Annotated in this window: 59 protein-coding genes, 1 tRNA gene and 1 other RNA gene (2 of these 61 only partly in view); 54 read left to right on the top strand and 7 right to left on the bottom strand. The window is 39.4% G+C overall.

Translation table 11 applies throughout. From position 1 onward, the window contains the following. The 13 genes from IQI_RS12860 to IQI_RS12800 all read left to right on the top strand — a co-directional run. Positions 1 to 355, top strand: the final stretch of a protein-coding gene (locus tag IQI_RS12860) for a TrkH family potassium uptake protein (RefSeq protein WP_064093046.1). Its footprint begins 968 nt before the window's first position; the window shows 355 of its 1,323 coding nt (coding positions 969-1,323); its start codon lies beyond the left edge, outside the window; its stop codon occupies positions 353 to 355. Positions 356 to 922: 567 nt separating this feature from the next. Then, positions 923 to 1,984: a 3-phosphoserine/phosphohydroxythreonine transaminase gene (gene serC, locus IQI_RS12855; RefSeq protein ID WP_064093045.1), complete on the top strand. Its 1,062-nt coding sequence runs from the start codon at positions 923 to 925 to the stop codon at positions 1,982 to 1,984. A 12-nt stretch (positions 1,985 to 1,996) separates the two neighbouring features. Next, entirely contained in the window at positions 1,997 to 3,175 is a 1,179-nt protein-coding gene (locus IQI_RS12850) for a phosphoglycerate dehydrogenase (protein ID WP_064093044.1), read from the top strand. A gap of 104 nt (positions 3,176 to 3,279) precedes the next feature. After that, a complete protein-coding gene (locus IQI_RS12845) occupies positions 3,280 to 4,035 on the top strand; it encodes an alpha/beta fold hydrolase (RefSeq protein WP_064093043.1) in 756 nt (251 codons plus the stop codon). Positions 4,036 to 4,241: 206 nt separating this feature from the next. Continuing rightward, complete coding sequence (locus IQI_RS12840) at positions 4,242 to 4,880, top strand: HD domain-containing protein (RefSeq protein WP_064093042.1); 639 nt, start codon at positions 4,242 to 4,244, stop codon at positions 4,878 to 4,880. A gap of 78 nt (positions 4,881 to 4,958) precedes the next feature. Beyond that, positions 4,959 to 5,177, top strand: coding sequence for a CsbA family protein (locus IQI_RS12835; protein ID WP_064093183.1), 219 nt, complete (start codon positions 4,959 to 4,961; stop codon positions 5,175 to 5,177). A 500-nt stretch (positions 5,178 to 5,677) separates the two neighbouring features. Then, entirely contained in the window at positions 5,678 to 7,660 is a 1,983-nt protein-coding gene (uvrB, locus tag IQI_RS12830; RefSeq protein WP_064093041.1) for an excinuclease ABC subunit UvrB, read from the top strand. Positions 7,661 to 7,665: 5 nt separating this feature from the next. Next, a complete protein-coding gene (uvrA, locus tag IQI_RS12825; protein WP_064093040.1) occupies positions 7,666 to 10,542 on the top strand; it encodes an excinuclease ABC subunit UvrA in 2,877 nt (958 codons plus the stop codon). A 528-nt stretch (positions 10,543 to 11,070) separates the two neighbouring features. After that, a complete protein-coding gene (locus IQI_RS12820; RefSeq protein WP_064093039.1) occupies positions 11,071 to 11,385 on the top strand; it encodes a DUF4870 domain-containing protein in 315 nt (104 codons plus the stop codon). Between the two features lie 24 nt (positions 11,386 to 11,409). Then, a complete protein-coding gene (locus IQI_RS12815; protein ID WP_064093038.1) occupies positions 11,410 to 12,537 on the top strand; it encodes a DUF4097 family beta strand repeat-containing protein in 1,128 nt (375 codons plus the stop codon). Between the two features lie 21 nt (positions 12,538 to 12,558). Next, on the top strand, positions 12,559 to 12,762 hold the full coding sequence (locus tag IQI_RS12810; RefSeq protein WP_064093037.1) for a PspC domain-containing protein: 204 nt from the start codon (positions 12,559 to 12,561) through the stop codon (positions 12,760 to 12,762). Next, the gene (locus IQI_RS12805; RefSeq protein WP_064093036.1) at positions 12,762 to 13,118 is read left to right on the top strand and encodes a phage holin family protein; all 357 of its coding nucleotides are present in this window, start codon (positions 12,762 to 12,764) and stop codon (positions 13,116 to 13,118) included. Before IQI_RS12810 ends, IQI_RS12805 begins: the two co-directional genes overlap by 1 nt. Before the next feature lie 104 nt (positions 13,119 to 13,222). Beyond that, on the top strand, positions 13,223 to 13,873 hold the full coding sequence (locus IQI_RS12800; protein ID WP_064093035.1) for a hypothetical protein: 651 nt from the start codon (positions 13,223 to 13,225) through the stop codon (positions 13,871 to 13,873). A gap of 54 nt (positions 13,874 to 13,927) precedes the next feature. Here IQI_RS12800 and IQI_RS12795 read toward each other — a convergent pair whose 3' ends face one another. Further along, positions 13,928 to 14,602, bottom strand: a complete 675-nt coding sequence (locus IQI_RS12795) for an N-acetylmuramoyl-L-alanine amidase (RefSeq protein ID WP_064093034.1) — start codon at positions 14,600 to 14,602, stop codon at positions 13,928 to 13,930. 479 nt (positions 14,603 to 15,081) lie between these two features. Between IQI_RS12795 and hprK the strand changes: the two genes are divergently transcribed. The 15 genes from hprK (at position 15,082) to trxB (ending at position 28,736) form a co-directional block, all read left to right on the top strand. Continuing rightward, the gene (hprK, locus tag IQI_RS12790) at positions 15,082 to 16,020 is read left to right on the top strand and encodes an HPr(Ser) kinase/phosphatase (protein ID WP_064093033.1); all 939 of its coding nucleotides are present in this window, start codon (positions 15,082 to 15,084) and stop codon (positions 16,018 to 16,020) included. A 51-nt stretch (positions 16,021 to 16,071) separates the two neighbouring features. Further along, the gene (gene lgt / locus IQI_RS12785) at positions 16,072 to 16,908 is read left to right on the top strand and encodes a prolipoprotein diacylglyceryl transferase (protein WP_064093032.1); all 837 of its coding nucleotides are present in this window, start codon (positions 16,072 to 16,074) and stop codon (positions 16,906 to 16,908) included. A gap of 27 nt (positions 16,909 to 16,935) precedes the next feature. Further along, on the top strand, positions 16,936 to 17,901 hold the full coding sequence (locus IQI_RS12780) for a nucleoside recognition domain-containing protein (RefSeq protein WP_064093031.1): 966 nt from the start codon (positions 16,936 to 16,938) through the stop codon (positions 17,899 to 17,901). After that, positions 17,873 to 18,523, top strand: coding sequence for a pyrophosphatase PpaX (ppaX, locus tag IQI_RS12775; RefSeq protein WP_064093030.1), 651 nt, complete (start codon positions 17,873 to 17,875; stop codon positions 18,521 to 18,523). The genes IQI_RS12780 and ppaX overlap by 29 nt, the downstream gene beginning before the upstream one ends. Then, entirely contained in the window at positions 18,520 to 19,059 is a 540-nt protein-coding gene (locus tag IQI_RS12770; protein WP_064093029.1) for an acyltransferase, read from the top strand. The genes ppaX and IQI_RS12770 overlap by 4 nt, the downstream gene beginning before the upstream one ends. 337 nt (positions 19,060 to 19,396) lie before the next feature. Continuing rightward, positions 19,397 to 20,590 (top strand): ATP phosphoribosyltransferase regulatory subunit, encoded by a 1,194-nt coding sequence (locus tag IQI_RS12765; RefSeq protein ID WP_064093028.1) that lies wholly within the window; start codon positions 19,397 to 19,399, stop codon positions 20,588 to 20,590. Then, complete coding sequence (gene hisG / locus IQI_RS12760; RefSeq protein WP_064093027.1) at positions 20,587 to 21,210, top strand: ATP phosphoribosyltransferase; 624 nt, start codon at positions 20,587 to 20,589, stop codon at positions 21,208 to 21,210. Before IQI_RS12765 ends, hisG begins: the two co-directional genes overlap by 4 nt. Before the next feature lie 122 nt (positions 21,211 to 21,332). Further along, on the top strand, positions 21,333 to 22,601 hold the full coding sequence (hisD, locus tag IQI_RS12755; RefSeq protein WP_064093026.1) for a histidinol dehydrogenase: 1,269 nt from the start codon (positions 21,333 to 21,335) through the stop codon (positions 22,599 to 22,601). A 52-nt stretch (positions 22,602 to 22,653) separates the two neighbouring features. After that, on the top strand, positions 22,654 to 23,241 hold the full coding sequence (hisB, locus tag IQI_RS12750) for an imidazoleglycerol-phosphate dehydratase HisB (RefSeq protein WP_064093025.1): 588 nt from the start codon (positions 22,654 to 22,656) through the stop codon (positions 23,239 to 23,241). Positions 23,242 to 23,244: 3 nt separating this feature from the next. Then, positions 23,245 to 23,886: an imidazole glycerol phosphate synthase subunit HisH gene (gene hisH, locus IQI_RS12745; RefSeq protein WP_064093024.1), complete on the top strand. Its 642-nt coding sequence runs from the start codon at positions 23,245 to 23,247 to the stop codon at positions 23,884 to 23,886. After that, positions 23,883 to 24,617, top strand: a complete 735-nt coding sequence (gene hisA, locus IQI_RS12740; RefSeq protein ID WP_064093023.1) for a 1-(5-phosphoribosyl)-5-[(5-phosphoribosylamino)methylideneamino]imidazole-4-carboxamide isomerase — start codon at positions 23,883 to 23,885, stop codon at positions 24,615 to 24,617. The genes hisH and hisA overlap by 4 nt, the downstream gene beginning before the upstream one ends. Beyond that, positions 24,611 to 25,369, top strand: a complete 759-nt coding sequence (hisF, locus tag IQI_RS12735) for an imidazole glycerol phosphate synthase subunit HisF (RefSeq protein ID WP_064093022.1) — start codon at positions 24,611 to 24,613, stop codon at positions 25,367 to 25,369. The genes hisA and hisF overlap by 7 nt, the downstream gene beginning before the upstream one ends. Continuing rightward, positions 25,366 to 26,004 (top strand): bifunctional phosphoribosyl-AMP cyclohydrolase/phosphoribosyl-ATP diphosphatase HisIE, encoded by a 639-nt coding sequence (gene hisIE, locus IQI_RS12730; RefSeq protein ID WP_064093021.1) that lies wholly within the window; start codon positions 25,366 to 25,368, stop codon positions 26,002 to 26,004. The genes hisF and hisIE overlap by 4 nt, the downstream gene beginning before the upstream one ends. 123 nt (positions 26,005 to 26,127) lie before the next feature. Then, entirely contained in the window at positions 26,128 to 27,639 is a 1,512-nt protein-coding gene (locus IQI_RS12725; protein WP_064093020.1) for a tetratricopeptide repeat protein, read from the top strand. A 149-nt stretch (positions 27,640 to 27,788) separates the two neighbouring features. Next, positions 27,789 to 28,736, top strand: coding sequence for a thioredoxin-disulfide reductase (gene trxB, locus IQI_RS12720; RefSeq protein ID WP_064093019.1), 948 nt, complete (start codon positions 27,789 to 27,791; stop codon positions 28,734 to 28,736). A gap of 51 nt (positions 28,737 to 28,787) precedes the next feature. Here trxB and fbpA read toward each other — a convergent pair whose 3' ends face one another. After that, positions 28,788 to 28,940 (bottom strand): Fur-regulated basic protein FbpA, encoded by a 153-nt coding sequence (gene fbpA, locus IQI_RS20330; protein ID WP_082892696.1) that lies wholly within the window; start codon positions 28,938 to 28,940, stop codon positions 28,788 to 28,790. A gap of 183 nt (positions 28,941 to 29,123) precedes the next feature. Here fbpA and IQI_RS12715 point away from each other — a divergent pair, with 183 nt between their 5' ends. The 7 genes from IQI_RS12715 to IQI_RS12685 all read left to right on the top strand — a co-directional run bounded on the left by IQI_RS12715 (position 29,124) and on the right by IQI_RS12685 (position 34,521). Beyond that, positions 29,124 to 29,438 (top strand): MerR family transcriptional regulator, encoded by a 315-nt coding sequence (locus IQI_RS12715; RefSeq protein WP_064093018.1) that lies wholly within the window; start codon positions 29,124 to 29,126, stop codon positions 29,436 to 29,438. 356 nt (positions 29,439 to 29,794) lie between these two features. Then, positions 29,795 to 30,511 carry a GDSL-type esterase/lipase family protein gene (locus IQI_RS12710; protein ID WP_064093017.1) on the top strand — a complete coding sequence of 239 codons (717 nt, stop codon included), beginning with the start codon at positions 29,795 to 29,797 and terminating at the stop codon, positions 30,509 to 30,511. 370 nt (positions 30,512 to 30,881) lie between these two features. Continuing rightward, on the top strand, positions 30,882 to 31,340 hold the full coding sequence (locus tag IQI_RS12705; RefSeq protein WP_064093182.1) for an 8-oxo-dGTP diphosphatase: 459 nt from the start codon (positions 30,882 to 30,884) through the stop codon (positions 31,338 to 31,340). 28 nt (positions 31,341 to 31,368) lie between these two features. Next, the gene (rapZ, locus tag IQI_RS12700; RefSeq protein WP_064093016.1) at positions 31,369 to 32,262 is read left to right on the top strand and encodes an RNase adapter RapZ; all 894 of its coding nucleotides are present in this window, start codon (positions 31,369 to 31,371) and stop codon (positions 32,260 to 32,262) included. Further along, positions 32,259 to 33,224 carry a gluconeogenesis factor YvcK family protein gene (locus IQI_RS12695; protein ID WP_064093015.1) on the top strand — a complete coding sequence of 322 codons (966 nt, stop codon included), beginning with the start codon at positions 32,259 to 32,261 and terminating at the stop codon, positions 33,222 to 33,224. The genes rapZ and IQI_RS12695 overlap by 4 nt, the downstream gene beginning before the upstream one ends. Positions 33,225 to 33,284: 60 nt before the next feature. After that, entirely contained in the window at positions 33,285 to 34,235 is a 951-nt protein-coding gene (gene whiA / locus IQI_RS12690; protein WP_064093014.1) for a DNA-binding protein WhiA, read from the top strand. A 28-nt stretch (positions 34,236 to 34,263) separates the two neighbouring features. Beyond that, complete coding sequence (locus tag IQI_RS12685; RefSeq protein ID WP_064093013.1) at positions 34,264 to 34,521, top strand: HPr family phosphocarrier protein; 258 nt, start codon at positions 34,264 to 34,266, stop codon at positions 34,519 to 34,521. 736 nt (positions 34,522 to 35,257) lie between these two features. Here the strand turns inward: IQI_RS12685 and clpP are convergent. Continuing rightward, positions 35,258 to 35,854: an ATP-dependent Clp endopeptidase proteolytic subunit ClpP gene (gene clpP, locus IQI_RS12680; RefSeq protein ID WP_064093012.1), complete on the bottom strand. Its 597-nt coding sequence runs from the start codon at positions 35,852 to 35,854 to the stop codon at positions 35,258 to 35,260. Between the two features lie 227 nt (positions 35,855 to 36,081). Here clpP and IQI_RS12675 point away from each other — a divergent pair. From IQI_RS12675 to IQI_RS12595, 17 genes are all read left to right on the top strand, one after another. Further along, a tRNA-Arg gene (locus IQI_RS12675) sits at positions 36,082 to 36,156 on the top strand. Between the two features lie 154 nt (positions 36,157 to 36,310). Continuing rightward, positions 36,311 to 37,651: an RNA polymerase factor sigma-54 gene (rpoN, locus tag IQI_RS12670; protein WP_064093011.1), complete on the top strand. Its 1,341-nt coding sequence runs from the start codon at positions 36,311 to 36,313 to the stop codon at positions 37,649 to 37,651. Between the two features lie 77 nt (positions 37,652 to 37,728). Beyond that, a complete protein-coding gene (locus tag IQI_RS12665) occupies positions 37,729 to 37,971 on the top strand; it encodes a glutaredoxin family protein (protein ID WP_064093010.1) in 243 nt (80 codons plus the stop codon). Between the two features lie 149 nt (positions 37,972 to 38,120). Beyond that, entirely contained in the window at positions 38,121 to 39,143 is a 1,023-nt protein-coding gene (locus IQI_RS12660; protein WP_064093009.1) for a sugar-binding transcriptional regulator, read from the top strand. A 57-nt stretch (positions 39,144 to 39,200) separates the two neighbouring features. Next, positions 39,201 to 40,208, top strand: a complete 1,008-nt coding sequence (gene gap, locus IQI_RS12655) for a type I glyceraldehyde-3-phosphate dehydrogenase (protein WP_064093008.1) — start codon at positions 39,201 to 39,203, stop codon at positions 40,206 to 40,208. Positions 40,209 to 40,389: 181 nt separating this feature from the next. Continuing rightward, the gene (locus IQI_RS12650; RefSeq protein WP_064093007.1) at positions 40,390 to 41,574 is read left to right on the top strand and encodes a phosphoglycerate kinase; all 1,185 of its coding nucleotides are present in this window, start codon (positions 40,390 to 40,392) and stop codon (positions 41,572 to 41,574) included. 63 nt (positions 41,575 to 41,637) lie between these two features. Then, the gene (gene tpiA, locus IQI_RS12645) at positions 41,638 to 42,402 is read left to right on the top strand and encodes a triose-phosphate isomerase (protein ID WP_064093006.1); all 765 of its coding nucleotides are present in this window, start codon (positions 41,638 to 41,640) and stop codon (positions 42,400 to 42,402) included. Then, a complete protein-coding gene (gene gpmI, locus IQI_RS12640) occupies positions 42,395 to 43,930 on the top strand; it encodes a 2,3-bisphosphoglycerate-independent phosphoglycerate mutase (RefSeq protein WP_064093005.1) in 1,536 nt (511 codons plus the stop codon). Before tpiA ends, gpmI begins: the two co-directional genes overlap by 8 nt. A gap of 13 nt (positions 43,931 to 43,943) precedes the next feature. Beyond that, the gene (eno, locus tag IQI_RS12635; RefSeq protein WP_064093004.1) at positions 43,944 to 45,236 is read left to right on the top strand and encodes a phosphopyruvate hydratase; all 1,293 of its coding nucleotides are present in this window, start codon (positions 43,944 to 43,946) and stop codon (positions 45,234 to 45,236) included. A gap of 443 nt (positions 45,237 to 45,679) precedes the next feature. Further along, entirely contained in the window at positions 45,680 to 45,907 is a 228-nt protein-coding gene (gene secG, locus IQI_RS12630; protein WP_064093003.1) for a preprotein translocase subunit SecG, read from the top strand. A gap of 314 nt (positions 45,908 to 46,221) precedes the next feature. Continuing rightward, entirely contained in the window at positions 46,222 to 46,968 is a 747-nt protein-coding gene (locus IQI_RS12625) for an alpha/beta hydrolase (protein ID WP_064093002.1), read from the top strand. A 27-nt stretch (positions 46,969 to 46,995) separates the two neighbouring features. Next, positions 46,996 to 49,344: a ribonuclease R gene (gene rnr, locus IQI_RS12620; RefSeq protein ID WP_064093001.1), complete on the top strand. Its 2,349-nt coding sequence runs from the start codon at positions 46,996 to 46,998 to the stop codon at positions 49,342 to 49,344. A 162-nt stretch (positions 49,345 to 49,506) separates the two neighbouring features. Then, positions 49,507 to 49,977, top strand: a complete 471-nt coding sequence (gene smpB, locus IQI_RS12615) for an SsrA-binding protein SmpB (RefSeq protein ID WP_064093000.1) — start codon at positions 49,507 to 49,509, stop codon at positions 49,975 to 49,977. 150 nt (positions 49,978 to 50,127) lie between these two features. Further along, positions 50,128 to 50,491, top strand: a transfer-messenger RNA (tmRNA) gene (ssrA, locus tag IQI_RS12610). Positions 50,492 to 50,884: 393 nt separating this feature from the next. Beyond that, the gene (locus IQI_RS21330; RefSeq protein WP_082892694.1) at positions 50,885 to 51,253 is read left to right on the top strand and encodes a DUF4181 domain-containing protein; all 369 of its coding nucleotides are present in this window, start codon (positions 50,885 to 50,887) and stop codon (positions 51,251 to 51,253) included. 136 nt (positions 51,254 to 51,389) lie between these two features. After that, positions 51,390 to 51,644 carry a hypothetical protein gene (locus IQI_RS12600; protein ID WP_064092998.1) on the top strand — a complete coding sequence of 85 codons (255 nt, stop codon included), beginning with the start codon at positions 51,390 to 51,392 and terminating at the stop codon, positions 51,642 to 51,644. A gap of 24 nt (positions 51,645 to 51,668) precedes the next feature. Beyond that, entirely contained in the window at positions 51,669 to 52,097 is a 429-nt protein-coding gene (locus IQI_RS12595) for a hypothetical protein (RefSeq protein ID WP_064092997.1), read from the top strand. A 390-nt stretch (positions 52,098 to 52,487) separates the two neighbouring features. Here the strand turns inward: IQI_RS12595 and IQI_RS12590 are convergent, their stop codons facing one another. Continuing rightward, positions 52,488 to 52,940 carry a DUF305 domain-containing protein gene (locus IQI_RS12590; RefSeq protein WP_064092996.1) on the bottom strand — a complete coding sequence of 151 codons (453 nt, stop codon included), beginning with the start codon at positions 52,938 to 52,940 and terminating at the stop codon, positions 52,488 to 52,490. 401 nt (positions 52,941 to 53,341) lie between these two features. Here IQI_RS12590 and IQI_RS12585 point away from each other — a divergent pair, with 401 nt between their 5' ends. Further along, complete coding sequence (locus tag IQI_RS12585) at positions 53,342 to 54,523, top strand: permease (protein WP_064092995.1); 1,182 nt, start codon at positions 53,342 to 53,344, stop codon at positions 54,521 to 54,523. Between the two features lie 223 nt (positions 54,524 to 54,746). After that, on the top strand, positions 54,747 to 55,073 hold the full coding sequence (locus tag IQI_RS12580) for a four-helix bundle copper-binding protein (protein ID WP_064092994.1): 327 nt from the start codon (positions 54,747 to 54,749) through the stop codon (positions 55,071 to 55,073). A 159-nt stretch (positions 55,074 to 55,232) separates the two neighbouring features. On the opposite strand, the gene IQI_RS12575 is transcribed toward IQI_RS12580, so the two are convergent. The 3 genes in view from IQI_RS12575 to IQI_RS12565 are tightly spaced (at most 19 nt apart) and all read right to left on the bottom strand, a layout consistent with a single transcriptional unit that may run on beyond the window. After that, a complete protein-coding gene (locus IQI_RS12575) occupies positions 55,233 to 56,150 on the bottom strand; it encodes a F510_1955 family glycosylhydrolase (RefSeq protein ID WP_064092993.1) in 918 nt (305 codons plus the stop codon). A gap of 19 nt (positions 56,151 to 56,169) precedes the next feature. Then, positions 56,170 to 56,856, bottom strand: a complete 687-nt coding sequence (locus IQI_RS12570; RefSeq protein WP_064092992.1) for a response regulator transcription factor — start codon at positions 56,854 to 56,856, stop codon at positions 56,170 to 56,172. Between the two features lie 18 nt (positions 56,857 to 56,874). Then, positions 56,875 to 57,671, bottom strand: the 3' portion of a protein-coding gene (locus IQI_RS12565; protein WP_064092991.1) for a sensor histidine kinase. It continues 565 nt past the right edge of the window; the window shows 797 of its 1,362 coding nt (coding positions 566-1,362); the start codon falls outside the window, past its right edge — the gene reads right to left on this strand; the stop codon is at positions 56,875 to 56,877.

Below are 57,671 nucleotides of genomic sequence, written 5' to 3'. Positions count from 1 at the left end.
TCTAAGGGAGAAAAAAGAGATTCGTATTTTCCGACGTACCATTGACCAAAATTATATCTTTAAAGCATTAGCCGTGTGTATGATTTCTGTACTGTTAGTGTTTGGTGCACTGTTCGTATTAAATATTACAGAAAAGGAAGCGTCTTTCCTATCCATCCTTTTTGAAGTCGTTTCAGCCTTTGGAACAGTTGGATTATCCATGGGTCTCACAGCGTCACTCACAGCAATTGGAAAATGGGTGATCATAATTGTGATGTTCTCAGGGAAACTTGGACCCCTAACACTCGCTTTCTCATTATCCAGACCAGACAAAGAAAAAATTCGGTATCCAAAAGAAGATATTCTCACTGGTTAAATATCCGTAAAAGCCTAGTCCTTGCTATGTTTGGGGCTAGTTTTTTTTATTTATTTAAAGGCTCTTTTCGTAAAGTTTATGGCTATTTTTAAAAAAGAAATAATAGTTGATTTCCGCTGCAGGGCTCGCTTTCCACGACAAGACTGGTATCTCACCTGTCCAGCTATTCGTAGGAGTCGAACACTTTTTGCTCCAATCAACTTTTTCAGCGTGTTTTGAAAAGTTACAAAAAATCTTTAGTAAAACACCTTTTTTAAGTTGATTTCCTTTGAAGGAGGAAGAATTCTGTTTTTTAGGAAACTATCTTTTCGAGGTCTGCTAATAGCTCTGTCCACCAGTATGTGCCAGATGGTTAGAGGAACCGCTCCACTTTCAGCAATCGTTCGAGAGAGCCTGCGAATTACGAATCCCCCTTTTATTAAAACAACAAAAAATCCTCCATACGTATGCATTTGTTTAAAAAAACTATAGGTAAACGTTTTCTTGTAAGGTAGATTGCATTGACTATTAAGCAGGTGTTCTTTATACTGTTGAAAAATTCTGAACTTTTAACAGGTGGTGAAGATATTGAAGGAAGTGTACAACTTTTCAGCAGGTCCAGGGGTTTTACCTCAGCCTGTATTGAAAAAAGTTCAAAAGGAATTGCTGAATTATAAAAATACAGGCATGTCTGTTATGGAATTAAGTCATCGATCTCTGCCCTTTCAAAATATAATAAAAGAAACAGAAGAATTATTTAGAGAACTCCTATCTATTCCAGACGATTATCATGTGCTATTTATGCAAGGAGGAGCGTCTCTGCAGTTCTCCATGATTCCACTTAATCTTTTAGGTCCAGGTGAAGCAGCTGATTACATCGTCACCGGCAGTTGGTCGAAGAAAGCCGTAAAAGAAGCGGGAAAGATAGGGGAAATCCGAACTATTCTAGGAAATCATACGTCGATACCTTCCTATACTTCACAAAATGAAGCTCGCTACATACACATCACTTCCAATAACACGATTGAAGGAACGCGTTACGCTGAATGGCCGGATGCAGGAGGGGTACCTTTAGTGGCTGATATGTCTTCCCATATTCTTTCAGAGAAAATCGATGTGTCTAGGTTCGGATTAATTTATGCCGGGGCCCAAAAAAATTTAGGTCCATCTGGTGTTACGGTGGCCATTATTCATAAAGATTTAATAGGGAAAGCCCCAACCTCTTGTCCAACCATGCTGAATTATGAAACGTATGCGAAGCATGGTTCTCTTTTTAATACTCCACCGACCTTCTCTATCTACGTTATGAAGCTTGTTCTGGAGTGGGTGAAAGAGAATGGAGGAGTAGACGGGATGGAGGACCGTAATAAAAAGAAAGCCGCTCTTTTATATGATTTTATCGACAACTCAACTTTATTTCATAATGGGGTTGAAGCTGAATATCGATCTCTTATGAACATACCCTTTTCTACAAATAATGATGACCTAAACCAATGCTTTTTAAAAGAAGCAGAAACTGAAGGTCTTCAATTTTTAAAAGGACACAGATCCGTTGGAGGAATGCGGGCCAGTTTATATAATGCCATGCCTTATGAAGGTGTAAAAGCATTGGTTCATTTTATGAAAAACTTTGAATCCAAACAGAAATAGAGGGGGATTAGGATGCTTTCCATCAATACGTACAATGCAATTAGCAAAAGTGGTCTATCACTTATTGAGGATGACTTGAATTATCATTTGAACGGAAACGGAGATCCTGATGGATTATTGGTTCGGTCCAAAAATCTTCATGATTTCAAATTTCCATCTTCAGTCAAGGCGGTAGCCAGGGCAGGTGCTGGTGTAAACAATATCCCTATCGATTACTGTACAGAGCAGGGAATTGTTGTATTTAATACACCAGGAGCGAATGCGAATGCCGTAAAAGAGCTTGTGCTGGCAAATCTAATCGCATCCTCACGCAATCTCTATTCTGCTGTGGGATGGACGGAAACCCTTAAAGGGAGCAGGGACGAGGATGTACCGGGTTTAGTGGAAGCAAGAAAAAAAGAGTTCGTAGGAAGTGAAATAAAAGGAAAAAAACTCGGAGTTGTCGGACTGGGAGCCATTGGTGTTCTCGTGGCCAATGATGCTCTTTCCCTGGGAATGGAAGTAGTTGCGTATGATCCCTTTATTTCAGTCGATGCTGCTTGGAGATTATCCCAAGACGTTCAGCGTGCTCATCAATTGGAAGAGGTGTGGTCAGAATGTGACTTTGTCACCCTGCATATTCCGTTAACTGAAAAGACAACTGGTTTCGTTAACGAAGAAGGATTTCAAAAAATGAAAAAAGGCATGAAGATATTAAATTTTTCAAGGGGAGAATTAGTAGAGGAGGAAGCATTGAAGAATGCCTTGGACGCAGGGGTTGTAGGGAAATATGTTACGGACTTTCCTAACAAGAATGTGCTAAGTATGAAAAACGTTATTCCTGTTCCTCACCTCGGTGCCTCAACCGTAGAATCAGAAGAAAACTGTGCAGTGATGGCAACTAAACAGCTAAAGACTTATTTAGAAACAGGAAACATCAAGCATGCTGTCAACTTGCCTGACGTTGAGCTGCCTTACAGCGGAAAAATGAGGGTCACCGTCATGCATCAAAATATTCCCAATATGGTGAGCCAGATTGCCACTGTTCTCTCTGGCTATTCCGTAAACATTGCCGATATGATCAATCGAAGTAAGAACAACTGGGCATATACCATGATTGATTCAGATCAAAAATTGCCAGAAGAAGAACAAAATGATGTGAAGAGGAAATTGAAATCCATTGACGGAGTGGTATCCGTTCGACTTATATAAATAGTGGATACTTTTAGCCAAGTAAAATCATAAGAAGTGAGTAAAACTCCTTTAACCCGAGAACAATGTCTAATAGATACTCGAGTTAAAGGAGCATTTTATATATGAAAAGTCTTTTATTCAGATCGAGAACATTAGTGTTTGATGATATGGGGGAAGGAATCCCTCTTTTATTTATACATCCCCCAGGAATGGGACGAGTCACTTTTAAGAAACAGCATGTTCTTGCCAAACATTTTCGTCTGATACTGCCTGATTTATCAGGGCATGGAGACTCCATATCCGAAGAGAGATTTATAAGTGTGGATACCTATGTAGAGGAAATGAAAGAGATAATCGATTATTTGGAGTTATCCACATGTGTATTAATTGGTTATTCCGCAGGTGGAGTCATTGCACAAAAATTTGCAAGTCTCTATCAAAACAGGGTATCAACCTTGATTTTAATTGGAGGTTATTCAGAAGTCACAGATCCTCGATTAAAGGTGATGCATTTAATGGGTATGAAAATGGTAAGACGTCATCCTGACAGATTGGCAGCCATCATTTCAAAAGTCCACACGACCAACAAAGCAGATCGTGAAGAACTTCTTCATCATATGAAAAAAACCAACCCTGAAATATGGTATCACTATTACAAGCAATCCTTGTATTATAGAGGGGTAGAGGAGGTTGAAAAGCTTTCGATCCCCATTCTCCTCGTATATGGTGAAAAATCTGATTGGATTAATAACCAGCTGAAATGCTACAACAATTGCTTTCCTAAAAAAGTATATATGATTCCAGGAGCCACCCATCAAATTCCTACACGTTATCATGATGCATTAAATAATATTTTGTTAGGTGAAATAAGGAATTGAAGATATATTTGCGAAATAATTAATATATCAAGCGAAATCCTAAATATATTTGCGAAATTTAAATTATATCAAGCGAAATTACCAATGTATGTGCGAGCTACCGATTTTTAGACAAACACGGATTCATTTTAATCCCTATTCTTTGCACCTTGCCTCTTCCATTGCTACTATTTTAATAAAGTATTTTCTTATGAGAGGAGATTTTTATGGGAATTCATCATTATTTTAAAAGCTTGTCCGATCTTGAAAATCTTTACCGATGTCCGGGCCGATTTAAATATCACGAACATAATGTCGCCAGTCATTCCTTTAAAGTGACAAAAATTGCTCAGTTTCTCGGAACCGTGGAGGAGCAGAATGGAAAAGAGATTGATTGGCGATCCCTATATGAGAAAGCTTTAAACCATGATTATGCAGAATTGTTTACGGGGGATATTAAAACACCAGTCAAATATGCTTCCGTTGAGCTAAGGGAGTTATTTAGTCAGGTGGAAGATGAGATGGTTAAGAAATTTATTACAACAGAATTTCCTCCTCAATTTCAAGAGGTATACAGAGGCCGCTTTAAAGAAGGAAAGGATGACACGTTAGAAGGCAGGATATTGTCTGTGGCAGATAAAATCGATCTCCTATACGAATCCTTTGGGGAAATTCAAAAGGGGAATCCTGAGCCTCTTTTTATTGAAATTTATCAAGGTGCTCTTTCAACAATTGTGAAATTTAAGGATATGGATTGTGTTCAATACTTCTTAGAATTTATTCTTCCAGACATGCTTTCTGAAAAGTTCCTTCCTCACAGTGAGCTAAAGGAAAGAACTCAAAGACTTATTGACGAAGAGGAATAAATGTCTTTCCACAGAGAGGAATCTTCGGTAAAATATGTGTATTCCCTTATTTGAGGAGAGTTGAACGTGTCCAAAATAATGTTAGCTATTTTACTGCCAGGGTTGCTTGTCATCCTTTTTACTAGAGTAACCTACAATCATTATGTAGGATTAATCTTAACAGTGGCTTTGATTGCTGCCTCTGTTTATAAAGGTTATACGGACTCATGGTTATTGATGATCGCTGATGCAGCTTCCTTAACCATCGGATTTTGGTATAGTAATTTAATGATGAAAAAAACAAAAAGAAGTGCCTAAGTATTGTGGACAACCCATGTACTTAGGTTTTTTTGTTCTCTGTAGCATTCCTGTATGTGTATAAGTGAATAATATCGTGGATAACTTGTCAGGAAATCCAGTTATCCACAAGGCGAATTCGTATTTATTGATTATATTCACAATGAAAATAGTAAAATGTGAATAATTAAACCTGTTTTCCACAAGGATTCCATAGTTACACACAGGTTTATACACAAATGTTAGTAGAAACTCCCCGTTTTTTGTCGACATATAGCTGTGAATAGTTGAAAATTGTCGAAAAACATCTTAAGTCCAATTCTCCTCCTTCCACTCCAACTTATCCACAGATAAATCATTTGGAGGTCCGTCCCTAATTGAAAAACGAACTTTTGTTCGCTTATTGTTGGTTAATTTTATGTGATTTGTGGTAGAATGTGTATAAATGAATTTACATTGTTTAGTATGTGTATAAATAGGTAAATACAAGGTACGGAAGCTTTATTATAGGAGGTTTCACGGTGAACGAACAATTCCAGCTTAAATCTAAATACAAACCAGAGGGTGATCAGCCCTTAGCAATAAAAAAATTAGTAGAGGGTATTCAAGAGGGAAAGCGCCATCAAACTTTACTTGGAGCAACAGGTACAGGAAAGACATTCACAGTATCAAATGTCATTAAAGAGGTGGAAAAACCGACCCTAATCATTGCTCACAATAAAACTCTGGCTGGACAGCTTTACAGTGAATTTAAAGAGTTTTTCCCTGATAACGCCGTTGAATATTTTGTGAGTTTTTATGACTATTATCAGCCTGAAGCATATGTTCCTCAAACGGATACATTCATTGAAAAAGATTCAAGCATTAATGATGAAATAGATAAATTACGACACTCTGCGACCTCTTCACTATTTGAACGAAGAGATGTCATTATCATTGCCAGTGTTTCATGTATTTATGGTTTAGGTAATCCAGAGGAATACCGTGAACTTGTTCTATCTTTACGTGTAGGAATGGAAATCGAACGAAATCAGTTACTCCGCAAGCTTGTGGATATCCAATATGAACGAAATGATATTGACTTCAAACGTGGGACCTTCCGTGTACGAGGTGATGTGGTGGAAATTTTCCCTGCATCAAGAGATGAACACTGTGTCCGGGTTGAATTTTTTGGAGACGAAATAGACAGAATCCGTGAAGTAGATGCCTTAACAGGTGAAATAAAAGGCGATTTAGACCATATCGCCATATTTCCAGCCTCTCACTTCGTAACCCGAGAAGAAAAGCTGCAAGTGGCGATTAAAAATATTGAAAAAGAATTAGAAGAGCAGCTGGCAATTATGAAGGAGGAAAATAAGTTACTTGAGGCACAACGGTTAGAACAGCGTACTCGATATGACCTTGAGATGATGAGAGAAATGGGCTTTTGTTCGGGAATCGAAAACTATTCCCGTCATTTAACGTTGAGACCATCTGGTTCCACGCCTTATACGCTTTTAGACTATTTTCCTGATGACTTCTTAATTGTCGTAGATGAATCACATGTCACATTGCCGCAGATTCGTGGGATGTTTAACGGAGACCAGGCACGTAAAAAGGTGCTGGTTGACCACGGATTCCGTCTTCCATCTGCCCTGGACAATCGCCCGCTACGATTTGAAGAATTTGAAAAGAAAACCCAGCAATTATTATATGTATCTGCCACACCAGGACCTTTTGAACTGGAACATAGTCCTGAGATGGTAGAGCAAATTATTCGACCAACCGGTTTACTAGACCCTGTTATTGAAATTCGACCAATCGAAGGTCAAATAGATGATCTTATTGGAGAAATCAATGAACGCATAGAAAAGAATGAGCGCGTTCTTGTGACCACCTTAACAAAAAAAATGTCCGAGGACTTATCAGCCTATTTAAAAGAAATTGGCATCAAAGTTCAATATTTACACTCAGAAATAAAAACGTTGGAGCGTATCGAAATCATTCGAGACCTTCGTTTAGGAAAATTCGATGTATTAGTTGGAATTAACTTACTTCGTGAAGGATTAGATATTCCTGAAGTATCGTTAGTGACTATTTTAGATGCGGATAAAGAGGGCTTCTTGCGTTCTGAGCGCTCCCTCATTCAAACGATTGGTCGTGCTGCCCGCAATAGTAATGGGAAAGTAATCATGTACGCTGATAAAATGACCGATTCTATGAAAAAAGCCATCGACGAGACCCAGCGTCGTCGAACGATACAAATTGAACACAATGAAAAGCATGGCATCACTCCAACAACAATACAAAAAGACATTCGTGATGTGATTAGAGCAACAAGAGTCGCAGAGGACGAAGGGATTTATGAAGGAGAACAGACAAAGGTTTCGAAAATGTCTAAACCGGAGAGACAAAAACTTATTGCTAGCTTAGAAGTAGAAATGAAGGAAGCAGCCAAAGCATTAGATTTCGAAAGAGCTGCACAGCTTCGTGATACGATTCTTGAGCTAAAGGCGGAAGGATGAATTGAATGGCAAAGAGAGATCAAATAATCGTTCAAGGAGCAAGAGCTCATAATTTAAAAAATATTGATATCAACATTCCAAGAGATCAGCTGGTTGTTTTAACAGGACTCTCAGGTTCAGGTAAGTCATCCCTTGCCTTTGATACCATCTACGCTGAAGGACAAAGAAGATATGTAGAATCTCTTTCTGCCTATGCCCGTCAATTTTTAGGACAAATGGATAAACCCGACGTGGATGCAATTGAAGGGTTATCACCAGCCATTTCAATTGACCAGAAAACCACGAGTCGAAACCCTCGATCAACGGTTGGGACCGTAACAGAAATCTATGACTACCTTAGACTATTGTTTGCAAGGGTCGGGAAACCAATCTGTCCCAATCATGGAATTGAAATTTCGTCTCAAACTATCGAACAAATGGTGGACCGTATTGTAGAGTACCCTGAAAGAACAAAGCTACAAGTATTAGCTCCAATTGTCTCAGGACGTAAAGGGACACACGCTAAGACTCTTGAAGATATTAAGAAACAAGGATATGTTCGGGTTCGAATCAACGGAGAGGTTCAAGATCTAAGCGAAGAAATCTCCTTAGAAAAGAACAAAAAACATTCCATTGAAGTCATCATCGACCGTATCGTTGTGAAGGATGGGGTTGCAGCTCGTCTTTCCGATTCACTTGAAACCGCCCTGCGATTAGCTGAAGGGCAGGTCATTATTGATGTCATCGGTGAGGAAGAGCTGCTATTCAGTGAACACCATGCTTGTCCTTATTGTGGCTTCTCCATTACAGAATTAGAGCCAAGAATGTTCTCTTTCAACAGTCCTTACGGCGCATGTCCAAGCTGTGATGGGTTAGGTACCAAACTGGAAGTGGATAAGGAGCTAGTAATTCCAAACTGGGATAAAAGTCTAAATGAACACGCCATTGCACCTTGGGAACCAACAAGTTCTCAATATTATCCATCCCTATTAAAAGCTGTTTGTGACCATTATGAAATTCCGATGGATATTCCAATAAAGGATATTCCAAAGCATCAGCTTGATAAGATTTTATACGGGTCCGGCAAAGATGAAGTTTATTTCCGTTATGAAAATGACTTTGGCCAGGTTCGTGAAAACTACCTTCGTTTTGAAGGAGTTATGACGAATATTGAGCGTCGCTATCGTGAAACAAGCTCAGACTATATCCGGGAGCAGATGGAAAAATACATGGCCCAACAGGATTGTCCATCGTGTCATGGGCATCGTTTAAAGCAAGAAAGCTTATCCGTTAAAGTAGATTCTCTCCATATTGGGGAAGTGACGGCCTTTTCAATAGAAGAAGCAGAACAATTTTTCTTGAAGCTAGAGCTATCAGAGAAAGATATGAAGATTGCAAACCTCATACTAAGGGAGATTCGGGAACGTCTTGGGTTCTTAGTGAATGTAGGACTTGAATACTTAACCTTAAGCAGGGCCGCAGGTACTCTATCTGGAGGAGAAGCACAACGAATCCGGCTAGCAACTCAAATCGGTTCACGCTTAACGGGGGTTCTTTATATTCTGGATGAACCCTCCATCGGTCTACACCAAAGAGACAATGACCGCCTGATTGATACTTTAAAAAACATGCGTGAAATAGGCAACACGTTAATTGTCGTGGAACATGACGAGGATACGATGCTGGCAGCTGATTATCTCATAGATATTGGTCCTGGAGCAGGAGTTCACGGTGGTGAGGTCGTTTCTGCCGGTACCCCTCAACAAGTAATGGACGATTCCAACTCGTTAACGGGTCAATATCTCTCAGGTAAAAAATTCATTCCTCTTCCACAGGAGAGAAGAAAGCCTGACGGAAGATATATCGAAATTATTGGAGCGAAGGAAAATAACTTAAACAATGTCAAAGTAAAACTGCCGCTTGGAGTGTTTACGGCTGTTACAGGAGTCTCAGGTTCAGGAAAGAGTACCCTTATTAATGAAATCCTTCATAAGTCTCTTGCTCAAAAGCTCCATAATGCCAAATCAAAACCAGGCTTGCATAAGGAAGTAAAAGGTATTGACTATCTCGATAAGGTCATTGATATCGATCAGTCTCCTATCGGTCGAACACCAAGATCCAATCCGGCAACCTATACAGGTGTTTTTGACGATATTCGTGATGTGTTTGCCACAACCAATGAAGCAAAGGTTCGTGGGTACAAAAAAGGACGATTCAGCTTTAATGTTAAAGGTGGAAGATGTGAAGCTTGCCGTGGAGACGGAATCATTAAAATTGAAATGCATTTCCTTCCGGATGTGTATGTTCCTTGTGAAGTCTGTCATGGCAAACGATACAACCGTGAAACATTAGAAGTGAAATACAAGGATAAAAATATCGCAGATGTTTTAGAAATGACAGTAGAGGATGCAGTAAAATTCTTCGAAAACATTCCTAAAATAAAACGTAAGCTACAAACCATTTACGATGTAGGGTTAGGCTATATCACACTCGGTCAGCCTGCCACTACCTTATCAGGGGGAGAAGCACAGCGGGTAAAATTAGCTTCAGAGTTACATCGTCGCTCAACGGGACGCTCTCTCTATATTTTAGATGAGCCGACCACGGGACTTCATGTTGATGATATCGCTCGTCTCCTTGTCGTATTACAGCGATTAGTAGAAAATGGGGATACGGTTCTCGTCATTGAACATAATCTTGATGTCATTAAAGCATCCGATTACATCGTCGATCTAGGCCCAGAAGGCGGAGACAAAGGCGGAATGGTTATCGCCAGCGGTACACCGGAAAAAGTTGCGGAAGTCTCAGGCTCATACACTGGTAAATACTTAAAGCCAGTACTAGAACGAGACCGGGAACGTATGAAGAAAAAGATTCGTGAAAAAGAAGAAGTGACTAATTGATCGTAGAGAGGTGCTTATTGGCACCTCTTTTTTATGTGAAAAGGCGGTTTTTATGTAAAATACATGCACTTTTTTTCGTTTGAAATCATATTCTAATGTTTTATGGTGAATTATTGGGATAAATAGAGGAATGAAACACCACTTTGAACGTGTGCGGAAGCTTTTATTATCGACAATCAAGGATTTATTATCGAGAACGCAGACTTTATTTTCAACATTGAGCATTTTATTTTCAACTTATAAAACTACATCAATTTTATTATTAACTTTAGCATTAAATAACCAACTAACTGAATTTACTTTCAACAACTTTATTTTATTATCAACCCGAACCCGAACCCGAACCCGAACCCGAACCCGAACCCGAACCCGAACCAAAACACCACTCTATACCTACTAAAATTCAGCCTTAAGATGGAGTAAGAAAAGGGCCGCGTGTGTGAAAATAGATGAGAAGAAGGATTTCTTCCCATGTATTGAAACCTTTTCTTTCACGTATCGTAGATAATAGGAAAGGAGATGATGTAGATGGAGACGAATAAGGTATTATCAGCACTTTGCTATTTTAGTATATTTTTTGCAGGATTTATTTTACCGATTATAGTCTATTTCTTATCAGATAACCCTCATGTGAAGAAGGATGCAAAAGCGGCTTTTCTTTCTCATTTGCTGCCAGTCATAACAATACCTCTCATACTTGCAGGTATATTTTTAGATATTGGAATTTTTGCAGGAGGATCTGGCATGCCATTCTTTTTCATTATGATGGCAGGTTTATCAATATTAATCAGTGTTGTCGTTGTCATTTGGAATGTGTATAAGGGTATCAAGGTGCTTTTATAATCTAATTTAAAGGGGATGCGAAGGATGAATGAAGAACGCAAACGAATTTTAGATATGGTGGAAAAAGGAACCTTAACAGCACAGGAAGCATTGACATTGTTGGAGGCTTTAGACAAAAAGCCGGATTCTTCTCAAGAAAAGAGTAAAGATTTTCTGGATGAATTTGTATCGATCTTTCAGGATGAAAAGAAAAGTGACAAAGATGGTTCCTATGAGACAGGGAAACCGAAGGATAAGCTATTGGATTTCATGAACACTGCTTTAAATAAAATAAAGAATTTTGATTTTGATTTTCAATGGAATCAATCCGTTGAGCTATCACATGTGTTTCAACAAGCCAATACTAATTTTGAAAAAATTGATATTGATGTGGCAAATGGTAAAGTGGAGCTTATCCCATGGGATGGTGAGGAAGTAAGGGTTGAGTGTAGTGCAAAAGTGTATCGCACGGAAGACCGGGAAGAAGCCCGTAAGCAGTTTATGGAGAATACATCATTTGCCGTCGACGGTGATACAATGTACTATTCCACTCAGTTAAAATGGATGAAAGTGGATTCGAAATTATATATTCCAAAGCATCACTATAAAAGAATATCTATCCGATTATTTAATGGTGGTTTAATCGCAAACCATTTAAATGTAGAGGACTTAAGAGCGAAAGCAGCCAATGGGAAAATTCGTATCGATCACCTGGCTGCGAAAAAAGCAGAAATCGAAACGTCAAATGGTGCTATTTCCATTCTGAATGTAAAAGCTGAACGTGTTGAAGCGGAATCCATCAATGGAAAGGTTCATGTTGAGGGAGATGTACTGTACAGTGATGTTCAATCTCTAAATGGAAATATTGTTTGTGCTTTAACAGGTGAAAAAGCAGATACTCTTCATGCGAAAACCGTTACGGGTAATGTGGATTTGTTTGTTCCGGAAAACATCAATATAGCTGGTGAGGCTAAGTCCAATTTGGGCGGTTTTAAGCTGGAGCTTCAGGGTATTGATGTATTAGAAGAAAAGAATGATGTGGTGCAAAAACATATTCGTTTTAACCGAAAAACAGACTCTTTAGAAAAGCTTCATCTTTTTGCGGAAACAAAAACAGGTTCTGTCCTCATAAAAAAGCACGTGGAGAAGAATGTTAATAAGGACAACGCATAAGATGAGAAAGAGGGTATATCAATGAAAAAACAATTAGCACGATCAAGGTCTAATCGAAAGCTTGCAGGTGTGATAGGAGGGTTATCTCGCTTTGTTGGGATCGATTCAACCATTCTAAGGGTTATATTTATCATTCTCTTGATCCCGACAGGATTTTTTCCCCTGGTCGTCGTGTATGCTTTATTAGCCTTCGTGCTGCCAAATGAGGAGGAAGCCATCAGATAATGAGATGGATTATAGGAATTTTAATCAATGCAGTCATTTTTATTGCATTAGCAGGATTTTTTGAAGGGTTTGAAGTAACAGGGATTGGGGCAGCCATTGGAGCAAGCTTCATCCTATCAATCTTAAACGTATTGGTTCGACCGATTCTTATTCTGTTAACCTTACCCGTCACTATTTTAACCTTGGGACTATTTCTGTTTGTGATCAATGCCATTACTCTACTTCTAACAGATGGCTTAATGGGAAGCAGCTTTGAACTATCAGGATTTGCGATGGCCTTTTTAGCATCGATCATTCTTTCAATAGCGAATATCGTGATTCAAAAAGCTGTCCTAGACCCAATGAAAGAAAAATAAGGTCAAAAAACTCTAGTCATTTATGGACTAGAGTTTTTTTTGTGGAAAATAAAGGTTTTTTCTTTCGGGGCGGAGAAAAATTTATTACGGGGAGTGGATGAACAGTGAACGTAAAATCGGAATCAATTCGAGGATATAGAGATAATGAGGTTTCTTACAACCTGTTAAGTTTAAAGGAGAACGCTGAAGGTATTGTCATTATGCTCCCAGGAATGGGATATACTGTGCAGGCTCCTTTGCTACATTATTCTACGGGGCTCTTTTTACATAAGGGCTTTGAAGTTTTACATGTGAATTATCAATATAATTCTAAAAAGTACCGAGATTTTTCTATAGAGGAACTAGATGAAGCATTAATCAGTGACTCAAGGAGCATTATTGAGAAGGTCCTATCAGAAAAGTCTTATAGTAAGATTTATTTTGTGGCGAAATCAGTGGGTACTATTGCTTTGAGCAGTGAATTGAAAAGAAATTACTTTAATGAAGCGAAAGCAATCTGGTTGACACCTCTAATAAAAGAAGATGGTGTTCTACAGGCTATGATAAATAGCACACAACAGGGACTATGTATAATCGGCAGTATAGATCGACATTATGATGAGGAACGTTTTTCCATGTTAAAGTTAAATCCTTATCTAGATCTTCATTTAATAAACGGTGTCAATCACAGCTTGGAGTTTGATTTCAATGTAGTAGACTCTATCGGGGTTCAACAAGAAATAATAAAGGTCATAGAACAATTTATTGAAGCGTAGGCAGTGCTACGCTTCTTTTTTATTAAGGTCTGTTAATATTTAGCAGGACAGCTTTTACTTATCAAAATAAATAAAAGGAGAGAATCCTGCTTTTTTTAATTGCTTTACCAATTCATCCGCGTTTTCTTTCTTTTTAAAAGCGCCAACCTGAACTTTGTAAAGACCAGAAGTGGTTTTCAATGTTAATCCATAATAGGAAGCGATGGCTCTTCCTATGGCTTGTCCACATGTTTTCCGATAGCTATCGGTCTTTAACAGAGCTGCTTCTTCTCTATTGGTCATGAAACCACATTCTACTAAAACAGCAGTCATGGTGGTCTCTCTTAGAACATGAAAGTTGGCAAACTTTACACCTCGATCAAGTCTTTTTGTAGAAGCAACCATTTGTCTCTGAATTGCTTTTGCCAAAGCAGTACTGCGAGATGGTTGTGAAGAATAAGCATACGTTTCAATTCCCTCTGCATTATTCCATCCTCCACTCCCAAAAGCATTCGCATGAATCGAAACAAATGCATCCACATTGAGACTATTTCCTTTGTTTGTTCTTTCTGTTAAGGGAACATCTCTCTCATCCGAATGGGAAAAGTAAACCTCCACATTTTCATATTTCTTTAATTCTTCCCTCGCATACCTGGCTGCTTCCCGATTGAACTCATACTCCCTCATCCCATCAGGTGTCCTTTTCCCAGGAGTACTGTACCCATGCCCCGCATCCAACATAAACTTCATCACCTATAACCTCCTTCCTATAAAAATATGCTTGTACACTACTAACATACGGAGCCTCTAGTCCTTTGGTCACGGCTAGTTGAAATTTGAGGGACGGACCTCTACTTTTGTGTGCAGGTGCTTTTTTATGAAGAAGTATCCATTGAGAATGAATTTGGCAGCTGTAATGCGTGTGGAATCAATCAAGGTGGGGGGGACAGGAAAAACGGTGTCACTCAGAAGGATGACATTCGAGGTCCGTCCCTCAATACAAACCGCCGATAATCAGGCACCTTGCGCTTTTCGATTTGTCTAGCTCCAGCGGCTAGGCCCTCGAGGTCATAAGTCAACCTCACCAAAAAGGCAAAGAACGCCTTTTAGGTAAGCTTGCCTTATGCTTGTCGGGCCTGATCAAGCCGCTTGCGCTTTTCGTGATAATTGCTAAAATAGGGAAGAGTATGTATGGAACGAAGTTGAAGGATTTGAAGGAGGAGCTAGTTGTGGCAAAAGTTCGCACTAAAGATATAGTTGAGAAGTTTAATTTGGAGCTTGTAGGTGGAGAAGAAGGCTTACATAGACCGATCACAACAAGTGATATTTCACGTCCTGGTTTAGAGATGGCGGGGTATTTTAACTATTATCCAGCTGAACGAATTCAGTTATTAGGGAAAACGGAATTATCTTTTTTAGAGCTGCTTGATGAAGCGGAACGCAAGCGCAGGATGGAAGCTCTTTGTACGGATATCACACCTGGGATTATCATTTCCAGAGATTTAGAGATTCCGCCTCAGCTTGTTAAAGCAGCTGACCGTTATGATGTGCCTGTTATGCGATCTTCTATGAAAACAACTCGCTTTTCCTCGAGACTGACCAATTATCTTGAGAGTAAGCTTGCTCCTACGACTGCGATTCATGGTGTCTTAGTCGATATTTATGGTGTAGGGGTCATGATAACAGGTAAAAGTGGAGTAGGAAAAAGCGAAACTGCTCTTGAACTGGTAAAAAGGGGACATCGACTTGTCGCTGATGATTGCGTAGAAATTCGTCAAGAGGATATGGATACGTTAATAGGTAGTTCTCCTGAATTAATCGAGCACCTTCTTGAAATTCGTGGATTAGGAATTATTAACGTTATGACTCTCTTTGGTGCTGGGGCAGTCCGCAGCTATAAGAGAATTACTTTATGCATTAACCTTGAACTATGGGATAAAACGAAACAATATGATCGTCTTGGACTTGAAGAAGAGAAGATGAGAATTATTGATACAGATATCACCAAACTAACGGTACCTGTACGACCTGGACGAAATCTAGCCGTTATTATTGAAGTGGCTGCCATGAACTTCCGCTTAAAGCGCATGGGTGTAAACGCAGCAGAACAATTTACGAATCGACTGTCTGATGTAATTGAAGATGGAGAAAATGAAGATATCGATTGATCTAGAAGTAGAACATTTTTCAAAAATATGTTGAACTAAAGGAGCGACAAAATGAACCAGAATATCACCCCTATTGATCCTATTGCTTTCCAACTCGGACCCTTCCAAGTGCATTGGTATGGAGTTATTATCGGACTAGGGATCGCATTAGGACTTTACCTTGTGATTCAAGAAAGTAAACGTTTAGGACTACACCCTGATACATTTGTGGATTTGCTCGTTTGGGCGATTCCGATTGCCATCATTTCTGCAAGAATCTATTATGTCATCTTTGAATGGGATTACTATGCTCAAAACCCTGGAGACATCATCAAGGTATGGAATGGCGGTATTGCCATTCATGGAGCATTAATCGGTTCAGTAGCCACTACCTTTGTTTTTGCAAAAATAAAAGGTATTTCCTTTTGGAAGCTGACAGATATTGCGGCCCCCAGTATCATTTTAGGCCAAGCGATTGGTCGCTGGGGAAACTTTATTAACCAAGAGGCTCATGGTGGAGAAGTGACACGAGCTTTTCTGGAAAACCTTATGCTTCCTAAGTTTATTATTGATCAAATGTACATTAATGGTACTTATTATCATCCTACCTTCTTATATGAATCACTGTGGAATATCGCAGGCTTTATTCTTCTGCTTATCATCAGACGAAAAGTGAATATTCGTCGTGGAGAACTGTTTTTATCCTACGTTATTTGGTATTCAATCGGTCGCTTCTTTGTAGAGGGATTAAGAACCGATAGTCTAATGCTGACGGAGTATTTGAGAATGGCACAGGTGATTTCAATTGTCTTGATTGTTATGGCCATTGCCATCATGGTATATAGAAGGATTTCTGGTCATGCTCGATACGCTTATGATGAACAAACGAATCAAAATGTGAATGCTTAATATTTTTTGAGTAGGGGAGAAATGAGAATGGTTGGAACATCTTTGAAGAACGGCGGCTTAGTTGGGCTAAAAACAACCTGGTCCCTTGGGAAAGTGATTTTTCCCATCACTCTTATTGTTGTTTTGCTTCAATACACTCCTGTCCTTCCGTGGGTAATGGAGAAAATTTCTCCTTTTATGAAGCTTCTTGGTCTGTCTGGAGATGCTGCCATTCCCCTCGTTTTAGGGAATTTTTTAAATCTGTATGCAGGAATTGGTGGAATTTTATCCTTAGATTTAACAGTGAAAGAGGTTTTCATCGTTGCGGTCATGTTATCCTTCTCTCATAACCTGCTCATTGAGTCTACTGTAGCGGCAAAAGTTGGCGTGAAGATTTGGTTGATTGTTGCGGTGCGAATCGGCCTGGCTCTTATATCAGCCATTGTCATTAATCTTGTATGGAGCGGTGGTTCTGAAATGGCTCGTTATGGAATGATGCCGCCTCAGCAAGCAGAACCTAATGGATGGGGAGAAATTCTGGTATTAGGTTTAGAAAAAGCAGGGTTTGGAGTCCTCCAGCTTGCCCTCATTGTTATCCCTCTCATGATGGTCATTCAAGTGATGAAGGACTTGAAATGGATGGAAGTCTTTTCAAGATGGATGTCCCCTGCAACCCGCGCGCTTGGGATGAATGAAAATACTTCTACGACAATGGTTGCAGGATTAGTCATCGGCCTAGCTTACGGTGCAGGAGTGATGATACAAGCAGTAAAAGAAGATGGGGTAAGCAAAAAGGACGTGACCATTGCCTTTCTCTTTTTAGTAGCCTGTCATGCCGTAGTGGAGGATACGTTAATCTTTATCCCACTCGGAATTCCCGTTCTCCCTCTATTACTGATTCGATTAGTAACCGCCATCTTCTTGACCATGGTGGTGGCATTTGTCTGGAATCGAGTCGATGCAAATAAAGAAAGGAAGCGACATTATGAGCAAGATTACAACCATATTATTTGACCTGGACGGAACGCTGATTAATACAAACGACCTTATCATTTCGTCCTTTTTACACACATTAAATCACTATTATCCAAATCAATATACAGAAAAGGACGTACTTCCTTTTATGGGACCTCCACTAGAGGAATCTTTCGGAAAGTTAAATCCTGATCGCATCGAGGAAATGTGCGCTCATTACCGTGCTTTCAACCATGAGCATCATGATGAGCTGGTTACAGAATTTGAAGGCGTCTATGAAACCGTTCAAACACTACATGATCAGGGATATAAATTAGCCATCGTATCAACGAAGATTCGAGATGTCGTTTTAAGAGGTTTAGACTTAATGAAACTAAGACCATTCTTTGATGTGGTGATTACCCTGGATGAAGTGGAGCATGCGAAACCTCATCCGGAACCCATTGAAAAAGCTCTATTGGCACTGGAGTCTACTCCACAAGAAGCGATCATGGTAGGAGACAATCACCATGATATTTTAGCCGGGAAAAATGCTGGTGTCTTATCAGCTGGAGTGGCATGGAGTGCAAAGGGCCGAGAATATTTAGCTCACTATGAACCAGATGTGATGCTTGAGACCATGCCTGATTTACTAGAGGTAGTGGGAGTTTCAGCTACATGAGAAGAACGACCCGCTACCCGGTAAGTGGAGGGAATTCTTTGTGGCATGTTTACAAGACCGTTCCGTTTTGGAAGGTTGTTAAAAACTTCATCGTGATTCAACTGGCTCGTTACACTCCCTTTCTTGGGATGAAAAACTGGCTGTATAAGACATTTTTACGAATGAACATTGGTGATCAAACGTCATTTGCTCTAATGGTCATGCTTGATGTCATGTTTCCAGAAAAAATATCCGTGGGGAGAAACACGGTTATTGGCTACAACACCACCATCCTTGCCCATGAATATTTAATCAAAGAATATCGTCTGGGCAACGTAGAGATTGGCTCTGAAGTCATGATTGGTGCAAACACCACGATTTTACCGGGAATTCAGATTGGTGACGGAGCCATCATTTCAGCAGGTACACTTGTACATAAAGATGTTCCAGCTGGAGCATTTGTCGGTGGAAACCCAATGAGAATCATCTATTCAAAAGAAGAACTGGCTGAACGCTGGCAAGAAGATGAAATATACGGATTGAAAACAGAAAGATAAGGGAAAAGGCAAAGATAGAGAGTAATCTATCTTTGCCTTTTTTGTGTTGTATCGATTTAATGATTTTGCATATGATTTTTATGATTTACATGTGACTTTCCAAATTTGCATGTCACTTTCATTTTTACGTTTGATTTAGTAAAAATTGGCTCCTTTTTCATGCTTTAACCATATCAACTTAAACGGTTGACGAATAAAAAAAGAAACGCTACACTACATGTAACTTTATTTTATTAGCACATTAGCGAACTAAAGGAATTCTGAATAATCCACAATTAGTAGTAACCCTTTTCTAGGGGAAAATAGACCAATAACTAATTAGCCAAAGGTGGTTTATATGACTAATCTATTCATGTTTGAAAAGCCATTGGGAATGAGAGATACCTTTCCTGATTTATACGAAATAAAAGCTAAAACGAAAAAAAGAATGGAACAAGAGATGAAGCTGTGGGGCTACAGATTTATTGAAACACCGACCTTGGAATATTACGAAACCGTTGGAGACGCGTCAGCGATTTTAGACCAACAGCTATTTAAACTGTTAGATCAGCAAGGTCACACCCTTGTACTAAGACCAGACATGACGGCACCGATTGCCCGTATTGCTGCTTCAAAATTGTTAAAGGACGAGGCTCCTTTGCGGTTAGCTTATAGCAATAGCGTGTTTCGAGCACAGCAGCGAGAAGGAGGCCGTCCAGCCGAGTTTGAACAAGTGGGAATTGAATGCATTGGTGATGATTCGGTGAGTGCCGATGCTGAGGTCATAGCATTAATGATTTCCGTCTTGAAGGATGCGGGACTCGAAAATTTCAAAATTTCAATCGGTCATATTGGATTTGTACAAGATCTGTTCACTCAAATCGTTGGAACGGCAGAAAGAGCCAACATCCTAAGACGGTATTTGTATGAGAAAAACTATGTTGGCTATCGTCAGCATGTCGATGATTTAGCTTTATCCTCCATTGATAAACAGAGATTGTTCAGCTTTTTGCAGCTTCGAGGCTCTGAGAATGTACTAGAGGAAGCCCATGCTCTGTTAGAAGAAAACCAAGGGTTGCAGGCGTTAAAACAGCTACAGGAATTATGGAATATTTTAAAGGATTATGAAGTCGATGAATATATTAAATTTGATTTAAGTCTAGTCAGTCATATGAGCTATTATTCAGGGATTTTGTTTGAAGTGTATGGAGAAAACGTAGGGTTTGCCATTGGTAATGGTGGCCGTTACAACAAGCTTCTTGAAAAATTCGGTAAAAATTCAGGAGCGACGGGGTTTGGTTTACGACTGGATTATGTTCTTGAAGCAATGGAAGTAGAATTGTCTTCAACTCTTCAGCAGTGTGTCCTGTTTAGTGATGAACGTCGGAAAGAGGCTATTAACTTAGCTCATGAATTGCGAGGAGAAGGAATTGAGGTTGTGCTTCAAAACTGGAAGGGTGTAGGCGACGTGGATGAGTTTACGAAGGGATTCAGTAATGTTCATTTTGTAGTAGGGCAGGATCGTAATAGAAATGGCGGTGACAGTATATGAGTAGTTTAACAATCGCCATGCCGAAAGGCCGTATTTTTGAAGAAGCGGTTGATCTTCTTAGAAAAGCGGATTACAAGCTGCCTCCTGAATTTGATGATTCCAGAAAGCTGATCATCGAAGTCCCGGAAGAAAATTTACGTTTTATTTTAGCGAAACCCATGGATGTTCCTACGTATGTGGAACATGGAGTAGCGGATTTAGGGATTGCAGGGAAGGACGTCATGCTCGAAGAAGAGCGGGACGTCTATGAGCTCCTAGACTTACGAATTAGCGAATGTTATTTAGCCGTTGCAGGACTACCTGGGACAAAGATGAGTGATGTGGCACCGAAAATTGCAACTAAGTATCCGAATGTAGCCTCCTCGTATTTCCGTGAACAAGGAGAGCAGGTTGAGGTTATAAAATTAAACGGATCCATTGAACTTGCGCCATTAATTGGTTTAGCAGATCGCATTGTCGACATTGTCTCCTCCGGTCGAACCCTTAAAGAAAACGGCCTCGTGGAGTACGAAACCATCGTAGATATTACATCCAGACTCATCGTCAATCCCGTCAGCTATCGAATGAAAGACGAAAAAATACACGACCTCGTCACAAGACTAACAAAAATTATTGGATGAGGGACGGACCTTGCAAGTGTGGTTCGATCCGTTGCAAGACAACACATGGATAATAAAGAGTAGGGATTTGGACTAGTTATGGATAAGCAAGGTCCGTCCCTCCAAAAGGTTGGTGGAAATAGATGAAGATTATTCAGGGTAATCAAGGGGCGTCGATTAAGCGCTCAGTCGACAGCGGAACCGAAGAACAAAGAAAAATCGTTCAACAAATTATTAAGACTGTTCGAAAAAATGGAGACTCCGCTGTTAGAGAATATACAGAAAAATTCGATGGCGTATTTTTAGAGAGCAACAAGGTTTCAATCTTAGAAATTGAAGAAGCCTTCGAAGTAATTGATTCAGAGATGGTAGCGATTATGAAGGAAGCGGCAGAAAATATTCGCGCCTTTCATGAGAATCAAAAGCAGTCCTCATGGTTTACAACAGAGGAGAACGGAACGATCCTCGGTCAAAAGCTGACTCCACTTGATTCAGTCGGTGTGTATGTTCCAGGGGGCACAGCAGCCTATCCTTCATCCGTATTAATGAATGTCCTTCCGGCTAAGGTTGCCGGGGTAAAACGAATTACAATGGTTTCCCCTCCTGGTAAGGATGGAAAGCTGTCTCCGAGTGTATTAGTAGCAGCAAAGATTGCGGGAGTAGAGGAGATCTATAAGGTAGGTGGAGCCCAAGCGGTAGCAAGTTTAGCTTATGGTACGGAAACAATGTCTCCTGTTGATAAAATCACAGGGCCTGGAAATATCTTTGTAGCTCTGGCGAAACGGGAGGTATTCGGTGATGTGGACATTGATATGATTGCCGGTCCAAGTGAGATTGTCATCCTGGCAGATGGAGAACAACACCCTAACGAGATCGCAGCTGACCTGCTTTCACAAGCTGAGCATGACATGTATGCATCATCCGTGCTCGTCACGCCTTCAAGCATCCTGGCTGAAAAGGTTGCAGCGGAAGTGGAGGAGCAACTATCATCTCTTCCACGTGAAGAGATTGCTCGTCAGTCAATTAACGATTTTGGGGCAATATATGTAGTAGACACCCTAGAAGAAGGAATAGAGGTTGTAAACCAGCTGGCTCCAGAACATTTGGAGATTTTAACGGAAAACCCCTTTGAAACCATGGGTAAAATTCGCCATGCAGGGGCTATCTTTCTAGGGCGGTACAGCTCAGAGCCTGTTGGGGATTATTTCGCAGGACCGAATCATGTCCTTCCCACGAACGGAACGGCTCGATTTTCAAGTCCTCTGAATGTAGATGAATTTATGAAAAAAACAAGTGTTATTTCATATAGCGAAACATCCTTAAAAAACAACTATAAAAAAATTGCCAAACTCGCAAGACTTGAGGGATTAGAAGCCCACGCCCGAGCCGTAGAAGCTCGATTTAAAAAATGAAGAGGGACGGACCTCCAAAAAGGAGGTCCGTCCCTCAAAAAGGAGGTCCATCATGGAGAGAAGAGCAGAGATTGTTAGGAAGACGAATGAGACGGATATTACATTGAGTTTTGGTATAGATGGTGAGGGGCAATCGGATATGGAGACCGGTGTACCTTTTATGAGTCATATGCTGGATTTGTTTACAAAGCATGGCCAGTTTGACTGCAAGATCGTAGCAAATGGAGATACAGAGGTGGATGATCACCATACGACGGAAGATATCGGAATCTGCTTAGGACAAGCTCTACTTACAGCCCTTGGGGACAAGAAAGGAATCAAACGCTACGGTTCTGCCATGGTTCCCATGGATGAAGCTCTTGCACAAGTAGTGGTTGATCTGAGTAACCGACCTCATCTGGAGTTTAGAGCTGATCTTCCGAGTCAAAAGGTCGGCACATTCGATACAGAATTAGTTCACGAATTCCTTTGGAAGCTGGCAATCGAAGCAAGAATGAATCTTCATGTAATTGTTCACTATGGTCACAACACGCACCATATTATCGAAGCTATTTTTAAAGCTCTAGGGCGGGCAATTGATGAAGCGTCAACGATTGATCCTCGTGTCAAAGGAATTCCGTCTACGAAAGGGATGTTATAGATTATGATCGGCATCGTAGACTATGGAATGGGGAACCTCTTTAGTGTTAGTAAGGCGCTCGAACGATTGAATGTTCCTTATTTTATAAGTGATGATCAAGAAAAACTCCGCCATGCAGACGGATTGATTTTACCGGGAGTTGGAGCATACAAAGACGCTATGAACCTTCTTGAAACGACGCACTTAAAAGAAACTATTGGAACGTTTGCAAGCAGTGGGAAACCGTTATTAGGCATTTGTTTAGGTATGCAATTACTTTTTGAAAATAGTGAAGAGAACGGCTCAACAGCGGGACTGGGGTTGCTTCCTGGAAAAGTAGTTCACATCCCAAAAGAAGATGAAAAAGGAACTCCTTACAAGGTTCCTCATATGGGCTGGAACCTTCTCCGTTATCAAACGTCCTCCTCTTTATTAGAGGGGTTAAAAGAGGGGTATGTATATTTCGTTCACTCCTATTACGTTCGTGAAGGCGAGAAGGACGTGGTAATCGCATCAGCTGACTATGCGGGTGTTGAAATTCCAGCTGTGGTTAGCCGAAAGAATATTTACGGCATGCAATTTCATCCTGAAAAAAGCGGGGACTTAGGAATGAAGCTACTAGAAAACTTCACAAAAAAAGTGAAAGAATCGGAGGTAATCTCATGAGCTTTACGATCTACCCTGCCATCGATATGCGTGGAGGGAAATGCGTACGATTAATTCAGGGTGATTATAACCAAGAAACGGTTTATGGAGATTCACCTTTTGATATGGCAAAAAAGTTTGCCGATGAAGGGGCCGAATGGATTCATATGGTTGACCTTGACGGAGCAAAGGAAGGGTCAAGAGTAAACGATGAATTCGTTCTCGCCGTTGCTGAAAGATTAAATGCTAAGGTGCAAATTGGTGGAGGTATTCGTTCAGAAGAGGATATTGAGCATTATCTTAACCATGGTGTCGACAGAGTTATCATCGGGAGTATAGCCGTTTCTAACCCAGAATTAGTGAAATCCTGGCTCAGAAAATATGGAGATAAAATCGCCATTGGACTGGATGCCAAGGACGGATATGTGGCTACTCATGGGTGGATTGAAACCTCTTCCTTGAAAGCAGTTGATCTAGGAAAAGAGCTGGCTGAGGCTGGAGCAGAAACCTTTATTTTTACTGATATTGCCACAGACGGAATGCTATCTGGTCCGAATGTAGACGCTGTTGTAAATCTGGCGGTTGAAACAGGAAAGTCAGTCATTGCGTCTGGAGGCATTAGCTCCTTAGATGATTTAGCCACCTTAAAGAAATATAAAAACAAAGGAGTTTCTGGCGCAATCTGTGGGAAATCCCTTTATACGGGAAAATTCACCGTAGAACAGGCAATAAATGAGGTGAGAGAATGCTAACAAAACGAATCGTTCCTTGCCTCGATGTAAAGGATGGACGGGTAGTCAAAGGAATTCAATTTGTTGAGCTGCGTGATGCAGGTGATCCTGTTGAGCTGGCAAAAGTGTATGATCAACAAGGAGCAGATGAGCTTGTATTTTTAGATATTTCAGCTTCTCACGAAGGTCGCAAAACCATGGTGGAAATGGTCAAGCATGTTGCTGCTGAATTAGCGATTCCTTTTACCGTTGGAGGCGGCATTAACTCTGTTGAGGACATGAAAGCTATTTTACGGGCAGGTGCTGATAAGGTTTCATTAAACACAGCAGCGGTTTTGCGTCCCGAATTAGTTCGTGAAGGTGCTGACTATTTCGGTTCACAATGCATTGTGGTGGCAATTGATGCGAAATATGATGAAGAAAGTAGCGGGTGGAAGGTTTATACTCACGGTGGGAGAAAGCTCACGCCTTTAGATGCTGTGGATTGGGCCAAAGAAGTAGAGGCCTTGGGAGCAGGGGAGCTCCTCGTAACCAGTATGGATAGTGACGGAGAGAAAAAAGGGTTTAATCTACCACTTACAAAAGCCATTAGTGAGGCAGTCTCGATTCCTGTCATTGCGTCTGGTGGAGCCGGAAACGCTGAGCATTTTAAAGACGTATTTACCGATGGGAAAGCAGATGCTGCACTCGCTGCTTCTATTTTCCACTATAAAGAAACGAGTGTGGAAGAAGTGAAGAGTTACTTAAGAGAACAGGAGGTGCATGTACGATGAAGAATAAAGATTGGGTTGCTTCGGTGAAATATGATGAAAAGGGCCTCGTGCCAGCCATCGTCCAGGATGCCACTACCAAGGATGTGCTAACCCTTGCTTACATGAACGAAACGTCCCTTGCCAAAACGTTAGAAACAGGGGAGACGTGGTTTTACTCTCGATCTCGCCAGGAGCTATGGCATAAGGGAGAAAGCAGTGGGAACACACAAAGGGTTAAAAACATTACATGGGACTGTGATAAAGACGCTCTTCTCGTACTGGTGGATAAAAAAGGGCCAGCATGTCATACAGGGGAAGAAAGCTGCTTTTATGAAAGTGTTTATGGTGAGGGAAGTCAGAAAGAATTATCAACTGAAAACATTCTGTTAACACTTGAACAACTCATAAAGAGTCGCGAAGAAGAAAGACCAGAAGGAGCCTATACAACCTACCTTTTTGAAGAGGGTGTAGACAAAATCCTCAAAAAAGTAGGGGAAGAGGCTTCGGAAGTAATCATCGCAGCTAAAAACCGAGACAAAGAAGAATTAAAATGGGAAGTAGCGGACCTTTTCTATCATACCCTTGTCCTGTTAAGAGAACAAAAACTTCCACTCCAGGATATTCTTGAAGTACTGGTGGAACGTCATAATAAATAACTAGAAGAGGGACGGACCTTTGCACTCGTGCAAAGGTCCGTCCCTCAAAATATGGTAGTTTAGTACATGAGCTATGTATGGTATACTACGGTAGTTATACTATGAACGTTTCGGAGGACTTTGATGAGAAAAGGGTCAAAATTATTAAGTGAGCAAGCGAAGGTTTTGTCTTTTGTCCCTACTGGAGAGTATTACTATACTAAAGGGATGAAAGCCTACCAGCGTCGAGAGCTGAAAAGATCATTAAAATATTTAAATAGAGCGTTTCAATTAGAGCCATTAGAGCCGATGATTGCCTGTCAATTATCGATTGTGTATACAGAGCTTGGTGAATACAAGAATGCAAATGATTTATTACATGAGATTTTGAACGAGCTGGATCCCCGTATGAGTGAATGTCATTATTTCTTAGCAAACAACTACGCTCATTTAGGGTTATTTAAAGAGGCGTATGACCATGTTACTTCTTATTTAGAAAAAGAGGAGCATGGGGAATTTGTTGAAGACGCAGAAGATTTGGTGGAGCTTCTTGAACTTGATTCAGATCTAATCGTAGACGATTTATACGAACACGATGATCTTATGGCACAGCAGGAAAAAGCGAAAGATTTACTGGAATCAGGACATTTTCAAAAAGCCGTTGATATTCTGCAAAAGGTCATTGAGGAGTACCCGGAGTTTTGGTCAGCCTATAACAATCTGGCACTGGCATACTTCTATCTAGGAAACATTGACGAAGCGTCTGCTACTTTAGAAGAGGTACTGGAGAAGAACCCTGGAAATCTACATGCCTTATGCAACACAGCTGTATTTTACTTTTACCAAAAACGCCATGAAGACCTTCAGCATCTAATTGATGGTTTAGAGAAGGTCCGTCCCTTGCTGCATGAGCACCGATTTAAGCTTGGGGCTACGTTTGCTTTGATTGGTCATTCAAGGAAGGCGTATGAGTGGCTGAAGTCCCTGCAAAAGATTGGGTTTGAGGGAGACGGCAGTTTTTATTACTGGCTGTCTTATTCTGCTTATGAAACAGGACATGAGCAAACTGCTCGTAATGCGTGGAAGAAAGTCGTGGAATTTAACCCTGAAAAAGAGGGGCTTGAGCCTTGGAATGAAAACCTGAAGGCAGATGGCTTTGAAAACCATGTCACGTCCATATTAAAAAAACTTCAAAGTGAATATACAGAAGAAAAATTATTTGGTTTGTTTCTGACTTCTATATCAGATCAACAAAGGGCCATCCTCACTCACGGGGATTTCTGTGAAGTAGAAGACTTGTCCATAGTTGAAAAAGTTTATTTAGCACAAGTGTTAAACAGCAACGGAGAAAGTGCTATTAAAGTAAATCTGGAAATTAAAAACATGCATGAAGTGGCTCTGAACCTTTATGAATATCACCAACCCATTACAAGTGTAGAGTCAGGTTTATTTCTTACTTGGTTTACGATTGCTTACCGAGGGATTAAAGAAAGAGAAACGTTTAAAAATACAAAAGCCTTTGCTGCTGCTGTAGAATTCGTATGGAATCACTTACGAAATGATAAGGTGACAAAGAAAGAACTGTGCGATCGTTACAACCTTTCCCCAAGCACCTTGACTAAATATATCACTGTTGTCGAAAGCTATCTTCCATGAGCATATTTTTGGACGATGTGACCCTATTTTTTATAGGATAGATGTAGGAAGTTAATACTATGAAGGGAAACATCACACTCTTTCACTTCATCGTATTTCAATACAGACACATCATGTGAATTAAGGACTGTTTGGAAGGAGAATTTCTTATGTCAGAAGAAAAAATTTATGATGTTATCATTGTAGGCGCAGGCCCGGCAGGAATGACAGCCGCTGTTTATACCTCACGTGCCAGTCTTTCAACGCTTATGCTTGAAAGAGGAGTACCAGGAGGACAAATGGCCAATACGGAAGAAGTGGAAAATTATCCTGGCTTCGACCACATTCTTGGACCTGACCTTTCGAATAAAATGTTTGATCATGCTAAGAAATTCGGTGCGGAATACGCATACGGAGACATTAAAGAAATCGTAGATGGTGAAGAATACAAAACCGTCAAAACGGGTTCAAAGGAATTCAAAGCTCGTGCAGTTATCATTACGACAGGTGCTGAATACAAGAAAATTGGTGTGCCAGGAGAAAAAGAACTGGGTGGACGCGGAGTATCCTATTGTGCCGTTTGTGACGGAGCATTCTTTAAAGGAAAAGATCTTGTCGTTGTAGGTGGAGGAGACTCTGCTGTTGAAGAAGGAGTTTACCTTACAAGATTCGCCAACAAAGTGACAATCGTCCATCGTCGCGATGAGCTTCGTGCTCAGAAAATTCTTCAACAACGTGCGTTTGATAATGAAAAAGTGGATTTCATTTGGAATCACACAGTTAAAGAAATTAACGATAAAGATGGTAAAGTGGGAAGCGTTACACTTGTTTCAACTGAAAATGGTGAGGAATCAAACTTCGAAGCAGATGGAGTTTTCATCTACATCGGAATGCTTCCTTTAACCAAGCCATTTGCAAACCTTGGAATCACGAATTCTGAAGGCTACATTGAAACAAACGAGCAAATGGAAACAAAGGTTCCTGGAATCTTTGCAGCTGGAGATGTTCGTGAAAAACAACTTCGTCAAATCGTAACAGCAACGGGTGACGGAAGCATTGCCGCACAAACAGCTCAACATTATATTGAAGAATTAAAAGAAAAAGTCAAAAACGGCTGATTCTATGTAGGCATTGGGAAAAGGGAAATCTTTTCCTAATGCTTTTTTGTTTTACTCACTTTTATGTTTGTTAAAAACGTACACCAGTTCACTCAACGTCAGATTTTTGACCCATTCATCACTTTCCTTATAAACACCAGCTTCTACTAACAGACGAATAAATTGCTCCCGTTTTCGTTCAACTGCTTCACGTAAAAATGGCATAAATGTTCACTCCTTTTTGTTCTTATTCAAAAGTGTAATAGGAGAGAAGGTTAATTTCCTCTAGTTTGTAAACTTTTCTTACAATTCAGAGTTCTTTGTGAGGTTTTCTTACATAACTGTCCAATTTTGCGAGGAAGACATGTATAATCTAATGTATTCCCTGCTTAGGAGGAGGAGGAAAGCGTGGACAATGAGCCTTCCTATAAGGATAAAAAAGTCATTTCAATCGGTGTAGTCAGTGAATTAACAGGTTTGACTGAAAGGAAAATCCGTTATTACGAAGAGAAAAACCTGATCTTTCCCAAGCGTTCCAAAGGAGGATACAGAAAATACTCCTTTGGTGATGTAGAACGCTTGATGGATATAGCGGACCAGCGAGAAGAGGGCGTCACTACGAAAGAAATTAAGCAGGAATTATCTAAAAAAGAGAGAAAAGAACAGAAGCAAAAAATGATAAGGGGCCAACTGAATGCACAGTTTGGGATACAGAAGAAATAAATATTTAACTTGAAAAAACGAACCTTTGTTGTGTCAGGGTTCGTTTTTTTGTATTGGCTCATTTCGCAAAGATAGTTGTTTTATTAAATTATTTTTAACCTATGTCCCTGTTGAATAGTATGTGCTTGATGAAATTCATAAACAGAAAGTTGATTGGAGCGAAAGGTGCTCAACTCACGCCCCGCGGAAAGCGACGAGCACCTGGAGCGAAAATCAACCACTTCTAGATTTTTACATAGCAGCAAAGTTTAATCTTAATGGAAATTCCAAAAATAAACAGGGTTACTTTTGAACCAAAAGGGAATAAAGAGTGTTATGTAAGTCATCCTAGTCTATATCGGAAGGTCGGATCATCAATGAAAAAATGGAAAATACTATCTGCTCTAGCTGTTTTTGCACTAATACCCATTGTTTATTTTAGTTTTTTTGCAAAAGAAGGAGAGTCTGCTTCAAACAAACGAGTCATTGCTTTAGGGGATTCTCTCACATACGGGTATGGAGACAAAAAAGATTCAGGATATATTGGTCGTCTAGAAGAAGAAGTGAATAAGAAACATACAAAGATATCTTATCATTTTCAAAACCTGGGAGTACCAGGGCAACAATCGGATAAACTGTTGAACCAGATTGTAAAACCTAAAGTAGCAGAGGATTTAAGTGAAGCAGATGTATTTATCATAAATATAGGAACCAATGATTTAATTAAAAATAATGGTGGAGATCTCTTTCCACTTCATCATGATAAAATTGTAGAAGCCAAAAAAGATTATATCGATAATCTGGATAAAATCTTAAATATCGTTGGAACAGCAAATAAAGAAGCAGATATTATCGTATTAGGGCTTTACAATCCCTATCCAGATAAGGATAGCGATAAAATTGAAGCCTACGTAGATGATTGGAACAACTCGATGATGAAAGAAGTAAAGAAACATGAGAACACCATGTATGTATCGACGAATCCGCTTTTTAAAGGGAAATCGAAGGAACAGTATTTTCATGATTCCCTTCACCCAAATGGAAAAGGGTATGAGTTAATGACAAATCAAATTATGAAAAAATATGAATTTTAATACGGAAAAGACAGTCTTCAACAGGTATCGACTAATTCTGTGTTAAACATTAACAATTCCGTAATACCGTTTTAAATCTGTTGTAACACTAGTGAAACAATTTTAGGGTAATATAGAAAATAAGAAATTGACCCCCTTTTAAGTAATAAATCCCGTAGAAGACACAGGACTCGCCTGTGTCTATTTTTTTTGTCTATTTTTGCTGTTGTAGTACCTTCTGTATCTATTGTAATTGTTGAATCTTGTCCTTTAATCCTTCCTAAAAATCGACATTTTTTTCATAGCCGGCAGAGACATTGTGGCTTGTCTTTAATCATAGTATAATATAATGAATGAGAATGACTTAATGAAGCAGATTGAGGTGAAGGCAGTGCAACGTGTCACAAATTGCCTATATCTACATGAAGATAAAGTACTCCTTCTCCAAAAGCCGAGAAGAAATTGGTGGGTCGCTCCAGGTGGGAAGATGGAATCTGGAGAATCCATTCGAGATGCTGTCATCCGCGAATACCGTGAGGAGACAGGCATCTATTTGAAAAACCCTGACTTGAAAGGTGTCTTTACGTTTATCATCAAAGAGGACAACGAAATCATTTCGGAATGGATGATGTTTTCTTTCTTTGCAACTGAAGCTGATGGAGTTAATCTTCAGGAATCAGAAGAAGGTAAAATCAAGTGGCATCCAATTCAAGACATAAAGGATTTAGCTATGGCTGAAGGAGATTATCATATTCTAGACTATTTATTACATGGGAAGAATATGATTTATGGGACATTCACCTATACTCCTGATTTTAAACTACTATCGTATCGATTGGATCCGAGTTAAAGACATAATAAAAAAGTGGGGGAAGAGCATGAGTACAGGTTCTACAAATGATGTTCAATTAGTAATCATAACAGGAATGTCTGGTGCTGGAAAAACAGTGGCCATTCAAAGCTTTGAGGATTTAGGTTTTTTCTGCGTAGATAATTTACCACCCACTCTTCTGCCGAAATTTTTGGAACTGATGAAAGAGTCTGGTAATAAAATGAATAAGGTCGCATTGGTCATGGACCTTCGCGGAAGAGAATTTTTCGATCATCTGTTTAAAGCATTGGATGAATTAGCAGAAACTTCTTGGGTTACTCCACAGGTTTTATACTTAGATGCCGATGATTCTGCCCTCGTAAGACGATACAAGGAAACACGCCGTTCTCATCCTCTTGCTCCTTCAGGGTTACCTCTTGAAGGAATACGTCAGGAAAGAGAGCTTTTAGAAGATTTAAAAGGGCGCGCTCAATTAATTTATACAACGTCTACCATGAAACCGAGAGAACTTCGTGAAAAGATATTAAATGAATTCTCCGTGAACAAAAAAACAATTTTCACAGTAAACGTTGTATCGTTTGGATTTAAGCACGGAATCCCCATCGATGCTGATTTAGTATTAGATGTGCGCTTCCTGCCGAATCCTCACTATATTGATCACATGCGGCCAAAGACAGGACTTGATGAAGAAGTTTCGACCTATGTCTTGAAGTGGAGCGAAACGAATAAATTTATTGAAAAGGTAACGGATTTACTTTCCTTCATGCTTCCTCATTACAAACGGGAAGGGAAAAGCCAGTTGGTAGTGGCGATTGGCTGTACAGGTGGACAGCATCGCTCCGTTGCATTAGCAGAATATATTGGACATCATTTTGAAAATGACTACTCAACCAAAATTTCTCATCGTGATATTCAGAAGAGAAAGGGTCAAACAACATGACAAACAAGCCAAAGGTTGTCGTCATCGGAGGAGGAACAGGCTTGCCTGTCCTTCTTCGTGGATTAAAACGACATCCTATTGATATTTCAGCCATTGTCACCGTCGCAGATGATGGGGGTAGCTCAGGAAGGTTGCGAGCGAGCCTGGATATGCCTCCACCTGGAGATATTCGAAACGTACTTGCCGCTCTTTCAGAAGTAGAGCCTCTGGTAGAGCAAATGTTTCAACATCGATTTGAAACGACCAACGAACTGTCCGGTCATGCTCTGGGAAATTTAATCATAGCTGCTCTAGCTTCCATCACGGGTGATTTCGTTCACGCCATTCAAGAGATGAGCAGAGTTCTGAATGTAAAAGGGAAGGTGCTTCCTTCTGCAAATCAAAGCGTTGTTTTGAATGCAGAAATGGATGATGGTACCCTTGTTACAGGGGAATCAGCTATTCCAAAAGCAGGTAAAAAGATTAAGCGAGTATTTTTATACCCTGATACTATTAAGCCCTTAGGCGAAACCTTAAGAGCCATTAAGGAAGCCGATTTAATTGTGATGGGGCCAGGAAGTCTTTATACTAGTATTTTACCCAATCTTCTCGTACCTGGAATTGGAGATGCTGTATGCAAAGCCAAGGCGAAGAAAATGTACATTTGTAATATTATGACTCAAGCAGGAGAGACCTTGAATTACTCTGCCAGCAATCATGTTCAGGCACTTTTTGATCATCTGGATTATCCATGCATTGACTCCATTTTAGTCAACAATAAGCAGGTTCCGGAAGCAGTTCAAGCCCGATATGATGCAGAGCAAGCAAGTCCAGTCCATTTTGATGTGGAAAAACTAACCTCCATGGGCCTTGAGGTCATTGCAGAGGACATTTTATCCTATGACAACCATCTTGTTCGTCATAATACAGAAAAGGTAGCGGATATTATTTATACGTTCCTAAAAAATTCAACAAAATCATAATCTACTAAAGAAATTTCTTTTATAAAAGGTTGTGCAAGCGTTTGCTAGGAGGTGATGGGGATGTCGTTTGCGTCAGAAACAAAAAAAGAACTTACGAATATAGAAGTTAAGGAATGCTGTGCCAATTCTGAGCTATCAGCTCTCATACGAATGAATGGTTCATTATCCTTTTCCAACCAAATGCTGGTTGTAAATATTCAAACCGAAAACGCCGCCATTGCTAGAAGGATCTATACATTAATTAAAAAGGGATACGACACCCCAGTAGAGCTTTTAGTAAGGAAGAAAATGCGTTTAAAGAAAAACAATGTTTACATTGTTCGAATAAAAGAAGACACCAAGAAGATTTTAGAGGACTTGAAAATCCTAGGAGAAGGCTTCACCTTCATTCATAATATATCCGAAGATTTAATTAAGAAAAAATGTTGTAGAAGGTCTTACTTAAGAGGGGCATTTCTTGCAGGAGGCTCTGTTAATAATCCAGAAACCTCATCCTATCATTTAGAAGTATTTTCTCTTTACCCTGAACACAACGATGCGTTGTCCGAATTAATGAACTCCTTTGGACTAAACAGTAAAACACTCGAACGAAAAAAAGGCTTCATTACGTATTTGAAGGAAGCAGAGAAAATCACCGAGTTCTTAAACATCATCGGTGCACACAATGCCCTTCTTCGATTCGAGGACGTAAGAATTGTTCGTGATATGCGAAATTCCGTTAACCGTCTGGTGAATTGTGAAACAGCTAACTTAAACAAAACCATTGGGGCTGCTTTAAGACAGGTTGAAAACATCAAATTCATTGAAAGACAAGTCGGATTACAGGTTCTACCTGATAAATTACGAGAAATTGCCGAGCTAAGAGTCAACTATCAAGATGTAACATTAAAGGAACTTGGGGAAATGGTTTCTGGGGGAACAATAAGTAAATCAGGCATTAATCACCGCTTACGGAAAATCGATCAGCTTGCTGAAAAAATCAGAGCGGGGGAAAGAATAAACCAAACGTAAACGAAAAGCAAAGGGGAGAGAAATAATCATGGTGGAAAAACAAGTAGAAGTAAAATTAAAAACCGGTCTTCAAGCACGTCCTGCCGCTTTATTTGTTCAGGAGGCAAACCGATTCTCATCTGAAATCTTCTTAGAGAAGGATGGAAAAAAAGTCAACGCCAAAAGCATCATGGGATTAATGAGCCTTGCCATCAGCAGCGGCTCAGTCATCTCACTGGTAGCCGAAGGAAGCGATGAAGAAGAAGCACTAGTAGCTCTAGGGGAATTTGTTAGTAAAGAAGCATAAAGTGGTCAAAAACTAGTAACCTGAGATTGGTTGCTAGTTTTTTTGTGTGGAGATTTAACTTCCTTGGCAGTTTATTTGCGATATTTCGAATATATCGAGTGAAATGTCAATTTTATTTGCGAAATCTGGAATATATCAAGCGGAATTTTGAATATATTTGCGAGCTACGGATTTATCGACAAGTGATGACACGTTTCGCCTTTATATAATGAACACCTAGTATGTGCATTTTATTTGTTATCGGCGATAATCATTCATTTATCAGCGGAAACTTCCATTTAATCGGCGAAATCTTCACTTTTATCAGCGAGCTAAGGATTTATCGACTTATCGACAAGCAATGACCCGTCCGGATCTTAACATTGATCATCTGGCTACAAGTTATTTGCGAAATTTCAATTATATCGAGTGAAATGTCAATTTTATTTGCGATATCTGGAATATATCAAGCGGAATTTTGAATATATTTGCGAGCTACGGATTTATCGACAAGTGGTGACATGTCCCGCCTCTTAATAAGGATCATCTGGTATGTGGAGTCTATTGGTTATTAGCGAAATTTCAATTATATCGACAAATTTCATTCATTTATCGGCGCAATCTCCCATTTAATCAGCGACCTACCCATTACCCGACACAACCAGTCGAAAATCGACACACCACCACTACCTCAACACTACCAACCAACACAAACAAAAAACCCCAATGGCAAGGCCATTGGGGTTCTCATCAAAAATTACTTATTATTCATATCATTACGAGTAATGATACGGTCAATTAATCCGTAATCTAATGCTCGCTCAGCTGTCATAAAGTTATCACGATCAGTATCCTTAGAAATAACTTCTAAAGGTTGACCTGTGCGATCAGCCAGAATTTGGTTTAGTTTTTCGCGAAGGAAAAGAATGCGTTTTGCAGCAATTTCAATTTCCGTTGCTTGACCTTGTGCTCCACCAAGTGGTTGGTGAATCATTACTTCAGCATTAGGTAGTGCAAGACGTTTTCCTTTTGCACCTGCTGCTAGAAGGAACGCACCCATTGAAGCTGCCATACCGATACAAATCGTTTGAACATCTGGTTTGATGTATTGGATTGTATCGTAAATTGCCATACCTGCCGTGATGCTTCCACCAGGAGAGTTGATATAGATTGAGATATCTTTCTCAGGGTTTTCCGATTCTAGGAATAGAAGTTGTGCTACAATGGAGTTTGCAACATTATCGTCAATTGCGCTGCCGAGCATGATCACTCGATCCTTCAATAGACGTGAATAAATGTCATACGCACGCTCACCGCGGTTCGTTTGTTCAATTACTGTAGGAATTAAATTCATCCTCGTTCCTCCTTAAAAACATTTATTTTTTTAGGTTACTTATTCACTTTGTACTGTAATCATACACTGTTGGTCAATTAAGGTCAAACCTAACGCACTGTTGATTTTCCACTAATTAAATCCTTTCTACATCATACCCATTCATTCCTTTTTTAAACAATGAAAACGTATTGCAATCACGGATATTCTCACTTATAATATAGATTCGTATTGATTATTTCTCATTGGCCCTCGTGGTGCAACGGATAGCACGTAAGATTCCGGTTCTTAAAATGGGGGTTCGATTCCCTCCGAGGGCGCCAATTCCATTTCTTTTCCTCAAAAACTTCTTTTGTCAAACTCATCATAACCATTCCTTCTACATGCCACTAGTACAAATGAACTCCTCTACCAAGTTATTCCCATTAACGTACAACGTATTTTATTGTAGAATAGAGAGATGGGAGGTTAAGAATCATGAATTTGAAAGTCGGACTTTGGCAATCACAACAGCTTCAAATGACTCAACAGCTTTCTCAAGCTATTACCATCCTCCAATACTCTACTGTGGAATTGAATGCTTTTTTAGAATCTAAAGCGTTAGAGAACCCTCTCATACAATTAGAACAACCGAGGCAAGACACACCTCACCAACACAAACCTCAGTATTACTCAACAAAAAACAACCAGAGTAGTCGACAGCATACCATTGATTGGTATGACAACGTGTCGGTTTCGAAGGCCAATCTAGGCGAGGCGTTATTTACTCAATTAAATATGAAATCGCTTACTTATATAGAAAAGAGAATTTTAGAAGAATTAATATATAGCTTAGATGATAACGGGTATTTAAGAATAGATGAGGAAGTTTTCCTCGAGAGCCATAAGTTAGAACGTGATCAACTAGAACACTATATTAAGAGACTTCAGGATTTAGAGCCTGTCGGGGTGGGAGCGAGATCGTTACAGGAGTGTATTTTCCTCCAGCTCAACCGAATGAAGGATATTCCTCCTCTCGTCATGACGATTGTTCAGGATTATTTTCAACCCTTTGCTGAAAAAAAGTGGAAAGGGATTGCAAAGAGTTTACACGTTGAATTACGGGATGTTCAAGCAACAGCTGACATCATTCAACAGTGCAATCCTCGACCGGGTGCAGCCTATTGTCAGGATGTGTCTCAGTATATTATTCCTGAGCTTGTCGTGTCATTGGGAGATGATCATGATATAAACGTCTCTTTGCATGACGGCACAACCATTAAGGTTAAATATAATGACGAGTACACAGATTTTCTTCAAGATCACCCTGAAAAGGATGTGCAGAATTACCTTCAGGAAAAAAAGCAGGACTTTGAGTGGCTGCTGCAAAGTCTTAGGCAACGAAAGCAGACCATTCTAAGAGTAGGAAAAATGCTTGCAGAAAGGCAGAGGTTATTTTTCTTAAAAGGACCTTCGGCTATTCAACCACTCACCTTAAAGCAGGTAGCGGATGAAATGAATGTACATGAATCAACGATAAGCCGAGCGGTTAAAGGGAAGTATATGCAAACCCCTTATGGAGTCTATGAGCTGAAATACTTTTTCACAGCAGCGATTAAGTCTGTTAATGTTGAAGACAATGAAGTGGCATCAGCTAGAACGGTAAAGAATGAACTTCAACGGCTCATTGATGAAGAGGATAAAAAGAAACCATTATCTGATCAAAAAATCGTTAACCTTTTAAAGGAAAAAGGGTATGAAGTTTCACGAAGAACCATTGCAAAGTACCGTGACCAATTAGGGATCCTTTCTTCTACCATGAGGAAACGATATGAATAATCAAAAGTTGAGTGCCAGGCACTGAACTCCCCTTTAGTGCCAGGCACCCCCAAAAAATACTAAAGCGAGGCCATGACGTGAAAGAAGTAATCTTCTATACAAGAGAAAAGTGCGGCTTATGTACGGACGCAAAAATAACCTTAAAACTTCTCCAGGATGAAATAGGGTTCTCCATCAAAGAAAAAAACATCGATGAAAGTGATGAACTGACGGAACGTTTCGGACTTATGATTCCTGTTGTTGAATTCAAGGGAGAAATTGTTCAATATGGGCAAATTGATTATTTTACACTTAGTAAACGTTTACATGAAAAAACGTGATAGTTTCTAGTTGATTTAGAATTCATACCTTGCTAAAATAAGATTTGTAAGCAGGGATGAATTTTTTTTGGAGGTAGTGGGACATAATATGTCTAGGTGGGACTTTTATAGTCCAACACCATTTACTTCCGTTGAAGGAGCTTTTATCTATGGACACTTTCATTGACATACAAAAGCGATTATTACCCGACCTGCTTGAAGTTATGCAAAAAAGGCATCAAATACTTCGCTCGATTCGTTATATGCAGCCAGTTGGCAGGAGAAGTCTTGCCAGTAGCTTAGGATTAACAGAACGAGTGTTGAGAAGTGAAGTAGAGTTCTTGAATAATCAGGATCTCATCGACATCAAAACCTCTGGCATGATCATTACAGAGGATGGCATTCAGCTGCTGGGAAAAATTGAAAGCATGATGAGAGAAATTTCGGGAATTAATGTAATGGAGAAAAAGTTAAAGTCTTTACTAAATCTTCATGAAATTGTCATCGTTCCCGGGAATAGTGATGAGTCTCCTTGGGTAAAAGAAGAATTAGGACGTGCATCAGCATCTAGTATGAAACGTCGCCTAAAAGGAAATACTATCATCGCTGTGACTGGAGGCTCTACAATGGCTGCGGTAGCAGAAATGCTGACACCTGACTTCTCTGAAACTGAAACCTTGTTTGTTCCTGCTCGAGGTGGAATTGGAGAAGATGTGAAAAACCAAGCCAACACCATTTGTGCGAAAATGGCCGAGCATACCAGAACGCGTCACCGTGTTTTATATGTTCCTGATCAAGTTAGTAAAGAAGTGTACAAATCCTTCTTGAAGGAACCAATGATTAAAGAAGTACTCAATTTAATCACTTCAGCGAACATGGTTCTTCATGGTATTGGAGATGCTATTACAATGGCTGAAAGACGAAAAACCTCTGAAAAAGATTTTGAGAAAATCACGGGGGGTCTTGCAGTTGGGGAAGCATTTGGATACTACTTCAATGAAGAGGGTGAAGTTGTACATAAAGTGCCGACCATTGGACTACAATTAGAGGATTTAAGTAACATCGAACATGTTATTGCCGTTGCTGGCGGCAGCTCGAAAGCAAAAGCCATTCGGGCGTACATGAAGAGTGCTCCGCCGAAAACGGTTCTGATTACAGACGAGGGAGCAGCAAAAGCGCTTTTAAAAGGGTAATCACTCTTTTGAAATATAAAAAAATCATCCTTAACTATCTAAAGGAGGAAATTATTCATGGCAACAAAGATTGGTATTAACGGATTTGGACGTATCGGACGTAATGTATTCCGTGCAGCTCTTAAAAATGACAACGTAGAGGTAGTAGCAGTTAATGACTTAACAGATGCAAACATGCTTGCTCACCTTTTACAATATGACACAGTTCACGGAACTCTAGAAGAGAAAGTAACTGTTGACGGTGACTACCTGGTAGTTGGCGGCAAAAAAGTAAAAGTATTGGCAGAACGCGATCCTGCTCAACTTGGTTGGGGAGATCTTGGAGTGGAAATCGTAGTAGAATCTACTGGACGCTTCACGAAACGCGCAGATGCAGCGAAACATCTTGAAGCAGGTGCGAAGAAAGTAATCATCTCTGCTCCAGCTTCTGAAGAAGATATCACAATCGTAATGGGTGTTAACGAAGACAAGTACGATGCAGGAAGCCATCATGTTCTTTCTAACGCATCTTGTACAACAAACTGTCTGGCTCCATTTGCAAAAGTACTGAACGACAAGTTTGGTATTAAGCGTGGAATGATGACAACGATTCACTCTTACACAAATGATCAACAAATCTTAGATTTACCGCATAAAGACTACCGTCGTGCTCGTGCGGCAGCTGAAAACATCATCCCAACAACAACGGGTGCTGCTAAAGCTGTTTCTCTAGTACTTCCTGAGCTTAAAGGTAAATTAAATGGTGGAGCAGTACGTGTTCCAACACCAAACGTATCTTTAGTAGACTTAGTTGCTGAATTAGACAAAGATGTAACAGCTGAAGATGTAAACGCAGCATTTAAAGAAGCGGCTGAAGGAGATCTTAAAGGAATCCTTTACTACAGCGAAGATCCACTAGTATCTAGTGATTACAACGGAAGCCCTGCTTCTTCAACAATCGATGCATTATCTACTATGGTAATGGAAGGTAACATGGTAAAAGTTATCTCTTGGTACGATAACGAGAGTGGTTACTCTAACCGTGTACTAGACCTAGTTGATTATGTTGCTTCTAAAGGTCTTTAATAGATAAAATTTCGTAAATTGACATCATGTGCATGGTGATTGATGGATAAATTTTATCCCACCATCTATAATGAAGATGTGATGAAGGGGAGCGGGGAAGATTCCCCTCTCCCTTTTCTTATTCCTATTTCTATTTTTTTGAAAAAAGAGTAGAAAATGAAAACTAAGGAGGCCTTTTACTATGAACAAGAAATCGATTAAAGATGTCGATGTAAGAGGGAAACGTGTATTTTGCCGTGTAGACTTTAATGTACCAATGTCGGATGGCAAGATTACAGATGAAACTCGTATTCAAGCTGCCCTTCCAACGATTAAGTATTTAGTAGAAGGTGGCGCAAAGGTCATCTTAGCCAGTCACTTAGGACGACCTAAAGGTGAAGTGGTGGAAGAGCTACGTTTAACGCCAGTCGCAAAAAGACTTTCTGAATTATTGGAAGGTAATGTTGCTAAGGCTGATGAAGCTTATGGTGAAAGTGTTCAATCCAAGATTAGTGACATGTCTGAAGGGGACGTTCTCGTTCTGGAAAACGTACGTTTCTATCCTGGTGAAACAAAGAATGACCCTGAATTAGCGAAAGAGTTTGCTGCACTAGCGGACCTTTATGTGAACGATGCGTTCGGTGCTGCTCACCGTGCACATGCTTCAACAGAAGGAGTTGCAAAGCATCTACCAGCGGTTGCAGGTCTTCTGATGGAAAAAGAGCTAGAAGTATTAGGAAAAGCTCTATCAAACCCTGAACGTCCATTTACAGCGATTATCGGTGGCGCAAAGGTAAAAGATAAAATCGGTGTCATTGACAATTTATTAGATAAAGTAGACAACCTAATCATCGGTGGTGGACTTGCTTATACATTTGTAAAAGCTCAAGGCCATGAAGTAGGGAAGTCTCTATTAGAAGAAGATAAAATTGATTTAGCAAAGCAATTTATGAAAAAAGCTGAAGATAAGGGCGTTAAATTCCTTATGCCTGTTGATGTAGTCGTTGCTGATGACTTCTCAAATGATGCAAATAAGAAAGAAGTAGATATCGATTCTATTCCTTCTGATTGGGAAGCACTGGATATCGGTCCAAAAACAAGAGAGCTATTCCAAGCAACAATTAAGGACTCTAAGCTTGTGATTTGGAACGGACCAATGGGTGTTTTTGAATTAGAATCATTTGCAAATGGAACGAAAGCCGTAGCGGAGGCGTTAGCCGATGCAACAGATACATATTCTGTTATCGGTGGCGGAGACTCTGCAGCAGCCGTTGAGAAATTTGGTTATGCTGACAAGATGAGTCATATTTCTACAGGTGGAGGAGCTTCACTTGAATTCATGGAAGGTAAAGAACTTCCTGGAGTTGTAGCCCTAAACGATAAATAAGCAGTTCTTTACAAAGACCAACTCTTTCGTAAAGATGGCAAGATAATAGAAAGGATGAGTAGCATGCGTAAACCGATTATTGCAGGAAACTGGAAAATGCATAAAACTCTATCAGAAGCTAAGTCTTTTGCAGAAGAAGTACAAGGACTAGTTCCTGATAAAGAAGTAGTCGAATCAGTGATTTGTGCACCAGCACTTTTTTTAGAATGCTTAGTGAACATCACAAAAGAGTCCAGAGTAGAAATTGGTGCTCAGAACATGCACTTTGAGGAAAGTGGGGCATTTACAGGAGAAGTAAGTCCTGTTGCTTTAACGGACATCGGTGTGAAATATGTGATTTTAGGTCACTCAGAGCGTCGCGAAATGTTCAATGAAACAGACGAGTCTGTAAACAAGAAAACTTTAGCTGCTTTCCAACATGGTTTAACTCCAATTGTGTGTGTAGGAGAAACGTTAGAACAGCGTGAAAACAATGAAACAAAAGAGCTTGTTGGTTCTCAAGTGAAAAAAGCCCTTGCAGGATTATCAGCGGATCAAGTGAAGCATACAGTTATTGCCTACGAACCTATTTGGGCAATCGGCACAGGTAAATCTTCCACTTCTGAAGATGCTAATGATGTGTGTGCTCACATTCGTACGGTTGTGGCTGAAGCCTTTACTCAAGAAGCGGCAGATGCTGTCCGTATTCAATATGGTGGAAGTGTAAAACCAAATAACATCAAAGAATACATGGCTCAATCTGATATCGATGGTGCTCTTGTAGGTGGAGCCAGCTTAGAAGCACAAAGCTTCCTGCAACTATTGGAAGGGGCAAGCTCACATGAGTAAGTCTCCAGTAGCATTAATCATCTTAGATGGTTTTGCTTGCCGTAATACAAAGGAAGGGAATGCTGTTGCCCAAGCGAACAAACCAAATTTTGATCGCCTTTGGAAGCAGTATCCTCACAATCAATTAACAGCCAGTGGCGAAGCAGTAGGACTACCCGAAGGTCAAATGGGAAATTCTGAAGTTGGTCACTTAAATATTGGTGCAGGTCGTATCGTGTACCAAAGTTTAACTCGAGTGAATTTGGCCATTAAAGAAGGGGAATTTGAAACGAATACCACTTTCTTAGATGCTATCAATCACGCGAAAGAAAAAGGAACGAACCTTCACATCTTTGGTCTTTTATCTGATGGTGGCGTTCACAGTCACATTGAACATCTCTATGCTTTACTTGGCTTAGCAGCAAAAGAAGGCATGAAAAATGTATATGTTCACGCCTTTTTAGATGGACGTGACGTAGGACCGCAAACCGCAAAAGGGTTTATTCAAGATGCTGAAGCAAAAATGAAAGAAATTGGGGTAGGCCAATTTGCTACGATTTCAGGCCGATATTACTCAATGGATCGAGATAAACGTTGGGAGCGTGTTGAGAAATCCTACCGTGCCATGGTTTATGGTGAAGGTCCAAGCTACCAGGATCCAATCGAGCTAGTCAATGACTCGTATGAAAATGGAATCTACGACGAATTCGTTCTTCCTTCTGTCATTACAAAGGAAAACGGAGAACCTGTGGCAACAATTAAGGATGAAGATGCTGTTATTTTTTACAACTTCCGTCCTGATCGTGCCATCCAAATATCGAATACATTCGCAAACGAAGACTTCCGTTCGTTCGAACGAGGTGAGAAGTATCCTAAAGATCTTCACTTCGTCTGCTTAACAAGATTTAGTGAAACGGTTGATGGATTTGTAGCCTTTAAACCAACAAACTTAGATAATACGCTAGGTGAAGTGTTATCTCAAAATAACCTGAAGCAACTGCGAATTGCTGAAACGGAAAAATACCCTCATGTTACGTTCTTTATGAGTGGTGGACGTGAAGACGAATTTCCGGGAGAAAAACGAATTCTGATCGATTCTCCAAAGGTTGCAACCTATGACCTGAAACCAGAGATGAGTGCTTATGAAGTAACGGATGCTCTTTTAGAAGAGATTCGTGATGACAGACAGGATGCGATCATTCTTAACTTCGCTAACCCTGATATGGTCGGTCACTCTGGTATGCTAGAACCAACCATTAAAGCCGTTGAAACGGTAGATGAATGCTTAGGCAAAATCATTGACCTGATCACGGAAAAAGGTGGAACGGCTATCATCACTGCAGACCATGGGAATGCTGATGAGGTTTTAACAGAAGAAGGAACACCTATGACAGCTCACACAACGAATCCAGTTCCGGTTATCGTAACTAAAGAAGGAATTGAACTTCGTGATGGAGGAATTCTAGGTGATTTGGCACCAACTATGCTTGAACTATTAAATGTAGATCAACCAAATGAAATGACGGGGAAATCCCTAATTAAAAAATAAGGAGAGATTTTAAATGCCATTTATTACAGACGTATATGCACGCGAAGTATTAGATTCTCGTGGTAACCCAACAATTGAAGTAGAAGTATACACACAATCAGGTGCTTTCGGACGCGCACTTGTTCCATCTGGAGCATCAACTGGTGAGTACGAAGCAGTTGAACTTCGTGACGGTGACAAAGATCGTTACCTTGGTAAAGGTGTAGAAAAAGCAGTAGACAACGTAAACAACGAAATCGCTGAAGAAATCATCGGATACGACGTTACAGAACAAGTAGCAATCGATCAGGCGATGATCGCTCTTGACGGTACAGAAAACAAAGGTAAATTGGGTGCCAACGCAATCCTAGGTGTATCCATGGCTGTTGCACGTGCAGCTGCTGACTTCTTCGGAGTAGAACTATACCAATACCTTGGTGGATTCAATGCGAAGCAGCTTCCAGTGCCAATGATGAACATCGTAAACGGTGGAGAGCACGCAGACAACAACGTGGACATTCAAGAATTCATGATCATGCCAGTAGGAGCTCCTACTTTCAAAGAAGGACTTCGCATGGGAACTGAAATCTTCCACAGCCTTAAATCTGTTCTTAAAGGAAAAGGCTACAACACTGCAGTTGGTGATGAAGGTGGATTCGCGCCTAACCTGAAATCAAATGAAGAAGCTCTTTCTACTATTATTGAAGCAATCGAAAAAGCTGGTTACAAGCCAGGAGAAGAAGTTCTTCTTGCAATGGACGTAGCAGCTTCTGAAATCTACAACAAAGAAGACGGTAAGTACCATCTTTCAGGTGAAGGTGTCGTTCGTACTTCTGCTGAAATGGTTGATTGGTACGAAGAAATGTGCAACAAATATCCAATCGTTTCAATCGAAGACGGTCTTGATGAAAACGATTGGGATGGCTTCAAGCTTCTAACTGAACGTATCGGTAACAAAGTTCAGCTGGTAGGTGACGATTTATTCGTTACAAACACAAACAAGCTTTCTCAAGGAATTGAGCAAGGAATCGGTAACTCAATCCTAATCAAAGTGAACCAAATTGGTACACTTACAGAAACATTTGATGCAATTGAAATGGCGAAACGCGCTGGTTACACTGCAGTAATCTCTCACCGTTCTGGTGAAACAGAAGATAGCACAATCGCTGACATCGCAGTAGCAACAAACGCTGGTCAAATCAAAACGGGTGCACCATCTCGTACAGACCGTGTTGCAAAATACAACCAACTTCTTCGCATCGAAGATCAATTAGCTCACACAGCTCAATATCTTGGTGTTAAAACGTTCTATAACGTTAAACGCTAATTAAGTGGATTAAAAAAGCCCCGTTTTTTGAACGGGGCTTTTTTTTTGTGAGGTGTAGTTTGGGTGTATAGGCAATTTTTTGGATGTGTAGTACGAAAAATTTTAAGTCTTGTTCAGAATTGATCAATGAAATAAAATTTACAGGCCATTTTTGGAATTTATAAGCCAAAATAAAAAATTATAAGCCAATTTCAGAATTTATAAGCCGTTTTCAAAAAATATAGGCCATTTTCCAATTTTACAAGCCAAATGCCAAAATTAGAAAGTCTCACCCTATTTCCCTTACCTGAACCTCTACCAAACCTAAAACTTCAGCCAACAATTTACTCACCTTTCACAAAAATCCAACTCTTTCCACAATAAAACCAAGATTAGCTTGTCCAGTCAACAATTCCTATGGTAAACTAGTAATGTTGTAATGTTCGTATCAGGAGGTGGGACTCATGCACGCTATATTAGTCACTTTACTTATTATCGTTTCAATCGCACTTATCGCCATTGTATTACTTCAGTCAGGTAAAAGTGCTGGACTTTCAGGGGCCATCTCTGGTGGTGCAGAACAACTTTTCGGAAAACAAAAAGCACGTGGTATCGACTTAGTACTGCACAGAATTACAATCGCATTATCAGTATTGTTCTTTGTTTTAACAATCGCGATTGTCGCTATATAAGTTCAAACAACCTGATCATTAAGGTCAGGTTGTTTTTCTTTTTATAAACAAATTTAAGCGAAATATTGGATTGTCTGTCCAATGTTTGCTAAAAATAAGAGAGAAGAATAGGTTAAACGATCGTTTAAGACGATAAAGCCTTATATAACAGCGATTTCATCTCTTAATCAAACGTTTGTTTTAAAAAATAGAGAAAATCGCCATACATACAGAAATTTTTGAACAAGTGTTTAAGTAATTTAAGCTTGATTTAGAGGGATTTTCAAGAGTTAATCAAACGTTTGTTTAAAATGACATAAAAGGAGTTACAGATCATGAAAACCGTATTACCTAAACCATTTACCTTTGAAGCAGGACCTCGAGCTGTATTGCTGCTGCACGGCTTTACTGGCAACTCTGCTGATGTTCGTATGCTTGGCCGCTTCTTAGAGAAGAAAGGCTACTCATCTCACGCTCCCCACTATAAAGGACATGGTGTTCCACCGGAAGAATTGGTTCATACAGGCCCTGAGGATTGGTGGAAAGATGTGATGGACGGTTACGAGCTTTTAAAAAATAAAGGGTACGAAGAAATCGCCGTTGCAGGCCTTTCGCTAGGTGGGGTATTTTCTCTTAAATTAGGTTACACTGTACCTGTAAAGGGTATTGTACCAATGTGTGCACCAATGTATATAAAAAGCGAAGAAGTCATGTATCAGGGTGTTGTGGATTACGCCAGAGAATTCAAGAAATTTGAAGGAAAACCAGAAGACCAAATCCAACAAGAAATAGAAGAGTTTAAGAAGACACCTATGAATACATTAACCTCATTGCAAAATTTAATTGCAGATGTGCGTAAGAATGTTGATATGATCTACTCGCCAACATTTGTTGTTCAGGCGAGACATGACCACATGATTAATACGGATTCAGCCAATATTATCTATAACAACGTTGAATCCGATCAGAAAGATATAAAATGGTATGAAGAATCAGGTCATGTGATTACACTAGATAAAGAAAAAGAACAGCTTCATGAGGATATCTATCAATTTTTAGAGAATTTAGATTGGACTGTTTGATGAATTCGATGATCAGGAGGGATTGTCATGGACGAAAATATTAAAGAGCATGTAGATAAACTCCTTTCTTACATGAAGGAAGAAGCCTATAAACCATTAACGGTTCAAGAGCTGGAAGAGGCATTTGGAATCGAAGGATCTACAAACTTCAAAGATTTCGTGAAGGCTCTTGTTGTGATGGAAGAGAAGGGGCTAGTAGTTCGTACTCGAAGCAATCGATACGGGCTGCCGGAAAAAATGAATCTAGTAAGAGGGAAGGTATCTGCGCATGCCAAAGGCTTTGCATTTGTCATACCTGAGGAATCAGGTTTAGACGATATCTTCATCCCTCCTAATGAAACCAATAATGCTATGCATGGGGATATTGTGTTAGTAAGGGTTTCTGCTTCATCCTCTGGTTCAAGAAGAGAAGGAACCGTTGTCCGAATCGTTGAGCGTGGTGTCGATCAAATGGTTGGTACTTACACAGAAAGTAAGCATTTCGGATTTGTGATTCCTGATGATAAAAAGTTTGCTAGTGACATCTTCATTCCAAAGTCCGCTCAAATGGGTGCCATTGAAGGACATAAAGTTGTAGTAAAACTAACAGCTTATCCAGAAGGACGAAAGAGTGCTGAAGGAGAAGTCATTGAAATTCTCGGTCATAAAAATGATCCTGGAGTCGATATTCTTTCCGTCATCCATAAGCACGGAATTACAGTGGAATTTCCTGAAGAGGTAATGGAACAAGCAAATAATGTACCAAATGAAATCGATGAATCAGAATTGACAAATAGAAGAGACCTTCGTGATCAAACCATTGTTACCATTGATGGGGCAGATGCTAAGGACTTAGATGACGCCGTCACGGTTACGAAGCTTGACAATGGAAACTACAAGCTTGGAGTACATATTGCTGACGTAACCTACTATGTAGGTGAAAGCTCACCTATTGATCAAGAAGCCTTTGATAGAGGAACCAGTGTGTATTTAGTCGACCGGGTTATTCCGATGATTCCTCATCGACTATCCAATGGAATCTGTTCTCTAAATCCGAAGGTAAATCGATTAACTCTTTCTTGTGACATGGAGATCACACCAGAAGGCGATGTCGTAAAGCACGAAATTTTCCAAAGCGTCATTAAGACAACAGAACGAATGACTTATTCTGACGTAAATAAGATTCTTGTGGACAAAGATGAAGAGCTTCGTGAAAAATATAAGCCACTTGTCCCGATGTTTGAAGAAATGGAAGACTTGGCACAGGTTCTTCGCACGAAGCGAATGAAACGTGGAGCCATCGACTTTGATTTTAAGGAAGCGAAGGTTCTTGTAGATGAAGAGGGGACTCCGACTGATGTGGTGCTTCGTGAGCGTTCCGTAGCTGAAAAGCTCATTGAGGAGTTTATGCTGGTAGCCAATGAAACGGTTGCTGAACACTTCCATTGGATGGACGTACCTTTCATCTATCGTATACATGAAGACCCGAAAGAAGAAAAGCTGCATCGCTTTTTCGAGTTTATTACAAACTTCGGCTTAATCGTTAAAGGAACAGCCAATTCTGTCCACCCACGTGCCCTTCAAGAAATTATTGAAGATGTACAAGGGAAATCAGAAGAAATGGTCGTTTCTACGATGATGCTTCGCTCCATGCAGCAAGCAAAATATGACCCTGAAAGCTTAGGTCACTTTGGGCTGGCAACAGAGTTCTATACTCACTTTACGTCACCAATCCGTCGTTATCCGGATCTCATCGTTCACCGTCTAATCAGAACCTATCTGATTGAAGGAAAACTAGATCAATCAACTAGAGAAAAATGGGATGCACAAATGGGACATATCGCTGAGCATACATCAAGCCGCGAGCGTCGTGCTGTGGATGCTGAGCGTGAAACAGATGAACTAAAGAAAGCAGAATACATGGAAGACAAGGTTGGAGAAGAATACGATGGAATCATTAGTTCCGTTACCAACTTCGGTCTATTCGTCGAGCTGCCTAATACGATTGAAGGTCTTGTTCATGTTAGCTATATGACAGACGACTACTATCGATTTGATGAACGTCATCTTGCCATGATTGGGGAAAGAACGGCAAATGTCTTTAGAATCGGTGATGAAATTACAATAAGAGTTGTCAGTGTCAACAAAGACGAGCGTGCCATCGACTTTGAAATCGTAGGAATGAAAAACAATCGTCGGGATCGAGAAGCAGCTGCTGGTCGCCCCATAAGATCGGACAAAGGGAAAGCAGACCGTGTCCGTGGCGACAAGTCATCTTCTCGTAAAAAAGAAGATGGGGAATGGTCCACACGACCACCAAGGGATAATAAGAAGAAAAAGCAAAATAAAAAGCATTTTGAAAATGCACCTCGCAGTAAACGTAAAAAGAAGAAGTAATGAGTAGGAGCAAGAGGGATGCCCCTTGCTCCTTTTCTATATTAATCGCATAGGTTATAAGAAAGAGCAGATCGAGACTGGACACTCTTCTGATTACAATTATTCATGTAAATATGCGATAATAATAAGTAAATGTAAGAAAGAGAAATGAGAGGGATTCTTATGCCAAAGGGAGACGGCAAGCTTATTGCCCAAAATAAAAAAGCACGTCATGACTATTCTGTGGAGGAGACGTTTGAAGCAGGATTAGTTCTTCAAGGTACTGAAATTAAAGCGATCCGTGGAGGACGTGTGAACTTGAAAGATTCATTTGCTCGCATTCATAATGGAGAAATTTTTGTACACAATATGCATATTAGTCCATACGAGCAAGGAAATCGTTATAACCATGAACCACTTCGTACTCGAAAATTATTGCTTCATCGTCAACAAATCAACAAATTGATCGGAGAGTCAAAGGAAGCCGGTTATTCTATCGTTCCTTTAAAGCTATATATTAAGAATGGTGTAGCGAAGCTTTTAATTGGTCTGGCACGAGGAAAAAAGAAATATGATAAACGCGAGGATTTAAAGCGTAAAGAAGCGAATCGTTCAATTCAACGGGAACTGGCTCAAAGACAAAAAGGCATGTAACTGTACTGATTACCGGAATCTTACAATTGCAATTTCCTGTGGATTTGTTATACTAATAGATGTCGCCAGGAAATTTGGCGGCTGTAAGAACAATTGAATAAGTGACTTACACGCTGAACTTATTCTTTCCCGTTCTTCCCTTTTTATCATGGGGACGTTACGGATTCGACAGGGATAGTTCGAGCTTAGGTTGCGAGCCGTAGGGATCGTCTACGATAAAACGTCAAAGCCAATAATAACTGGCAAAACTAACAACAACTTAGCTTTAGCTGCATAATAGCGCTTTAGCTGTTCCTCCCTCCATCGCCTATGTGGTAGGGTAAGGGACTCACTCTTAGTAGGCTACGCCGGAGTCCACCGTCTGAGGACAAAGGAAGAGACCAATCAGACTAGCTGCACGGACGCCCGTCGATAGGCAGAAGCTGTAGCGAACTTGCGAATATATCGACTACGCTCGTAGACGCTTAAGTGGCGATGTTTCTGGACGTGGGTTCGATTCCCACCGTCTCCACCAAATACATAGTTTGGTGGTTTTTTATTTATGTGTGACTTGAACCATCTATTTACCTTGCTAATAATAAAAGCCATGCACCTGCTTGATTGCAGGTGCATGGCTTTTATTATTTCTAAAACAACAATCGCTATTTAGATAAAAGTTCATTAAATTGAACATCTCTATTGCTCTAAATGGAAAAATTTGAAATAATTAGGAAAATACTTTATACAATCTGCCTCAGTGAAGAAAAGCTAGACTTACTTCTCTTAGATAAAGAACATAACAAGCAATAGGATGTCATGTTGTTAAAGGACACTTTAAATAGGATCTTTCACACCAATTACTTTTAAAGTATTAAGTTATATGTGGTGGTTATTCACAATACCAGGTGAAGGAAGAGATTGGTAAGGAATGAAGCGAGGTGGCTATAGTTTGGTTGATTTTTTACTGTTTATGATATCGCTGTTTATCGTGTTCTATATTGCTGAGAATCTAGTAAGAAAAATATTCAAAATAAGTAAAAGGGATAAAACGAATTTTAAGGGGATTAATTCTTTTCACGTCTGGGGTAAGAAAATACTTTGGATTGCAATTTCCATAATTGTTGTTTTTACTTCTTTTCACTTTATGTTAACCCTTCTTTTCATTCTTTTAATAGGATTTGACGCCTTTATGGAGTGGAGATATAAAAGGACTGATAAAGAATACATCGTATCTATACTTGCTTTACTGTTTATTATCATTGCTTCATCATTAGGTGATTTTCTTAATATTTTTTAAATGGAATTTTCTATTTAATCAAGGCTTATCCTTAAAGTGGTTAGCTTTTTCTTGAGTAAGTTGAGTGGTAATAAATTAAAAAGGCAGGTTCATTGAAATTATACTATGGTTTGCCTGGAACGGAGAGTTGGTAAGGATGTATTTGTTTCTATCGATGATATTAAGTGCAATTTTAGGATTTGCATTATTGATGATGGGACCGGTTGTTGGTGGTCTTATAGCTTTCGGAATAGTTGTAGGAAGTATATTCCGTGGATTGTATTTACTAAGCGAAATCCACAAAGGATTAGCTGTATTACCTGAAGAGGAAAAAACAGAAGAGCCGCCACACCAAAACCATATGAAAAATGCCGTTGCATATAAAAAATATTTAGAAGAAAAAAATGGATAAGTTATTTAAAAAAGGTGGGAGAAAATGAATTTCAAAAGGTTAATCTCTGTTTTAATTACATTAGCTTTATTTTTAGTTACTGGTTGCTCAATGGGATCAGAATATGAAAAGCAGAATATAATCGTTCAAAAGCGTATTGAAAAAGAAAATAAATATGAAGACTCTAAAAAAATCACAAATAATAAACATGTCAAAGAAGTAAAAAGAATATTAAAGGAAACAAATTGGAAAAGTGCACAAGTGGATTTTTTTCGTCCAGCTGATTATCAATTTTCCTTTCAGTTTGAAAATCCAGATATAGAATCAAAGACAGTGATATATAGTGTTTGGAATCATTCAAAAAAAGATATATTGCAGATTAGTACACAAGGCGGTGAATATACTCAGCTTACAAAAGAAGAATCTTCCATTTTATTCGAAATAATAAGTGGGGAGAAAATGGATGATTTTTAAGTAATATAATAGCGTCCTGATGTTCAATTAATAAAGGCAGGGAGATTTTTATGCCGGTTGTTTCGGCTAAGCGTCAGTTTACTATTATTCTTTATGTTGGTTTTGTTATTTCAATTATCAACGGCAAAAGAGTATAGGCAGTTTAATAAAATGAATATTTTCGGAATGAAGTCTTTTTCATTAAAAGGCTTGTAGAAAAACACGTGGTTTGACTACAAGCTGTCTGTAAGCAAAAAATTCTGTAAGTAAATTAAATTACCAGGTGAATTGGGCTTTTGACATAAAAGTATCCCTAAAATGACCAGCCTTTCAACCTGCCCGTTTATATTTATTTTTTATGATAGTTAATCATTATTTCAAACAGATTATTTCTTCGAATCTTTAAGGTTTCTACTCTTCATCCTCTAGGTCTTTAATTAATTTCTTCATTTCTGCTATCTCTTTCTTTTGGGCTTTTATGATTCCATCTGCTAAATCACGAACTCTCGGATCGGTTATTTGAGCACGCTCACTGGTTAAGATGGCTATGGAATGGTGGGGAATCATGGCTTCCATATAATCAACATCATCCACTAGCGTCTGACTGCGTAACAAGTAAAGAGATAAGAAGAATACCACAATACTGCCTACAATAATACCAATATTCAGTTTGCGGTTTTTTAGCATGTTTTGCATAAAAAGCAACATAATGATAGCCATTGTTGCACCCATTAACACGGCCATATACGCTCTCGTTTCACTGAAGAATATGTGATCGAACTTATATGTATTCCAGTACGTAAATAGAAACATGACAATGGTGGAGGTGAGAATCATACCACCAAATTTCATATATGCCTTCATAAAATACACTCCTTTATTAATGTAGTCTTTTTACATATATCCTTAGTATTTGCAAAAAGTTTGCAAATATATAAATTTATATTTCTGCATAAAAAAGTCAAAGCTACTGCTATAATCCATCTCCACCATATGGCCCATTAGATTGATCGAACAAGTAGATTATCAATGTGCTGATTTATGATGTAGCTTTTTTTACAAATCATAATGAGAAAATATATAAAATGTTAGGATTTAAAGTGGCAATTTTATTTACTGTATCTAGAGGAAATTCCTTTATTTTTTTTATTGCATTCTTTCTGCACATTTAATGGGTACTGTATTAACTCTTACATAAAAGGAGGGTGTTAATAGACTACTTCTTTTTATGTTCTTTTCAAAGCCTAAGATAAGGAGATGATTTTTTGTTAGATTTAATCGGGGAATCAGCTAAAACCTCCCTGGGGTATTTTTGGAAATCAGGTTGGGCATTTGTATTGGGCTACTTAATTAGCTCCATGATTCAAGCGTTTGTCCAAAAGGATAAGATGGTGAAGTACATGGGGAATCCCAGCTTGAAATCAGTAGGTTTATCCTCACTTTTTGGTGCAATTAGCTCCTCTTGTTCCTTTGCGGCCCTGGCTGCTGGGAGGAATTTATTTAAGAAAGGAGCACATTTCATTCCCACCCTCGCCTTTTTATTTGCGTCTACCAACTTAGTCATTGAGTTAGGGATTCTCATTTACATCTTTCTCGGATGGCAGTTTGTTGTGGCTGAAATGATTGGTGGCATCGCACTCATATTGATTACATGGGTATTAGTAAAACTCACTTTCCCCAAAAAATTAGTAGAAGAAGCCAGGGAACATGTAGATGATGGGGATGAAGAAAACGAAGAATTTAATTGGAAAGAAAAAATAAAGTCTAAAGAAGGATGGCTACAAGTAGGCCATGAATTCGTCATGAACTGGAAGATGGTGTGGAAGGAAATTACGATCGGGTTCACCATTGCCGGGATGATGGCAACCTTTATATCTGAAGACACATGGAAAAGCTTTTTCCTGGCAGATCAGCCTGACTCATTCTTAAAGGTATTAGAAAATGCACTAATAGGTCCACTGGTTGCAATGCTGACCTTTATTGGTTCCATGGGGAATATTCCAATATCCACGATACTTGCGTCAAGTGGAGTGGCATTCGCAGGGATCATGGCATTTATTTATTCTGATTTGGTGGTTCCGCCTATTATAGCGGTTCACAAAAAATATTATGGACTCAAAACGGCTTTATACATTGCAGGAGTATTTTACGTATCGATTATTTTAACAGCATTAGGCATGCATTATGGTTTTACAGCCATAGGACTTCTTCCTGAGCATGCGAAGCAGGTGATGAATGAAGATCCATTTAAAATAGATTATACGTTCTGGCTTAATATAGTTTTTGTTTTTGTAGCTGGTTTATCGATCTATTTAAATAAATTATTTAAAGAGTCGGATGTGAAGGTTCCGATGATGAAGATGGAAGGGGATTCGAAGTTTAAGACCATTTTTACTTACTTGTGCTTACTCTATTTAATAACAGGGACGATTATTTTCATCATGTAGGAAAGCAATTTTCTAAAAGGGGGCTCACTCATATGTGATCCCCCTTTTTTACTGTAGTTGAGAAACGTGAAACTTCCTTTATACCCCAAAGATGTGCAAATTATATGCAAATAAAAATAAACTACTTAAAATTGATAAAAATGTTATTTATCCGTTTATTGGTATTTTAACTGGATATAGTAATGGTGTAACTTAAAAACCAATTACCAGGGAGGAATGTAAGATGTCACATGAAAAGTACCAATCTGCTATTAAAGCACTACATGAGTGTATGGAAGCTTGTAATCACTGTTACGATGCTTGCTTGAAGGAAGAAGATATCAACATGATGAAAGAGTGTATCCGCTTAGATCGCGAATGTGCGGACATTTGTGCATACTTAGAACAATCATTAGTAAGAGGAACACCGTTTGCGTCTGAATTGGCTCAAGTGTGTGCGAAGATTTGTGAAACATGTGGAGAAGAATGTAAGAAACATGATCATGATCATTGTCAAAAATGTGCCGATGCTTGCTTCAACTGTGCTGAAGAGTGTAAAAAAATCGCATAAGCAAAGACAAGTGGAGACAAATCAATTGTCTCCACTGTTTTTAATTTCAGTAATTACATAGCATATTGTTTCCAAATAACACGTTTACCACCATATTAAAAAAGGGGAACTTAGAATATTACTCACTTTAGAAAAGATATTATACTACGCCTGCACATCCTATTTTGTTATCTTTCCATTATCTACAATTTCATCCCATGTTCCGCCATTATCGGTAGTAGTATAGATATCATTTTCATATGTCACGATTGTCCACTCATCTGAATTTGTAGGGTTAGATGAAATGTACATAACTGGATTATCTTGAGATAGAGCTGGAGTAGGGTAGGGCTGAATCTGTTCTGACTCAAGGTTTAACTCATATAATTGTATTTGTCCATCTTCTATACTGGCGATAAGTCCCTTCTTTTCCTTTAAATGAATACTTGTTGTAACCGTGGTATTCTCCACCTTTTTAAAGGAATTACCACTATCCTTCGATAAAAATACACCATCCTTACTGGAAATAGCCAGCATGTCTTTATTGGAAGGATGGACAGCTATATTTCCAATGGAAGTAGAATTGAATCCTTTCATGTCGCTTTTTTGAAAGCTTTCTCCCTCATCCATAGAGTGATACAGTCCAGTCTCCAGTTTCGAATTAGGTTCTTGATTAATTACATAAATGGCCTTGGATTGGTAACCGACTCCGAGGTAATGGAAGTCCGTTTCGCCATAGAATGCCAACTTGTCCAATGACTTGCCCCCATCAGTACTTTTGACTAATCCTAGAGGATTTTCTAAATCTGATCCTCCTTCGGGATGTCCACTGGAATAAAATCCATCTTTATAGGGTTGAAAGCCCATATAGTCATGCTTTTGGCTGTTCGCTTCGTACCATGTAGAATCCTTGTATTTCATCAAACCATCATGAGTAGCGATATATAATTCTTCTTTATTGTTTGGGTAGCCGATTCCGTGAATGTGGTCGATGATTGCATCTTCTACTGCATTAAATTTGAACTCTGTATCTTGAGAGCATCCTGAAACTATGATCCCTAAAGAAGTTAAAATAGCTAAAAATTTTCCTTTTTTCATCGTTTCTCCTGCTTTCTATTTAAATTTTCCATTGGTAACCGATACCCCATATTGTTTTTAAGTGGTCTTCGATTGGGAATCCAGCTCTTTTAAGTTTATCCCTAAGGTTTCTTATATGGGAATCAACGGTTCGAATATCGGTTTTGGAATTGATATCCCATACCATTAGAAGAAGTTGATCCCGTGTGTAAACCCGATCTGTTTTTTTCATTAATGAATGCAGAATGTTATATTCCTTTAACGTCAGAGACAGAATATCATTTTTATATTTTAACGTGTAAGATTGTCCATCTAACGTAAATCCTCCCCTGATCAGTTGTTGATCATCTTCCTGTTGATCATACCTGGCTTTTCTTCTGAAAAGAGCATTTACGCGTGCTACAAGTTCTTCTTCGTCAAACGGTTTTGTGATATAGTCATCTGCTCCAACGTTTAACCCCTTCACGATATCATCTTTATCTCCTCTTGCCGTTAACATAATGATGGGGACATTTGAAAACGCTCTGATTTTTTCGCAGGTCTGCCAACCATTCAGTTCCGGCATCATAATATCTAAAATGACTAAATCAATCGAATGATTTTTCATATACTGAATGGCATCATAGCCATTACTCTTCTTCTCGCAATGATAACCGTGAGGAGTAAGATAAAGCTCTAACAGATTTAACATCCTCTTTTCATCATCTATTAATAAAATCGTATTCACACGTCAAACCTCCAAGCATTAAAGAATGATTTTGATAGATGTTCCTTTACCGAGTTCACTTTCAATTGAAATATGCCCACCATGCGCTTCCACTAATTCTTTTACAATGGATAACCCGAGACCCGAACCACCAAATTCCCTTGAACGTGATTTCTCTACTCTATACAATCTGTTAAACACCTGTGAAAGCTCATTAGGGGGAATACCTATTCCTTCATCGTTAATCGTAAGGATCATCTTGCCTGATTCCCCTTGTTCAACGATCACAGTAGTCGTTGAATCAGGTTTGGAATATTTTAGAGAGTTATCTAACAGATTCATGATCATTTGTTCAAGACGGATTGGATCGGCATGGAATGAAAATTCATCCTTGCTGGATAAGACAAGGTGTATTCCCTGACTTTTAAAAGCAGGAGTGATCTTGTTTATGATTTTTAAGAAAAAGGTGGTTGAATAGATTGTTTCCATATGAATAGAGAAATTGTTTTCATCCATCTTGGCTAATTCAAATAAATTTTCAATTAATGTGACGATCGTTTTAGATTCTTCCTGGATTATCGTTAGATACTCTTTTCTTTCAGCCTCTAATAGATCATCTCGAAGCGCCACATTTGTATACCCTTGGACATACGTTAGGGGTGTTCTGAGCTCGTGAGAAATAGTGGCTAGAAATTCTGTGCGGTCATTTTGAATCGTTTCTAAATCATTGGCTAATTTTTGAATCGAAGTGGATAGATCTCCAAGCTCATCCTTTCCCAGTTTAGGGAGGCGAACCTCAAAGTTCCCTTTACTCAATTCTTCAGTAGCCTTCTTCA

The sequence above is a fragment of the Rossellomorea aquimaris TF-12 genome, from assembly GCF_001648555.1.
GTDB lineage: Bacteria > Bacillota > Bacilli > Bacillales > Bacillaceae_B > Rossellomorea > Rossellomorea aquimaris.
The sequence above is the reverse complement of the archived record's forward strand: the minus strand, read 5'-3'. Positions and strand labels throughout refer to the sequence as shown.

Bases quoted from the DNA above. Each gene is read 5' to 3' on its own strand.
- IQI_RS12590 (WP_064092996.1), bottom strand. From the start codon at position 52,940: ATGAAGGCATATATGAAATTTGGTGGTATGATTCTCACCTCCACCATT.
- rnr (WP_064093001.1), top strand. From the start codon at position 46,996: ATGGACGAAAATATTAAAGAGCATGTAGATAAACTCCTTTCTTACATG.
- IQI_RS12725 (WP_064093020.1), top strand. From the start codon at position 26,128: ATGAGAAAAGGGTCAAAATTATTAAGTGAGCAAGCGAAGGTTTTGTCT.
- smpB (WP_064093000.1), top strand. From the start codon at position 49,507: ATGCCAAAGGGAGACGGCAAGCTTATTGCCCAAAATAAAAAAGCACGT.
- fbpA (WP_082892696.1), bottom strand. From the start codon at position 28,940: ATGCCATTTTTACGTGAAGCAGTTGAACGAAAACGGGAGCAATTTATT.
- IQI_RS12835 (WP_064093183.1), top strand. From the start codon at position 4,959: ATGTTAGCTATTTTACTGCCAGGGTTGCTTGTCATCCTTTTTACTAGA.
- IQI_RS21330 (WP_082892694.1), top strand. From the start codon at position 50,885: ATGAAGCGAGGTGGCTATAGTTTGGTTGATTTTTTACTGTTTATGATA.
- rpoN (WP_064093011.1), top strand. From the start codon at position 36,311: ATGAATTTGAAAGTCGGACTTTGGCAATCACAACAGCTTCAAATGACT.
- IQI_RS12770 (WP_064093029.1), top strand. From the start codon at position 18,520: ATGAGAAGAACGACCCGCTACCCGGTAAGTGGAGGGAATTCTTTGTGG.
- eno (WP_064093004.1), top strand. From the start codon at position 43,944: ATGCCATTTATTACAGACGTATATGCACGCGAAGTATTAGATTCTCGT.
- IQI_RS12650 (WP_064093007.1), top strand. From the start codon at position 40,390: ATGAACAAGAAATCGATTAAAGATGTCGATGTAAGAGGGAAACGTGTA.
- IQI_RS12780 (WP_064093031.1), top strand. From the start codon at position 16,936: ATGGTTGGAACATCTTTGAAGAACGGCGGCTTAGTTGGGCTAAAAACA.
- IQI_RS12850 (WP_064093044.1), top strand. From the start codon at position 1,997: ATGCTTTCCATCAATACGTACAATGCAATTAGCAAAAGTGGTCTATCA.
- IQI_RS12820 (WP_064093039.1), top strand. From the start codon at position 11,071: ATGGAGACGAATAAGGTATTATCAGCACTTTGCTATTTTAGTATATTT.
- hisIE (WP_064093021.1), top strand. From the start codon at position 25,366: ATGAAGAATAAAGATTGGGTTGCTTCGGTGAAATATGATGAAAAGGGC.
- hisF (WP_064093022.1), top strand. From the start codon at position 24,611: ATGCTAACAAAACGAATCGTTCCTTGCCTCGATGTAAAGGATGGACGG.
- secG (WP_064093003.1), top strand. From the start codon at position 45,680: ATGCACGCTATATTAGTCACTTTACTTATTATCGTTTCAATCGCACTT.
- ppaX (WP_064093030.1), top strand. From the start codon at position 17,873: ATGAGCAAGATTACAACCATATTATTTGACCTGGACGGAACGCTGATT.
- IQI_RS12625 (WP_064093002.1), top strand. From the start codon at position 46,222: ATGAAAACCGTATTACCTAAACCATTTACCTTTGAAGCAGGACCTCGA.
- trxB (WP_064093019.1), top strand. From the start codon at position 27,789: ATGTCAGAAGAAAAAATTTATGATGTTATCATTGTAGGCGCAGGCCCG.
- lgt (WP_064093032.1), top strand. From the start codon at position 16,072: ATGAACCAGAATATCACCCCTATTGATCCTATTGCTTTCCAACTCGGA.
- IQI_RS12765 (WP_064093028.1), top strand. From the start codon at position 19,397: ATGACTAATCTATTCATGTTTGAAAAGCCATTGGGAATGAGAGATACC.
- IQI_RS12710 (WP_064093017.1), top strand. From the start codon at position 29,795: ATGAAAAAATGGAAAATACTATCTGCTCTAGCTGTTTTTGCACTAATA.
- clpP (WP_064093012.1), bottom strand. From the start codon at position 35,854: ATGAATTTAATTCCTACAGTAATTGAACAAACGAACCGCGGTGAGCGT.
- IQI_RS12840 (WP_064093042.1), top strand. From the start codon at position 4,242: ATGGGAATTCATCATTATTTTAAAAGCTTGTCCGATCTTGAAAATCTT.
- tpiA (WP_064093006.1), top strand. From the start codon at position 41,638: ATGCGTAAACCGATTATTGCAGGAAACTGGAAAATGCATAAAACTCTA.
- IQI_RS12805 (WP_064093036.1), top strand. From the start codon at position 12,762: ATGAGATGGATTATAGGAATTTTAATCAATGCAGTCATTTTTATTGCA.
- IQI_RS12695 (WP_064093015.1), top strand. From the start codon at position 32,259: ATGACAAACAAGCCAAAGGTTGTCGTCATCGGAGGAGGAACAGGCTTG.
- uvrA (WP_064093040.1), top strand. From the start codon at position 7,666: ATGGCAAAGAGAGATCAAATAATCGTTCAAGGAGCAAGAGCTCATAAT.
- IQI_RS12660 (WP_064093009.1), top strand. From the start codon at position 38,121: ATGGACACTTTCATTGACATACAAAAGCGATTATTACCCGACCTGCTT.
- gap (WP_064093008.1), top strand. From the start codon at position 39,201: ATGGCAACAAAGATTGGTATTAACGGATTTGGACGTATCGGACGTAAT.
- rapZ (WP_064093016.1), top strand. From the start codon at position 31,369: ATGAGTACAGGTTCTACAAATGATGTTCAATTAGTAATCATAACAGGA.
- IQI_RS12600 (WP_064092998.1), top strand. From the start codon at position 51,390: ATGTATTTGTTTCTATCGATGATATTAAGTGCAATTTTAGGATTTGCA.
- IQI_RS12685 (WP_064093013.1), top strand. From the start codon at position 34,264: ATGGTGGAAAAACAAGTAGAAGTAAAATTAAAAACCGGTCTTCAAGCA.
- IQI_RS12810 (WP_064093037.1), top strand. From the start codon at position 12,559: ATGAAAAAACAATTAGCACGATCAAGGTCTAATCGAAAGCTTGCAGGT.
- whiA (WP_064093014.1), top strand. From the start codon at position 33,285: ATGTCGTTTGCGTCAGAAACAAAAAAAGAACTTACGAATATAGAAGTT.
- IQI_RS12580 (WP_064092994.1), top strand. From the start codon at position 54,747: ATGTCACATGAAAAGTACCAATCTGCTATTAAAGCACTACATGAGTGT.
- IQI_RS12595 (WP_064092997.1), top strand. From the start codon at position 51,669: ATGAATTTCAAAAGGTTAATCTCTGTTTTAATTACATTAGCTTTATTT.
- hisH (WP_064093024.1), top strand. From the start codon at position 23,245: ATGATCGGCATCGTAGACTATGGAATGGGGAACCTCTTTAGTGTTAGT.
- hisB (WP_064093025.1), top strand. From the start codon at position 22,654: ATGGAGAGAAGAGCAGAGATTGTTAGGAAGACGAATGAGACGGATATT.
- hisG (WP_064093027.1), top strand. From the start codon at position 20,587: ATGAGTAGTTTAACAATCGCCATGCCGAAAGGCCGTATTTTTGAAGAA.
- IQI_RS12815 (WP_064093038.1), top strand. From the start codon at position 11,410: ATGAATGAAGAACGCAAACGAATTTTAGATATGGTGGAAAAAGGAACC.
- IQI_RS12795 (WP_064093034.1), bottom strand. From the start codon at position 14,602: ATGAAGTTTATGTTGGATGCGGGGCATGGGTACAGTACTCCTGGGAAA.
- hisD (WP_064093026.1), top strand. From the start codon at position 21,333: ATGAAGATTATTCAGGGTAATCAAGGGGCGTCGATTAAGCGCTCAGTC.
- IQI_RS12845 (WP_064093043.1), top strand. From the start codon at position 3,280: ATGAAAAGTCTTTTATTCAGATCGAGAACATTAGTGTTTGATGATATG.
- hisA (WP_064093023.1), top strand. From the start codon at position 23,883: ATGAGCTTTACGATCTACCCTGCCATCGATATGCGTGGAGGGAAATGC.
- gpmI (WP_064093005.1), top strand. From the start codon at position 42,395: ATGAGTAAGTCTCCAGTAGCATTAATCATCTTAGATGGTTTTGCTTGC.
- IQI_RS12575 (WP_064092993.1), bottom strand. From the start codon at position 56,150: ATGAAAAAAGGAAAATTTTTAGCTATTTTAACTTCTTTAGGGATCATA.